This window comes from Tolypothrix sp. VBCCA 56010 (genome assembly GCF_050875635.1).
Classification (GTDB): Bacteria; Cyanobacteriota; Cyanobacteriia; order Cyanobacteriales; family Nostocaceae; genus Hassallia.
In genome coordinates this window covers 1-41,108 of record NZ_JBPAOH010000057.1, presented here as the reverse complement: position 1 = coordinate 41,108, position 41,108 = coordinate 1, and the positions used below count along the sequence as shown (strand labels likewise).

The window sequence follows — 41,108 nt, the reverse complement described above, 5'->3', positions numbered from 1 at the left end:
GAAAGGTCTGTGGGAAGCCCGTTCTTTAAACCAACAACACTGTACTGCTTCTTGCCTGTGGGTTTTGGTGAAAATTGGCGATCTGCGCTTCGCAGCAGCGCTTCGCTATCGCGTAGGGTGTTCCTTGGACAAGGTACTGATTGGGAACGAGATATCTCTTTTGAATGAGTGACTTCTAACTTCAGACTTGTTATTTCAACCACCAGCCACAGCGGGAACGATACTTACTTCATCCCCATCTTTGAGGGGTGTATCTGTCCCTTCTAAAAAGCGGATGTCTTCGCTATTAACATATAAATTCAAAAAGCGCCGTGGTTGTCCAGCTTCATCGCACAACCGCGACTTGATACCAGGACAGCTTTGCTCTAATGAGTCGAACAGTTGAGCAATGTTGCTGCCGCTACATTCTAGAGTAGCTTGGTTGTTGGTGAATTTCTGAAGAGGAGTAGGAACTAAAACTGTTACTGCCATAGGAATAGAAAGTTAGGAATGATGAGTTAGGAGTGATGAGTTAGGAGTGATGAGTTAGGAGTGATAAGTTAAAGTTAGAAATCAAACTCATAACTTCTAACTCCTAACTATTAACTAAACGAGGACTTGTTGCCATTCTAGGCGGTCGAGTGTACGCGATCGCTCTAGTGCGCGTTCAAAACTATCGAGTTTGGCGTCAATTGTCAAGGGTTCGCCTACGTAGCCTTGAACTGCTTCTTGGGTTTTCAAACCATTGCCGGTAATGTATACCACGGTAGTTTCATCTGGATCTATCTTGCCAGCTTCTACCAATTTTTTCAGTACGGCAACGGTTGTACCTCCAGCGGTTTCGGTGAAGATGCCTTCGGTTTCCGCCAAGAGCTTCATGCCTTCAATGATTTCTGCATCATTGACTGACTCAATGTTACCATTTGTTTTCTTCGCTATCTCCACAGCGTAAATGCCATCTGCTGGGTTGCCGATCGCTATCGATTTCGCTATTGTATTCGGTTTCACTGGCTTGATAAAGTCGCGTCCTTCACGAAATGCTTCCGCAATTGGCGAACAACCTTCGGCTTGTGCCCCACTAAAACGCACGTTTTTACCTTCGACTAAACCGACTTCAACAAATTCGTTAAAACCTTTGTAAATTTTTGTGAACAACGAACCAGAAGCGAGGGGAGCAACGATATGGTCGGGTAATTCCCATCCGAGTTGTTCGGCAACTTCAAAGGCTAAAGTTTTGGAACCTTCTGAGTAATAGGGACGCAAATTAATATTGACAAAACCCCAGCCTTGTGTATTGGCTACTTCACAACAAAGGCGATTAACTTGATCGTAATTGCCTTTCACAGCCATGAGGGTAGGACTGTAAATCAAGCTACCGAGGATTTTACCAGCTTCTAAATCGGCGGGGATGAATACGCAACAATCTAAACCGGCGTGAGCGGCGATCGCTGCGGTAGAATTTGCTAAGTTGCCGGTGCTAGCACAAGAAACTGTTGTGAAACCCAATTCACGCGCACGAGAAAGAGCAACTGACACCACCCGATCTTTGAAGCTGAGGGTGGGCATGTTGACGGCATCATTCTTTATATATAGTTTATTTAAACCCAAGCGACGCGCCAAGCGGTGGGAACGCACCAAGGGAGTCATACCAGTTCCCACATCTATAACATTATCTGTAGCGACGGGTAGAAACTGACGGTAGCGCCAAATCGAATTTGGTCCTGCTTGAATTTTTTCACGGCTGACCGAAAGACGCAGGTTGCTGTAATTATATTTGACTTCTAATGGACCAAAGCACAACTCACAAACATGGCTGGCTTTAAGTTCATATTCTGCACCACATTCCTTACACTTGAGGGCTTCTAAGATGGGTGTGGTCGTTTGGTTTGAGTGTGCGATCGCTTGAGTCATAAAACAACTTCCCTGTGTCTGGGTCAACTTTGGTTGATGCTACCACGAGCCAAAATACGAGTCAAACATACCCGACAAATTTTGTCGGGATTGATTTGCCGATAAAAGTGGGGGTTCAGTACTTGAAGTGATAATACTCAGGCGATCGCTTCCGAAAATAAAGTAATGAAATAGTTACATTGAAATCCGTAAGTGAGGAGAGTGAAAATTTCTCTTTTTCTCTCTTGATTTACTTTGAAATCAGGTGATAGAGAGTCATCTAACTTTAGACTTCACGGAAAATACGGTATTTTTATATACTTATTAATTTTTTGAATATAAATATATTTCCTTATTTACACAGTAGATTTTGCCTGATGTAAAAAGTTAGAGTTTTTTTGTCAATTCATCCTGAGGAGGATAAATTGAAGAGAAAATATTTGTTTTAAATTTTTCAGACCAATACTTTAACGGGTTGAATCGTCAATCTGAATGCCCAAAACTTGAAGTTTTGGGCTAATTTAACTTAGCAATTATTGGATAAATTGTTTAGTTAAATTATGCTTGAAAAAACATTATTAATTGATGCCATAAATTAACAGGTTCTATGAAATGTTCCAGCCAATTGAATAATAAAAAATCAAAAATATATCGTTATTTAGGAATAACGTTATTATTAGTCAACGGAATTTTTCAATTAGTCGCACCTGCATTAGCTGAAGGTACAGCGGCTGGTCAAGAAATTAGCAACACCGCGACAGCAACTTACGAAGATGATAGCGGGACAAAAATAAACGCTACTTCTAATACAGTTACTGTCAAAATTGCAGAAGTTGCTGGTATTACCATTACAAAGCAGAATTATGAAGATGATAACGGCAATGCAGTAGAACCGGGTGATAAACTTAAATTCAAATTTGAGATAAAAAACGTTGGTAACGATCCTACTAAGTTCCACATTCCCGATCCAAGCAACGTGGGTATCACTAACGGTACTGTTGATTCACTTGAATACAGTTTAAATGGTACTAATTGGACACCAATTAACAACTTAGATACACCTTCAGTTGATGCTGGGAAATCTATTTTTGTCCGCGTTAATGTGACCGTCAATAATGATGCTCAAGCTGATGATAAAGTTACCGTTACTCTTGGTAACACGGCTGTTGACCCTAATAATGCTGAACTGCTATTACAGAACCAACAACGGTATACAGTAGAAGCTGGTGACGTTTACACTTCAGATAATACAACCACACTTCCGCCGGGTGAAATTGCTGGCGAACCGGCGAATGGTGTCCGTGAAGCTGGTGCTTTCCAAACTGCAACGGTAAAGGCAAAAAAATATGCTTTAGCGACGATTTTTAAGACGAAAACTGGCTATGAGAATGCTGGTACAGCCAAAATTAATGATGATTCTTTTACTTATGACCTGACTTTGAAAGTAGAGGGAACAGACCCCACAAAAAATAATATTATTCCGGGGACATTAGTAGGTACAAAAATTAATTTAAATGGAACTCCCGATACCATTCGCATCTTAGTTTCTGATGCTATTCCTAAAGACACAGAACTTGCATCTGTACCCACACCACCAACTGGTTGGATAGCAGTTTATACAGAAGATGCGGTGACAACTAACGCTAATCTTGCACAATGGAAAACATTCACAGGAGCGACTGATTTAAGTAAAGTCAAAAGGATTGGTTTCGTCAACGATCCAGCGGTGTTAACTTTTATTGAACCGAACGCACCGGAAATCAAATTTCCGATCAAGATAAAAGTTAAATCTGATGTCAGCAAAGCATCAGTGACAGTAGAGAACATTGCTCAAATATTTGGTCAAACCAAAGATGGCACTACCTTAGTTTACGATGAATCTGGTGATGACAGACCCAGCAACTACGGCGATGATGGCAGTTTACCGCCCGGTGCAACAGATACCAATAACGATAAGATTCCTGATAACAATCCTACTGTAGACAGCGGTTATATTGACAATCCTGGAAGCTTACCCGAAAGTGACACTGATAAAGGTAATAACAACAGCGGTAAAGGTCCAGGTGGTGAACCGAATCGGTTCGTAACTTCTAATGAGGCAACAGTAAAGAATGGACCCAAAGATGCCCCAGAAGCCGTTGGTCCTAATGACGATAACGATGACTTTACCAACAAGTCTACGAAAGTACCAGCAGATAAGTCTGCACCCGGAAGTAAATTTGACCCGGATTTTGTCACTTTCGAGAACACGGTAAAGAATACCAGTACTCTCACAAACGACATCTCGCTGCTTCCTACCTTATCCGCAGGTTTGCCCAAAGATACAATAGTTACTATTTCTTATGGTAACGTTGATAAGGTTTATACCTGGGATGGCAATAATTTTACGATAGGTGGTAAGGTTATTACTTCCAAATCTGATTACATCACTATTCCTGATGTGGCAGCGGGTGCAAGTGTTACCTACTCGGTGAAAGTTGATTTACCACAGGATACTGCGTTATCCACAGATACAGGCACAGGTTTCCCAGTTGCGATCGCTGCTTTTGTTGATGATGCAACTCCTGGTTTAGGCACCACAGAACCAAGAAATATCACTATTGACCGAGTTTACACGGGTTTCTTGAAAATGGTGAAACTGTCGCGAGTCTTACAAGCAGATGGTCCACCTGTTGGTGCAAATCAGGGTGACTTTGAGTCAACACCAGCTGTCAATAATATAGATCCGAATCCTAGCGTTGGTGATGTCGTCAGAACACCGGCTCCAGGAAACATTATCGAGTACCAGATTAGGTACAAAAATATTTCTCAAAATCAAGGTGAGGGAGATGGCAATGTTCTTTTAAATGCCAAAAATGTGGAAATTACTGAAGACGGTATAGCGGGTACGAATAACTGGGCAAAGGATAACGATGGCGACAAAAATCTAGACACCACTCACGTTTCCGGTCAAGCTATCGATACTAAAGGCAGTATTGAATATTATACAGCACCTTCAACAACCGCAGGTTTAGAAACTGAAGGTGTTACTAAGTATGTAGACAAGGTAACAGACCAAGTTAAACCGGGTGCTGAAGGAACGTTTACCTTCCAACGCAAGGTGTACAAACCAAAAGAGGCAAATTCTTCGTCTGAGACATAAGTCCCGATTACTCTCGTTTACTCTCGTTCCCAGTCTCAGACTGGGAACGAGAGTAAACCACAAAATGAAGAGGTTAATAAAATGAAGCGTGTTTCTATTGCAAGTATCAGCGCGATCGCTCTTTTAACAATACCATTAATCGGTGCAATTCCAGGTATCCCAAGTATGTGGGATATGGGCGAAGCCATCGCTCAAAATACCAAAAATCAAGGGCAATTACAATTGCGTCTGGAAGCAGAAAAGAAAATTCTCAAGGGGCAAAAAGTAACTTGGCAAGCATTGCAAGGGCAAGCTGTAGTGCAACCAGGAGATGTGCTGCGTTATACCGTAGCTGGAGAAAATAAAAGCGATCGCCCAGTTAAAAATCTCACTCTCAATCAGCCGATTCCCAAAGGAATGCAGTATGTGCTGAAATCTGCTACCGCTAGCAGTAACGCCAAAATTACCTACAGCATTGATTCTGCACGCACCTTTGTGGAAAATCCCACCATACAAGTCAAACTTCCCAACGGCAAAGTAGAAACAAAAGAAGCACCAGCAACAGCTTACACCCATATTCGGATGAATTTTAACTCTTCTGTGCCTGCCAGAGCGATCGTTAAGGGGACTTATGAAGTGCAGGTGCGATAGGGGAAGGGGGAGAGGGGGACAGGGGGACAGGGGGGGACAAGGGGACAAGGGGGACAAGGGGGAAATTTCTATATCTCCCTCATCTCCCTCATCTCCCTCATCTCCCTTATCTCCCTCCCCCCCTCTCCCCATCCCCCACTATTAATTTTCAGGGTATCTGATAGGAGAAAGATTAAGTGATTCGTTTGCGAAAAAAACGGCAGACGGCATCTAGTAATAATTGGTTGCGAAGGTTAACAGCAACCATTTTGCTGGGAAGCGTCTTACAAAGTTCTCTACCAACAAAAGCGCAACAAGTTAATAACCAAGCTGCGCTTATACCTCTTACAAATCAAGCTACATATACTTATACAGATTCAGATAATAATACATTTCAAGGAACTACTAGTCAGTTGAGTGCTAGTTCGAGATTAATTGACCCTTTAGGCAGAATTTTAGGTTGTGGTGGACAGATTCTCCCGGATTATACAGGTTTTTCTGTTGGTTTGTATGAGCCTAATTCTAACGATCCAACGCAAATAGAATTAGGAAGACTGCTTTCACTGACAACAACAGAGTTACCTGAAATTCCTAAGAATAATATTCCTGGCGGATTAAAACCAAATATTAATAATAAAAATCCTTACGTTTTAGATAATCAGGAACCGCGAGGTACTTATAACTTTTTATTAGATTCAAATAAAGGTCAAGCTTTGCCTGGAAGAACCTACATTTTAGTAGTTAATCCGCCGGCGAATTCTATTTATAGTCAGCGGCGAATTAAAATTAAAATTCTTGATAACTCCAATGATATTATCCGATATTCTGCTACTTCTTTGGATGGTCAGCCAATTAGCACTATAGGGGATACTAGCTTTACAGATACGGTTGCTTTCATCCCTAATGCAGAAACAGTAGGACTGAATTTATTTGCCTTTCAATTCCAAACTGGTTTGTGTCAACCAAATCAGGTGCAGATTATTAAAACAGGCGATCGCGCTACTGCTGAACCTGGAGATACAGTAATTTATCGGCTTTCGGTAAAAAATGTATCTGATATTAATTTGAAAAATACGATAGTTACTGACAACTTACCTTTAGGATTCAACTTCCTAGATAAATCTGTGCGCGGAGAACTTGACGGGCAAGCAGTAGCCATTACTACCTCACGTAATGGCTCAACGGTGACATTACGCACAGACACAGTTATCCCAACAGGAAAAGTGCTGAATATTGCTTATGCTGTCCAACTTACCACAGATGCGGTGCGGGGTTCAGGAAAAAATAGTGCGATCGCCAATATGCAACGCGCTGACAACAATTTTGCTGTTAAAGATGGTCCGGCAACTCATCAGTTGAAAATTCGACCGGGAATTGTCTCGGATTGCGGTACTATCATCGGTCGCGTTTTTGTCGATAAGAACTTTGACGGCGAACAGCAACCTGGTGAACCGGGAATTCCCAACGCAGTGATTTTTATGGAAGATGGCAACCGTATAACTACTGACCCTAACGGTCTGTTCTCCGTCGCCAACGTGTTACCGGGAAACCATACAGGTGTATTGGATCTTAGCAGCCTTCCCGGTTACAGCTTGGCTCCTAACTTAAAATTCCGCGAACGTAATAGCCAATCTCGCTTAGTGCGATTAGAACCAGGTGGTTTGGTACGTCTAAACTTCGCAGTCACCCCATCCTTTCGGGAGGAAGCTAAAAAATGAAACGCAGACTGCAACATATTGGATATGAAAAGCTCACGCAGAGGAGCCACTGCGTTGCGGGGGTTCCCCCCGTTGTAGCAAGTGGCGTCCGCAGAGACGCAAAGGGAGAAAGAGCATTTTATATGTCTATTCCGCAATGCGATTATTTCCATTTCCTCATCGGCGCTACAGTAGCCGTCGTCAGCACAGTTTTACATCCAACCATCGCAACAGCACAAACCGAAACTCTCCCTATCTCTCCCTCCATCTCCCCTTCTCCCACTCCCCCTATCTCCCCTTCTCCCACTCCCCCTATCTCCCCTTCTCCCCCTCCTCCCTCTGCGGTTCAAATCCTCTCCCCTACCCCTGACACCATAGCCGACGATCCCGCAACTACAGTAATTTTACAATTTCCTGCTCTTAGCCAGGTAGAACTACAAGTAAACGGACAACTTGTAGACAAATCCTTAATTGGACGCACAGAAACCGATTCTAAAACCAACTTAACAACGCAGATATGGTACGGTGTTTCTTTAAAAGAAGGCGAAAATACTATATCTGCACAAATAGCCGGAAGTACACCAGTAATAACGCGGGTGGTAGTCCGGGGAGCGCCCAAGCGGTTGACTGTAGAAACTGTGGAAGCGCGTATCCCCGCTGATGCACGTTCCATAACGAAAGTCAAGGGGCAATTAGTTGATGAAAATGGCAATCGCTCGAACCGTGATGCTGTTATCACTTTGATACCTTCTGCTGGGGAGTTTGTCGGTGCAGATTTGAAACCTGACCAACCCGGATTTCAGGTACAAGCGAAAAAAGGAGAATTCACTGCGAATCTGCGTTCTGATTTGAAGGCGCAAACTGTGCGAATTCGAGCCACGGCGAATGATTTGGAAGCTTTTACCCAAGTGCAATTTCAAACAGCGCTGCGTCCCAGTCTTGTCAGCGGAGTGGTGGATGTGCGTTTAGGTGCAAGAGGTACAGATTATTACGGTAAATTGCGTGATTTCCTTCCCCCGGACAACGATAAAAGAACGCAATTAGATTTTCACTCAGCGGTATTTGCTACAGGTGCGGTTGGAGATTGGTTGTTTACAGGTGCTTTCAATAGCGATCGCCCTCTGAACGAAGACTGCAATTGTGATAATCGTCTGTTTAGAACTTACCAATTCAGCGAGCAAAATTATCCGGTTTACGGTGATAGTTCTACAGTTGATGCGATCGCTCCTTCGATTGATAGCTTATATTTGCGCTTTGAGCGCTCTACTGGCAAGGCTAGCCCTGATTATGCCATGTGGGGTGACTACAACACCGAGGAGTTTGCACAGCGATCGCAGCAATTTACAGCGATTACTCGTCAACTCCACGGCTTTAAGGCAAACTACAATTTAGGAAACCTGCAATTTACGGGTTTCTACGGAAATAACTTAGAAGGTTTTCAACGAGATACCATTCCTCCTGATGGTACAAGCGGTTATTACTTCCTTTCTCGTCGCATCCTCATCCCTGGTAGCGAAAATGTCTTTATCGAGTTAGAAGAATTAAATCGTCCCGGTACTGTACTTCAACGCAAACAACTGAATCGGGGACCAGACTACGAAATTGACTACGATCGCGGTACTTTATTATTTCGTCAACCTGTCCTGCGGACTGATGTTGATGACCAAGGACAAGTGTTGGTAAGACGAATTGTTGCTACTTACCAATACGACAGCAAAGACTCAAACAGCAATATTTATGCAGGTCGTCTGCAATATAATTTTTCTCGCACCCTCAATTCTGAAAGTTGGTTAGCAGCAACTTACTTACAAGAAAATCACGGATTGCGTGATTTTCAACTTTATGGTGCGGATGCGATGATTTCTTTGGGTTCTCAAGCTAAGTTCATCGCTGAATATGCTCATTCTCAAAATGAGTCAGATGTGATGGGAATGGTTAGCGGTGACGCTTACCGTTTAGAAGCTGAAGCAAACATTACTAACGCTTTGCAAGGTCGTGCTTATTATCGCTTTGCCGATGCTGGTTTTGCGAATAACGCTACCATCAGCTTTGTACCCGGTCAAACTCGCTATGGAGCGCAGCTTACAAGTAAACTTACTTCTACTACAAATTTGCGGGTGCAATATGACCACGAAGACAACTTCGGAATTGCACCTCAACCGCTAAATACCTTTGAGGAATTGTTTACACCCCGTTCTCAAGCGATTCCTGGTAGTAAAGTTGATAATTCTCTCTCGACGATTTCTGCCGGAATTCAACAACGCTTGGGTAAAGCGACTTTAGGTGTAGATTGGATTCATCGTGATAGACAAGACCGCATTAGTGGAAGTGGATTGGATAGTAATTCTGACCAGTTGCGTTCGCGTCTTTCATATCCTCTTGCGAAAAATCTCACCTTGCAGGCACAAAATGAACTGACGCTGAGTTCTGATACCGATAGCGTTTATCCAGATCGTACCATCTTAGGGATAAATTGGGCAGCAATTCCCGGTATTAATATCAGTTTAGCGCAACAGTTTTACACACGCGGTCAATTTGATGGTAACTCGATTACCAGCTTGAGTATTAATGGCGAACACAAACTTGGTAGAGATACGACAATTACCGGTCGATATTCAATTTTAGGTGGTGCGAATGAACTGACAACTCAAGGAGCGATCGGACTAAATAACCGTTGGACTATTGCTTCTGGATTGCATCTAAATCTAGCTTACGAACATGTATTTGGCAGCTTTTTTGGACGAACTGGGGCAGGTTTGCAATTTGCTCAACCTTTCACCGCAGGTCAATCAGCTTCTTCGATTGGCTTTAACGGAGGTGATAGTTACAGCGTCGGTTTGGAATATACTGATAATCCGCAGTTTCAGGCAAGCGCTCGTTACGAACATCGTACATCCTCAAGTGGTTCCAATACCGTAATTTCCGCAGGTGCTGCGGGTAAAATTTCCCCCGCGCTCACAGCTTTGCTACGCTATCAACAAGCGAATTCTTCTAATCAAAAACTGACAGGATTGGGAGATACAGTGAATCTGCGGATGGGTTTAGCTTACCGCGACCCGAACAACGATAAATTTAACGCCTTATTGCGTTATGAATATCGCGAAAATCCGGCGGTAATTCCTGACACCATCCTTTTGGGTAGCGGTACGGCTTCGCAAGACCATACCTTTGCTATGGAAGGTATCTACGCACCGAATTGGCAATGGGAATTTTATGGTAAATATGCGTTGCGTAATAGTACTTCTTATTTAGCTAACGATTTGGTAGGAACTAGCACAGTAAATCTAGCACAGTTACGGGCTACCTATCGTTTGGGATACAGCATGGATTTGGTGGGTGAAGCTCGCTGGATTGGTCAATCTAGCTACACAGAAACAGGTTTTCTTTTAGAAACAGGTTATTATCTCACACCTAATTTGCGGCTTTCTGCGGGATACGTTTTTGGTAATATCGATGACCGAGATTTTTCCGGGACGCGATCTGCCGGGGGACCTTATTTAGGTTTGACGCTGAAGCTGAACGAATTATTTGACGGTTTTGGGTTGCAAAAAGTGGTGCCACCTCAGCAACAGGAGTCGGTGGTGAAACAACTGCGTAATTCAAAGTTAAAGAATAAAACAGAGAATTAATCGCTTTAGAAGAAAGATTTTCTTTGATTTCGGGAAACCTAAACAAAGTATGGGGAACTTAAAAGCGATCGCCTTTTTATTATGTTGTAACTAATAAAACAAAGATGAATAAACCTGCTAAATTAAATATCCTAGGACTTACGCAAAATACCTCTCAAACTCTTATTCCTTCGTGTCCTTCTCCTGTCGGAGACGCTGCGCGAACGTATCTTCGTGGTTCGTTATTCCGTGAAGGAGTGCGTAAGTCCTATATCCGTAAAAATGTGCCCTGGCAACTGATAGCAACATCCGCGATCGCGATGTCTCTATTGCAAGCATTACTGACAACTCCTGCAAAAGCGCAAACTGTTTCTATTAGTAAAAATGCTAACGTCAACACTGTACCGTCTGGGCAAACTTTCGATTACTCACTCAAATACAGTTGTATCAGCGCTGGTCCTAGTTGCCAAAACGCTGTAATTACCGACGTGCTGCCATCAGAAGTGCAGTATGTAAGTACTATATTAGGTATAAACCCGGCAACAGTTACTTACAATTCAAAGACTCGTAAACTTACCATCACCTTTACACAGCCAATTGCAGCAGGTGATACGAGTGAAATCACTGTGAAAGTGAAATTCCCCGCTGGTACTACTCCTAACGATACCATTGCTAAAAATAACGCCAACATCAGTATTAGCAATGGCTCATCAGCAACAAGTAGCACCGTATCTGTGATTGCAACCGCAGAAAACAAGTTTACCGTAGAAAAACCCCCACTTAGTTACACGCCAGCGGTGAATCAAAATGTAACTTACACGGTAAGATTTAAAAATCCTGCTGGCAGTGACATTGGCGGACTTAACCTCAACAATGCCCAATTGGTAGACAAGCTACCAGCTGGGGCGGTATTCGTTTCTGCTAGCGATAATGGTGTGTACGATGCTGCAAGCAATACTGTTACTTGGGCAATGGGCGATTTAAAAGTAGAAAATGGCAACAAAGAATATAATCGCACCGTAACCGTTAGATATCCCTCCTCTAACTTTACCACTGCTAGCACTATAAAGAATATTGTTGAAGGTTACGGTCAGTCGGTGGGGGAAAACTCATCTAAGTTTATAGACACGGATAATATTAGTCATGGCTTTACAAATGCCTCACCCAATAGCAGTATAGATAAGGGGAAGAGTGGTAGTGGTAGTAATTATGCGATCGGACAAACTGTAAATTATACTTTGTCGGCGAAAAACACAGGCAACGTTCCCTTAGATAACTTCGTTATTACAGACAACATTCCATCACAAGTCACAGTATCAAGTATCACTACAGGAATTTATAACAATCCGCCTTCTAATCTAATTATTCGTTATAAAACTAATCTCAAGAGTAACTTTACTAATTGGTCTGAAAGTCCCTTTAATCCTACTATCAACCAAACCTTAAATGTAAGTGATTTGGGGTTGGCAGCAAATGAATATATTACGGTAATTCAGTATGATTACGGTAGCGTTGCCGTCGGTTTTAGCCCCTCAACCACGCCCAAAATTAACGCAACCATTATCAGCCCAGACCACGACGGGAAAGATGTTACTATCAGTCAAAGCTTCAAAAACTGTGCAGACCTGAGCCGAACTTATGCTAATACAACCACATCAAAATCTTCTTGTACAACAGTAACAATTATTGACCCCCGCGCCATCATTGACCCAGGAAAAAGCATTGATGCCAGTGCCAAAACAGGCACACCAGCACCTTATCTACCTAATGGCAATGTCCGTTTTAGCCTAGAGGTACGCAATACTTCTAGCAGCGGTGGTGCATTAACTGACCCAATTATTGCTGATTTGCTACCACCTGAGTTTGATTATGTTCCTGGAAGTTGGTCATTTGATAAGAAGGAAAATGCTAACGCTCCGACACCAGAATTTGAAGAAATCCCCAACTACAAAAATACTGGTCGTACTTTGTTGCGTTGGAAATTTACTGGAGCTTCTTCTTTCAGCTTTCCTGGCGATGGTAATAAATTATCATCATACATCTACTTCAAAGCGAAAGTCAAACCAGGCACAGCGCCTACGAACTATACCAACACGGTAGCGATAACATCCAACAGTTCATCGTTTGTATGTTCTGATAACAAAAGTCCTGGTACAAGCTTAGATACACTGGATTTAGATAACGATGGTAGCACCAACGATAGTTTGTGTACAGCTAATACTTCGGTAACTGTCAGTTCCCAAGCGGCTTTGACTTCACAAAAATTAGTTAGGGGTGAGTTAGATAATGATTATGTGGGGTATCCAACTAGAGGAAACTCTGTAGCAGGGGGACGAACTGATTACAAACTGACCATCACAAATCCTGGAAATGTGCCAATCAAAAATATCACCGTTGTGGATATTTTACCTTTCATCGGTGATACTCAAGTCGCTAATCCCTCAATTTATCGTAATTCCGAATGGCGTCCGAATCTCGTCAATGCAGTTACAGTCAGCGATTCTCGCATTAAAGTATATTATAGTACTGCAACTAATCCCTGCCGTCCGGAAGTGGTGTCTTCTGGTCCTGCGGGTTGTGTTGATGACTGGTCACTGACTCCCCCCGGTGACATCACAAAAGTGCAAGCGCTAAAGTTTGATTTGGGTACCATCATCCTCAAACCACAGGAAAGTTTATCCCTCACCTGGCTGATGCGAGTTCCAACCGATGCCAAAATAAATACGGATGCTTGGAACTCTTTCGCTTATGTGGGAACCCGTACCGATAACGATCAACCCCTCGTACCTGCGGAACCGGGTGCAGTGGGTGTTGACATAAAACCAGCAAAAGCAAAGTTATTACTGGTGAAACGCATTACCCGCATCAACAACCAAGACGTAACTGATGTTATGGATGGTCGCAGCGACGTTTCTATTAACGATCCGAATTATGTACCAGAACCCTATGCAACTGATGATAACGATCCAAAATGGACTGCTGGCTACTTGCGCGGATTGATTAATGCCAGCACTGTTAAACCAGGGGATGAGTTAGAATATACGATCTATTTTCTTTCTAGTGGCAATGTTCCCATCAAAAACGTTAGTATTTGTGACTTGATACCAGCTAATAGCACTTTTGTTGAGAATGCCTTCGCAGCAGGTTCTGGTATTGCTTTAGAGATTAACTCCACGACAACTAATTTAACAAATATCAACGATAGCGATCGCGCTGAATACATCCCACCTAATACAATCGCTCCAGGTGCTTGTAACAAAGCTGACATTGCCAACAACGTCACTCCCCCAACACAACTTCAACCCACTGCTAATAAAACAGGAGTAGTACTAGTTAATGTTGTAACTGGTTCAACAACCTTGCCTGAACCGAATCAGCCTGCATACGGTTTTATTCGCTTCCGCGTCAAGGTAAAGTAATCAAGAGTGAGGAGCGAAGAGTTAAGAGTTAAAAATTCAAAACTCCTAACTCCTAACTCATAACTTCTAACTTCTAACTCCTAACTTTTTGCTATCCACCGCTAACTGGGGGAATTAACACGACTTCATCACCATCTTGCAAGATGGTATCTGGTTCGACGAATTGCAGATTCACCCCAAAGCGGGTGATTTCTCTGAATTGAGCAAGTTCGGGGTGTTCGGCAATTAGGCGATCGCATACCCCAGCTACTGTTGTACCATCAGGTAATTCCAGCATCAGTTCTGGAACTTTATAAGCTTCTTGATAAACAGCGAATAACTTGACGGTGACGGTGTTTGCATTGGACATAGAATAATAAGAAAAAAATTAACGCTGCTGTTGTGACTTGCAGCACTGATAGTCTATTTTAATACTAATAGGGATTGGTTGAAGGAGGCGATCGCGTTGCTCCCAATTCTCTGTATCGATTTTTGCAACAAATCTATTTATTACCAAATTACGGCACAACCGTAAATTTCACAGTATAGCTATAGTTACCAGCTCGCAGAGAACGACCTCTATCTATAGCAAAATCAATCGTTAAAGGAGTGGTTCCCGCAGGTAAAGCTAAGGGAGCATCACCATTTTTAGTAGAGTTACCAGAAGGGATTGTTACAGTTGCAACAGCAGATACCGGGGTGAATTCCGGTCCTGCAACTTGAATTGGTGCAGATACACTTATATTTGCCGATTGGCTACAAGTCGCATCAATTTTAGTCGGAGAACCACCAGCAGAAGCCAAGGTGGTTAATTTCTTTGGTAGAGTACCACCATCAGTTACTAACTGACCGGGAGCAGCTTGAGAAAAAGTGCATAAAGGTTCGGAAGCTGCACTTTTAAATAGAGTTAAATTAGCAGTGATAATTATAAGCGAGATAAATAGCGATCGGCGAATCATTTTGCTTTTACTTTCCTCTGGAAATATCTATTTATCAAAATTTGTTTAGTCTTTTACTACTAAGGAGACGCGGTGAGAGTTACTGTAAAGCTATATTTTCCAGCGGAAATTTTATTACTTCCGTTATCTGCTTTCATATTCACTATAATTTTCCCCTCCTGAGTATCTGCTGGTATATCACCATTCCCAGAACCGTTAGAACTAACGTTTATATTAGGCAGGTTGGTACTAGTTGCTGTTGCTGTTAGCTGTTGTGGATCTATTGTTGTACCATCTGTTTGTTTAGGCGTAGAAATAGTAAGAGTAGCAGCATTATTGCAATCTATTAACACACTTGCAGGTGTTCCACCATTTTCGCTCTGGAGAATAGTACCGCTAGAATTAAGAATCAACTCTCCTGGCACAGCGTTATAAAAAGTACAGTTACCTGTAACTGTACCACTAGCACCAGCATCTTCAGCATAAGCTTTAGTGGCGAAGGTAACAGTACTTGCAAGTATCAAAGCTGAACTCATTAGCAAGTGACGAATCATGCTTGAATATCCATGTATATTCGGATAAAATATCGACCGTTATAGGTTAACTTCAATTCACAAGCTTTGTGTTGAGTGAAATAACGGATTTTTATTAACAGGCTATCTACGTGAATCATCTATAATACGATGCCCAGAAACCCGACTTCTTTAATAAGTCGGGTTTCTAAATTTCACGCTCTTGTTTAGAACTTACGCAATTGATACATCCTAAACTTTCGTAGTAAGCGTTTCAACGCTTTTTCGGGCATTAAAGTGCCCACTACAAGCCTCAAATTTTTCTTTTAATATCGAAAATTTAAGTACAAATACGTAAGAAAATATAATTTGTAATTTTGCAATTCACAATACAGGTTAGATTATTTTTAAGTTATTAAATAAAAAGCTACTTAAATTCATCAACTAATTCAAAATCGCTCCACAAACTCTTCAGAACAAACATAGTGTAACTACTGAGGCACTGATTTATCTCTCACGTTGATAATTATTAGCTAATGGCTATTAATTTTATTTTGATTGATTTTGAATAAATTAAACTTTTATTTTTCAAAGTTTGATTATAGCCCTTATTTGGAAATATCAACAATAGACCTATTGCAAAAATCGCTAAACGCCCTCAGGCTGGAAGCCGCTGGCTCTACAAGCAAAGCAGGCACACGCAGGCTTCAGATTCAAAAAAATACTTTTGCAAAAAGTTTAATGTTAGATAGAAAATTTACGAACTAAATCAATTTAAACAATTATGACACTGCAATCAAACAACTCTTTAGTAAAATCTGTCGCCCAAGAAAAAAGAGAAATTATCTTTATTGATCCGACTGTAGAAGATTACCAAAGCTTGATAGCTGGTATCAACCCACAAACAAAAATCGTGATACTAGACCGGATGAAAGACGGGGTTTCACAAATTACTGAGAATTTGCAAGGTGGTAAATACAAGGCTGTTCATATAGTTTCCCACGGCAGCGAGGGAAGTTTGCAGTTGGGGTCAAAGCAGCTAAATTTGGGTAATTTGGATATTTATAAAAGTCAGTTGCAACAATGGGCAAATTTCCTCACAGAAGATGCTGATATCTTGCTTTATGGTTGCGATGTGGCAGCCGGAAAGACGGGTGTAGGTTTTGTGCAGCAGTTGAGTCAGCTAACGGGTGCGGATGTAGCGGCATCGGATGATTTGACGGGGAATGCTGCGCTTGGTGGTGATTGGGATTTGGAGGTGAATACGGGGAAGATTGAAGCTCCCTTGGCGTTTAAGGTGGGGGCAATGGAGGCTTATAACGGTGTTTTAGCTAGTGCTGGGGATGTCATCATCAACGAATTTTCCCAAGGTAGTAGCGGTGGTAGTGGCGCGAAAGAATGGGTTGAACTTCTAGTTGTTAAAGACAATCTAGATTTACGAAATCACAGATTAGTTGACGGGAATAACTCACTGGACATCACTTTGTCTGGTTCCGGCTTTAGTAATTTGAAAGCTGGAACTTTAATAGTGTTGTATAACGGCTTTGATAAGGATGGCACTATTACTCCAGACTTAACTTACGACCCCGCATCTGGAGACTTTGTATTACAAATATCATCGGATAATAGCGGAACATTTGCAGTTACTCGCAATAACGCTGGCTGGAGTAACGCATCTGGCGCTTTTGCCAATAACAATAATATAGATGTACCGCAGTTACGAGATGCCAGCGATAATCCAATACATACCTTTGCTCGAACTACAACTCCAAACGCAGGGAAATTTAGTGCGTATACTGGTAACTCGGCAGCAGGTGCTACAACTGCTAGTAACTGGTCAGCTGATGCTGCATCTACGAGTGCTACTCCTGGTCTAGCTAATAATGGAAACAACACGACTTGGATTAACAGCTTGCGGGGTAATAATGCCCCTGTGCTAAATACTGCTGAGAATCCTACGCTGCCGAGCATTAATGAAGATATCCCAAGCGCCAGTAACACTGGAATTTTGCTTGCCGATCTAATTAAAAATTTAATCACTGATACTAACAATAACGCCCAAGGGATTGCAGTGACTGGGCTTACTGGCAATGGTAGTTGGCAATACTCCTTTGATGGGGGTATCAATTGGACAAATTTCGGTGCTGTATCAGACACTTCGGCGACAGTGCTGGCTGGCTTGACACCAATTTATAAAGGCTCTTTGAATAGTACGCCTAATACTCAGGGTTGGTTACAGTTTGCAGCTTCACCAGCTGTTGGCGCTGTACCTATTGGTGGCACTCAGAGTGCTAGTGGTGGTGTGACTAACCTTAAAAGTAACGAGTCTGGATCGGCTGGTTACAGTAATTACAATGCTGGTCTAGCAATTCCGCTTAACCCCGCGTTTCCCACACTTGATGCAAGCAAAGGCTTTACCCTCAGTTTCGACCTCCAAGTTAACAGCGAGAGTCACTCTAGTGATGATAACAACGATGGTTTTCAAGACCGCGCTGGTTTTAGTGTCATTGTTGTTACCAGCGATAATAAGAAGGCGATTGAACTTGGTTTTTGGAATAATGAAATTTGGGCACAGACTGCTAACCCCCTTTTCACTCACAGTACTACGGAACGGGCATCTGGGTTAACAACAACCGCAATGACCCGTTACGATTTGGCAATTAAAGACAATACGTATCAGCTATTCGCTGCGGGTGGAACAACGCCGATTTTAACAGGTTCACTACGCGATTACAGGGCATTTAACCATACTGGTGCTGGTTTGCCTTATGACCCCTACGAACAAACCAACTTTGTATTTTTAGGTGATAATACCAGTTCTGCACAAGCTGACGTTAATTTGGCACGAGTGGAACTCCAAGCAAATAACAAAGTTCGCTTTGTACCCAATACAGATTATAACGGCACGGCTGATATCAAATTCCGCGCTTGGGATGGGACAGATGGGAAAGAAAATGGTACTACTGGAGTAAATGTGGATGTTAATGGAGGTACTACAGCATACAGCAGTGGTAACAAAGCAGCTACATTAACTATTAACTCTGTTAATGATGCCCCCACCTTCACCAAAGGTTACAACCAAAGCGTCAAAACAGGTACGACACAAACGATCGCCGGTTGGGCAAGCGGCTTTTCTTCTGGTGCTGCCAATGAAACACAAAGTGTCGCGGGGTACATAGTTAAGGTTGTCAACAACGCTGACATCTTTGAAGCTACACCAACAATTAACAAGGCAGGTGACTTAATTTACACAGCAAAAAGTGGAATTACTGCTAGCAAAACAGCGACAATTGAAGTCCAAGTTCAGGATACTGGGGACACTTTAAATGGTGGTGTCAATACTTCAGACGCGCAAACTTTCACAATTACTGTCAATCCCACAGCTACTAACTCAATGAATGGTACGCCAAATGCTGATACTAATTTAATGGGAACGGATCAAAGCGATCGCATCTCAGGTTTAGATAATGACGACACCATTTATGGTGGATTGGGTAGCGATCGCATTTTTGGCAATAATGGTAATGATACCCTCTACGGCGATTTAGAAACTATACCCACTTATGGCGTTAATTTTACGATGGATGACACAATTGCTGGCGGTTTAGGTAGCGATAAAATTTACGGCAATCGTGGCAATGACAAGCTTTATGGTGATGAGGAAAATGACTTTATCTGGGGTGGAGATGGCAATGATGAAATCTGGGGCGGTTATGGCAATGATACGCTCTATGGAGACGCTGGTAAAGATGCTTTTGTCTTAGTTAGAGGTCAGGGTGCAGATATTATCGAGGATTTTACAAGTGAAGATGTGCTTGGTTGTGCTGGTGCTTTGAAATATAGTTCGTTGATATTTACTAAGCAAAACGGCGATACTTTAATTACTGATATAACCACAAGCGAACTATTGGCAACCCTCAAAAACTTTACCGGAACTCCTAATAATGGAGGTCAGTTTTAAAACAGTGTTTGGCGTTTCTAGGTTTCTCTTGGGAACGCCTAATTTAGCAAAAAATGAATTATAGTTTGGTTATTGGAGTGTTTGAGAGATATTGCGGTTTATGCTGCTTAATTAAATAAAAAAGTTAAAATCTTAATTGTGTCCGCCAAAGATGCTTTTCATTATGTTGTCAAAACAGCCCTTCAGAAGGATGGCTGGCTAATTACTCATGACCCATATCCCCTGCAAGCTGGTACATTTGACCTTGCTATTGACCTCGGTGCCCAAAAAGTGATTGCTGCTCAAAAGCAAGGGTTAGAAATTGCTGTAGAAATCAAAAGTTTTCTGGGTCCTTCCAAGATTTCCGAATTTTACGGAGCATTGGGACAATTTATTACATATCGGGCTGCTTTACGCAATCAAGAGCCAGAGCGTATATTGTATCTGGCAGTCTCCAGCGATATTTACGATCGCCTTTTTGCAACTGTGTTTATTCACGAACTTGTTGAGCAAAATCAAGTTTACCTGGTGATATACAATATTGATCGGGAGGTGATTGAACGATGGCTACCGTCGATGAGTACCGACGACATATCCAACACCTATTAACTGAACAGGCAAAGTTAGTTTGGGATGAACGCATCCAGGCTGAAACTATTTTCGATATCGAACGCGATCGCTATCAACTAGTCTACGTTGGCTGGCGTGAGTCTAAGCGATTGTATGGTACTGTTCTGCATCTGGACATCATTGATGGCAAAATTTGGATTCAGCAGGATGGTACTGAAGTTGGTATTGCGAACCAATTGGTCGAACTCGGTGTCCCCAAGCAAGACATTGTTTTGGGGTTTGACCCTCCAAAGATGCGTCATTACACTGAATTTGCTGTGGGATAATGTCGCTTTTTTCTTGTTACCAAGCTTTGCCTTGTTTCATTGTAGCAGGCGGAGCCTACCGGGAGGCATTCCCATGCTCTGCATGGGAACGAGGAACAGCCAGAGCGTATTCAGCTAGGCAAAGTAGGCTTTACTAGAAGGCTTTTGGTAGTCCCGCTTGTTTCAAAACTGCGTTGGCTGTATGACGCGACTTTATAGAACTATCTACCACAAACCGATGATTTGTGATTGGACTGTACCAGATTTCATGGTCTCCTTTGCCTTGCCGTTCAAAATAGCAACCTGCTTCTAAGAGAATCTTTTTCAATTCAGGAGTAAAGGATGAACTCATTTATGAAATCACCTCAATTAACTCCTGTCGATGGCTAGTTAACTCGAAGGTGATAGAACCTACATAGTCAGAAGGGACAATTCTATTAAGAACGACGAGTTCCGGAATGATTACTCGCAACTTCTGTGTTAAAGCCTCTATAGTCTCAGCTTCTGTTACTAACCCTGGTACGTTCTCACTGGTTGCAACCCAGACTAGAGCTTCTGAATCCCAAAATGCCTCTACCTTGCAGATAAATTGTGTCATTGTCAAGCGTTCTGTGAAATTTATTTATCTTTCTCTTTATTTGGTAAGGCACTTTGATTTTCACTGGGAATTACAGCGCGAAATTCTTGATTTTCTAACTGCTGGACATTGAGTTCTTGAAAACCTTGGGAAGATGCATCTAATTTCAATATCATACCACCCACAGGTTTATCGTTAATCAATAAATCGTAAGTGCCTTGTTGCAGTCTTTCTAAATAATAAACTCCGGCGGTGTTGGTGACAGAAAATAACCGCACTTTTGAATCTTTAGAAACTGCTTCTACCCTCGCACCATTAATTGGTTTACCTTGAGCATCGGTAATCACTCCCGAAAAGGCGTAAGCACGAGTTAATGGTAACATTACTGGTGTGTAAGAACCTGCGATAACATCGACTGCATAAGCGTCAGTTGTAGCTTGCCAATCTTCCGGGAAACCTGCGGGATCTAAATCTAAACGATAAGTTCCTGGATTTAAGCGTACCAGAATGCGATCGCTTTGAATATCCGGTTGCAATGATTTGATAACTCGATTGTTCACAAGTAGCAGCGTATCCGGATTTTCTGTATATAATTTCTCACCCGCATCGCGTTTGCCGTTATTATTATTATCAAAGAACGGCTGAATCAATAAACCGCCTTGGGTACGGAAATAATCAGAACGTCTATCCCCTGGTGTAATTCCGCTTTGCAAACCGGCGCTAGAAACTAAGTCTATATTAAAGCTGGCTTGGTCGGAAGTCACAGATACGCCTTGATAACGCGCCCGCAACAAAATACCTGGTAAAATTGTAGTTGATAACGAAGCAACAGGTCCGCTACCCTGAGAACCAATCCCATAGCCTAACTGCGCTTCCCAACGATAATTACCATCGCTAGCGCGTTGTGTAGAACGATATCGCCAACCTAAAGTAAGTAAGTTATTACTCAAATTTTGACTGCGGGTTTCATAACTTACTACCAGCGAGTTTCCTAAATTCAAAAAGCTGCTGTTTCGAGAAAAATTATAGGTGAATTCGGATAAAGTGCCGATTTCGTTACCGCGTTGATTTAATTCTAATCTGCCCAGACGTTGCAGCCAAGTCCAACGCAAGCGATTTTCGGTATCTAAGCTAATACGGGCGAAGGTAAAAGCGTTTTTACCGCTAAAGTTTAATTGTACACCACCGCCTGTGGCGTCGCGGCTATCGGTAGTCGCAAATAAACTTAAGCCAGGAAACACGCGCCAATCTATGTTAAAACGATTAGAAAAGCGATCGCTTGTAAATGATGCACTCAAACTCCGAGCAGGATTAAACCGGATATCTGCGTTGATATCCCATTTACTACCGCTGAGTGCAGAAACTGCAACTTCTAAAGGCAAATTTGCCGGACGATAAAATATTTCTGCCAAACCTCTGGCGGAATCGTCGTATACTCCACCTACACCGACTGTGAGATTTTCTGATAAACCCCATCTTTGAGCGATTCCACCGCGAAAATCTGAGAAGTTGCCCAATAGACTATTATTTAATTCTCGTCGCAAACCACCAGAAAAAACTAAGGCAGAAGAACCTGCAGGTAACTGTCCTGGTACAATAGAGTAGGTAGCTTCGCGAATTTCTGGTTGAGCGGTGAGTCGTCCTTCTGGGTAAAGCAAGACGCGGTAACTACTGCCATAGTATTGATTTTCGCTTCTGACGTTTTCAAAACGGTAAATTCCGGAAGAATCAACTAAGACTTCGCCAATTACGCGATCGCCAAATGCTTCTGCTAACCTAACTAAAGTACCCGGTTGAGCCGTACCTGTAATTGTCCTGCCAATTTGCGAAGCTTGCAACCGCAAACGCGGATCGACAAAACCACCACCAAACAGTTGCGGTGGAGTAAATCCTTGTCGTTGAATATATGTAAAGCCCCAATAATCGCTTGCACCCTGACTGCGCCAAAAAGTCGGTTGGGAACCTAATATATAGTCAGCTTGATTATTTGGTCGATAAAATTGTGCTTCTGCAAGTCTCCAACTTGATGCGTCTTGGAAATTTGGCTGATCTGTACGCACAAACCAACTACCACCAAACAAACTACCAACCGCGAGAAAATCTCCTCTGTAACTCGCTGATGTGCCTTCGGAACCGCTGGCGTTAACTTTTTGTTCAATTGCGCCAAAACTGAAATTACCAGGGGCAATTCGTGGTATACCTTCTAATATAATCGGGGATTCTGCTTGCCCAATTCTCGAACTCGATTGATTTAGCCAAGGTACATCTAGCTCAATTGCGTAATCGTTGATGTTGAATTGTGCTTTAATGCCAAAGAGAGTATTTAAGTCTTGAATCGAAAATACTAAGCCTAACTCTGGATCGTTGCGAAGCTTTTTTGGATCGATGCGAGTGACAAGACCAGGCGATCGCACTTCTAATTGACCATCTGGTAAATTTTTTAAGTCTAATTTCAACGCTTGAATCACATCATCAAACGGTAACAGCCAATTTTCAAAGTTAATTGCTTGCGTTCCGTCTTCTTGTCCCCGGATAATCACGCTGGGGTTGACATTGCGTTTGCCCACACTCAATCCAACCGGAAATGTACTGAATTCCTTTGTCTTTTTTTCTAATTCAGATTTAACTTCCGGCGTCGGTGTAGACGGCTTTGGCTGCGTCTTTTCTCCTAAATCAGCAGCAACGTTATCTTTAGACAGCGTAGGCTTTAGCCGTTGATGCCAATTTGAATCCTGACTTTTCACCTCATCGGGAAGACCTAACCCCCCAACACCTGAACCTATGAGGGAAGGGGGAGAATCTAAGCCTCTCTCCTTGTAGGAGAGAGGTTTGGAGAGAGGTATTCCAGATTTAACCGCTTCCCGATATTCAATCAGCCTCTCCCGCAGATCCGCACGACTAGCTTCACTAATCGGCAAACTTTTTAACCTTTCCTCCAAAGAGAGTGAATCGTGGTTCGTCTGATCTGAAGTTGCATTTGTAGGTATCACCTCACCCCCTCGTTCGCTTGCGTCAACACTCCCCTCTCTTTTATGAGGAGAGGAGTTAGGGGGTGAGGTATTATCTATATTTTCGCCTGTAACAGTTTCTTCTGAGAAGTTCGGGGTAGGGTTCTTAGCCTTAGCTGGAGTAGCGCAAAAAACGCAAACCGCAACCGCAGAAAGGTAAAACAGGGGATTTTTCACGCTGACTTTTACCTTCTATTTCTGGTTGGCGATGTAGTAGAATTTCCTCCAGGAACAGTTAAATCCAGCTTGAATGGTAGTTTACTTTTGTCGTTATCTTCACCCCACAGCAACTCACCACTTAGTTGATATGTTCCAGGAGAAAGAGCTAATTCATCTTTTTTAGATTGATTTAAAATTAAATTGCGATCGCCATCAGGCACAATACCCGAAGCTGGTGATTCTCCAGATTTAACAATTGTTCCACCTTGCTTGAGAGTCCACTTAATAGATGTGTAAGCAGATGCTTTACCACTGTTGCGGACTAATAGTTGTATCTTCTTTGCTTCTGCATTCCATCTAGCGCTATCCACCGTCAAATTAGGACGCACATCACCTTTACGGACAAAAAACGCGCTACCAACACGAGTGATAATGTTCGTTGTAATTCCATTTCCATTCTTGACAGTATTCGGCTTTAAAGGTTCAGTGAAAATCATTGTCCGATATTCACCAGCCGGCAAACTCGGAGCCAAACGAGCATTCAAGCGTACTCTTCTAGTTGTTCCCGGTGGGACAACAAGTTCACGCGGCGAAAATTGCAAATATGGTCTTAAATCAGAAGGGCTAGATGGTAAACTTTCAAAACCCTTATCTCGATTGTATGTAAAAGATTCTGCGTAGACGCGAGCGCGAAAGGTTTCGTTACTAGTATTTGTGATATTAATAACGCCTTGAGCTTGACCGCGATTAGTTTTAACTTCAATTTTTAATGGTGATAGACTCACCTGTGCTTGACTTGCTCCTGCCCAAAGTAAAGCCGCAGATAATGCCCAGGAACTTAAATGCCAAGCAGTACGAACAGGTGCGGAAATAACTCCCGCATTTAAAGTTGAAAAGAACATTTTAATTTAATTCTCCAAAAACTTTTTAGTTCAGATACCCGACTTCTCTAAGAAGTCGGGTATCTTGTTTTTCAGGTTTTGTTTGTGTATTTGCGATTTTAATCGTCCGTTGCAAGATATTAGTATCAGTAGATTACCTCTGAAAAATTGGCAATTAATAATGGAATAGTGATGAATTCAGAGTTAGGAATATTAACTCTTAATTTATAACTTCTCAATTACTAATTACTCGTTAACAGTGATTCTGTTTTAGCAGTCTTTTTAGCCAGTGATAACCGTAGAATCTACAGTATTTATCTGAGTTGATATTAAGCCTAGTTAAATACTCGCTATTTTCACCGAACCCCACCCCGCGTTTAACTTATTGGCTAAATTACCCGCAATATAAACACCTCACCTCTAACCCCTCTCCTTACGCTCGTAGAGGGGAAATAAAGGGGTGAGGTGGGGTGAGGTTTTATAGTTATAATCGTTAATTTACTCGACATGATATGATTCTTGCGGGGTGCATTTTGCGCTTTAAAAATGAAAAGGACGGGTGAAACACCCATCCTACAAAAATATAAATTTCATCCAGCAAATATACAATATTTATGAAAAATTCCCCTCCTCGCAAGCGGGAAGGGGTACTTTCACACTATTTATTAGGTTGGGTTGAGGTAATGAAACTAAACAAAATCTTTAAATTTGTTGGGTTGAACACAGTGAAACCCAACCTACAATCTGCTTACGGAGTTACGGTGACAGTGGTAGTAAAAGTGTAGCTCCCTGGAGCTAAAGCAGCATTAGTATCTGTTGCTACCAGGTCTACTTTTGCGGCTCCAGAGACTACAGCAATTGCTGGTGCACCAGAATCAACGGATGTATTGTCAAACAAAGTTAGTTTAGCTGTTTTAGTTTCAATATCAGCATTAGTAGTAGTACCAGTAGTACCAGCAGTTTTTGTAGGGGCTGTGAGACTTACAGTTCCAGTAGTGCAGTTGATTTTGAGTGTAGCAGCTGCACCACCACTGAGAGTGCTGCTCAAAGTTTTGTTATCGCCACTGGAAACCAGAGTTCCTGCTACTACATCAGTCAGAGTGCAGGCAGTAGGTACTATTCCGGTTAAGTTGACAGGTTCAGACACTGCCTTAGCACTAGAAGCGAAACCAACAACACTAGCCAACATCAAAGCAGAAACGAATAAAGAACGACGCAACATAGTAAAGTCCTCACTTATGTAAATTACTTTTGAAAAGCGCACAATCACAGAAACAACTTAGATTGCGATCGCGATATTCAACTTGAGAGCAAAATTGAAAATTGCTGTGCAAAATGCCACAGCAGATTCTACGCGCAACCTAAGATAATCAAGTGGTAATGACATTGCCCTAATTACTTTTGAAGTTGGTTAAATCCAAAGTTGAAAAAACCAACCTTTGCTGCGCTACTTGGATGATTTGAATAAGCAAATATCAAGCTAGTCAGCTTTGCATGAAATTTCTCTGAACCTGGTACTAAGATAACTAGCAAAAGATACAAAGCAAACAGTGTTAACACGCAAAATCAACGCAGTCAATTAAACTGCGTCAAAATACCGTTTTTCAGTGTATTTATGTAAAGTTATCTTCAAATCAGCTTGAAGCGCTGGAAATTACGTTTTCATTTCCATCACTCAATTATATTAATATACAGATAAATCATCCTCCCTAGGACAGATTTTATAGTTACACACTTTCAACCCGCTGGTGGAATTAACACCACATGAAAACTAATGCACAGGTCTTGGCATTAGATTAGCGCAATAAAGATGACTTCTCAAAAAAATAGCGATCGCCAACAGTCGAATATTCATTTAGTGAAAGTTGAGCAAAATAGCAACACCGGGCAGGTTGAATTTCTACCTTTGGGTAGTGGTGAAGAATCTCATCGAGAATAAGTGAGGCTTTAGGCACCCAAGAAGTAACTTTTTTGCGTATGACCGCATGATTTTTATACCCTTTTTATGTGATGTGTGCTAGGTTGAGAACTTGTAAAGATTTGTATCATTGAACGCTCTGTGTTAAATCATTTGGAGTTCTAACAGATGAGCCGCTCAAAATTTACTAGTACACTGGAAAGGTGCAAAAAGTTTTTTAGCAGTAAACAAAATTCGTTTACAGGAAAGTATCACCTCTACACAGGCGAAAAACGGAATTGGTTTCAAGTAACTTTACTACTTGAAATGTCAGTTGTTCCAGTCATTCTTCCCTGGGTACTGTTGTGTGGTGTATATGGTTTTTTAGTATCAATACTGGACAATTGGGGGTTTCCCGTAGCATTCCCAGAGAAAAGTGCTGTCCTTACCAATGCCGTCTTGAGTTTCAATATTGGCTTTACTTTATTGTTGGTTTTCCGGACGAATACAGCCCATGAACGATTTTGGGAAGGACGTAAACTATGGGGATCTTTAGTCAATACGGTTCGTAACTTGGCTCAGGGAATTTACGTAGTAGTTAAAGAGCAGTCACCGCAGGATAGAGTAGAAAAAGAGGCAACACTTCGGCTATTAGTTGCTTTTGCGGTGGCGATGAAGTTACATCTAAGGGCAGAACCTGTAGATGAGCAGTTAGCGTCATTGATGTCCGAAATCCAGTATTTCAAGCTCAAAGATACTCAACATCCCTCACTACAAATTGCCTTCTGGATTAGGAATTATTTGCAGCATCAGCAAGACCGTAATTGTGTAAATATCTATCAACTAACTGCCTTATATAATTTGGTGGATGATTTGGTAGATATTTTGGGTGGCTGCGAACGCATTTTGAAAACGCCACTGCCCTTGATATATACTATTAAGCTCAGACAATTGTTGTTAATTTTTTGTCTGATATTGCCTCTGGAAATAGTTAATAATTTAACTTGGTGGACTGGTATAATAATGGCTTTTGTCAGTTTCACCTTATTGAGCATTGAAGAAATTGGCTCGGAAATCGAAGAGCCTTTTGGGCACGATCCAAATGACCTACCCTTGAATGCGATTTGCAACACAATGCTACGTAATGTTGAAGAGTTAATTACGCTTGCTCCTAGCACAGAATATGACTGGCGACTTTGACGCTGGCTGTCTTGACGAAGGGATTCTTAAGAGCTAAACAAGTCTAACTCGTAACCAGCCCCTAAATTTATTTTGGTAGTTATTATTTTTTGAATGAGTGAATGAGTGAATGAGTGAATTCCCCGAACGCGAGTGCGTCTCAATCATGAGAAGGGGTTGACTTATATCAAAAAATCTGATCTAACTTTTGGAAGTCGCGCTGCACCTCTTGGGAAAGAGACTTGTTATTGGGGTCAGTCTTTTATGCGTTCCTGTACATCTAGAGGTAATTTTATAAATTGTTTTCTTGCACCCTTTGAAAACTCTACAGTGTAAGTCACGCAACATCCTTTTTTATTTCCTAAATTGTATTTGTGCCCACGGCACAGTACCGTTAATACGTATATCTTCTCTAGCTTCTTTAATATCTTTTAAATCTTCTTCATCTTCTTCATCATCAATTTTTTTCAATAAAGCATAAATTTCATCTAAAGTACTGTCATAAGCTTGGTTTAACAGTACGTTGATAGCTTTAATTATTTCTTCTCTTTCGTGTTCGCTTTTCATTTTTATACTTCTTCCAAAGTTTCCAACAGTTTACTTATTTATTTATTTAGTAATGGTAGCAACAATATAGTTATAAATTTTCCCGCCTACCTACTTAAAATTATCTGTGACAAGACATGCCCTTTTCTATAAAGCGGTGAACTAAGACTTGATTAATATAAGTAAAAAGCGATTGTAGAACATGATTTTAAAAGCCTACGTAGGTAGGCTTTGTTTGTTTAGCCGAGCCACTGCGTTGGGGAGGCAGTGCGTTGGACGGGTTTCCCGGCTTGAAGCATCTGCCGTCGGCTCTGCCGACTTGAAGCATGTGGCGTGCGACATTTAGTTGTCCAGTATCTTTGTAATACATTGAAGTTGTGATTTGTCAAGAGACATTTATGATTAATTCAAGCTATTGACAAATGACGACCACAAAAAAATACACCTTAATTAAGCATTTTTATCAAAAAACCTGCTCTAACTTTTGGAAGTCGCGCTGTACCTCTTGGGAAAGAGACTTATTATTAGGGTCAGTCTTTAAGGCTTTTTTAAGATATATTCTCGCTTTGAGTAGTTGTTTTTCAGCAATTAGCGCCCGTCCCCAAATTTGATAGGCGATCGCTTGCCATTGTCGCACTTCGGCATCTTCGGGTAAACGTTCAGCCAAAGCTTCCGCCAGGGCGATCGCTTGCGGAAACCTTCTTTCTTTTAAAAACCGCTGCAACTGCTCATAAGTCTTCCACTTCAGCCGCTGTTCTATTTCCACCAAATTAGGCGGCTTTGGTGTCGGCTTTGGTGGCGGTTTTGGTGTCGTCTCCTGTGTCACCGTGACTACAGGTTCTGGACACGTTGTCTTTGTTGACTGAGGCGCCTTTTCTTGCGACTGAGTTGACCGTTGAGCCATTTCCTCTGGCGGTACAACCGTCAAAAGCAACTTGTAAGCCTCTGTCAAAGCAATAAATTTGTCTTGAGCTTTTTTATCACCTGGATTGATATCGGGATGATATTGCTGCGCCAGCCGTCGGTAAGACGTTTTGATGTCAACAAACGAAGCTCCCGACCTTAAACCTAATACACGGTAGCAATCTCCAAGATCCATCTTCAGCCATCAGAAGCAAGAATATCAGCTATCAGCTATTAGCTTAAAGCCTGAAGTATAAATCATAAAGACTAAATTTTTAACTTAAAGTTCATACTTCACAATTTTTGGGGGAGTGGGGAGTGGGGAGTGGGGAGTGGGGAGTGGGGGAGTGGGAGAGTGGGGGAGTGGGGAGACAAGGAAGAGGGGGAGACAAGGGAGATAAAGAAAAATTGCCTCCAAGTCCAGTGCCAGTCGCCGAGGGCGTTCGTGACCTCCGCACGGAGAAAAGCTCCCCTTGTCCTCCTTGTCCTCCTTGTCTGCCTTGTCTCCTTTGTCTCCCCACTCCCCCACTCCCCTTGTCCCCCTCCTCTCCTACGGTCGGTCTTCAATCACACGGTCGATTAAACCGTACTCTTTCGCTTCAGCAGCAGACATGAAAAAGTCACGATCCATGTCTTTTTCAATCTTTGCTAAAGTCTGACCGGTGTTATCAGCGTAAATATTATTTAGCTGGTGACGAATCCGGAGAATCTCTCTTGCCTCAATTTCGATATCGGATGCTTGTCCGCGAGTACCACCAGAAGGTTGGTGAATCATGATTCGTGAGTGAGGCAATGCAAGCCGTTTACCTTTGGTGCCAGCCGCTAGCAGAAATGAACCCATCGAGGCTGCTAAACCGACACAAATCGTTACCACATCTGATTTGATGTGCTGCATTGTATCATAAATCGCCAAACCAGATGTCACCATTCCACCGGGGGAATTGATGTACAGTTGAATATCCTTACCTGGATCTTCCGAATCCAGATACAGCATCACGGCGATGATTTGGTTAGCAATTTCATCATCAATGTCTCGTCCCAGGAAAATAATCCGTTCCCGGTAAAGACGATTGTAAATATCAACCCACTGTGTATATTGTTCCCCTGGCATCCGGTAGGGAACTTTAGGAACGCCTATAGGCATAATTTTCTCCGTTATTAATTAGCTAAGGGTGTGGGAGATTTTGGATTTTGGATTTTGCGAAAAGTTTGAGCGTCGGCATCCGGCGATCAAAGTTTTTCAAGACGGATTTTGGATTGAAGAGATATTATTTCAATTCCAAAAGTCTTTCAGTCTAATTTAATTAAGCCCAATCTAAAATCTAAAATCTAAAATCCAAAATTAAAGGACACTGGCTGGTAATGGCGGATTGGCGAGTTCTTCTTTCTCAAAAACTCGGTCAATCAAACCGTATTCCTTGGCTTGGTAAGGTGTCATGTATAACAGCCGATCCATGTCCTTGGTAATTCTTTCTGGGGGCTGTCCGGTGGTTGTAGATAGAATATCAACCAGGGATGCTTTATTTGCCAGAACTTCTTTTGCCCGAATTTGAATATCGGTTGCTTGACCTTGAGCGTAACTCTTAGGCTGGTGTAGGATAATCGAAGCGTTGGGCAAGCTGGCGCGGCAACCTTTTGTTCCAGCACTGAGAAGCATCGCTGCCATACCCATCGCTGAACCGATGCAGATGGTGTGGATGGGAGGCTTGATATATCTCATTGTGTCATATATGGCGAAGGCTTCGGTTTCAAAGCCGACGGGATCGCCACTGTAACCGGAAGTGCCAGTAGAGTTTATGTAAATTTTAATTGGTTTCTCTGGATCGTCAGACTGTAAATACAGCAATTCAGCTACTATCAGTTCGGTGACAGCAGGCACTAGTGGCATCCCAAGATAGACAATTCGCTCTTTTAACAATAATGAAGGTAAATCTGGCGGCGGTGTCCGGTAGAAGTTATCGCCGCCGTATGGGGCTTGAACAGCCTTGATGGGGGAAATGTCCATAGCAACTGTTGCCTGAAATTATGCCGTTAACTGTAATACATACTAACGCGATGCTAGGTGCGTTAAAGGTGTGGATTTCTCGCTATATAAGGGGAGAGGGGGGGAGTGGGAGATGGGGGGATGGGGAGAGGGGGGGAGACAAGGAAGAGGGAGGAGACAAGGGAGAAAGAATTGTCTCCCCCTTGTCCCTACTCCCCCAGTCTTCAAAAAAATGTGAATATTGTTAACGTATGCTTGGGGGATAATTTTTCCGTAGCGCTGTTGTTGGAATTTGAAGTTATTTATGAATATGTATATCTGGATAGGAAACCTGGGTTATGAAAGTTAGCTTGCAGCCGACTCTGAATGATAATAGTTTGGACGCGAATCAACAAAACAGTCAACGTCAGTTGTCAATTTCGATTTCGGCGATCGCGTCCAATCTAGATCGCAATGTCCCTCTAAATTTATGTCTAATTTTAGACCATAGTGGCTCGATGAATGGACGACCGCTAGAAACTGTGAAAAAAGCGGCGATTGGTTTGGTTGACAAACTCAAAAAAGGCGATCGCCTGAGTGTTGTAGTTTTCGATCATCGTGCTAAGGTCTTAGTCCCCAATCAATTTATCGAAAATCCCGAACAAATCAAAAGGGAAATTAACCGACTTTCGGCAGATGGAGGAACGGCAATTGATGAAGGTTTGCGTTTAGGGATTGAAGAATTAGCGAAGGGAAAAAAAGAAACTATTTCTCAAGCTTTTCTGTTAACTGATGGTGAAAACGAACACGGTGATAACAATCGCTGTTTGAAATTTGCTCAATTGTCTGCTAGCTACAATTTGACTTTGAATACTTTGGGATTTGGCGACAATTGGAATCAGGATGTTTTAGAAAAAATTGCTGATGCTGGTTTGGGTACTTTATCTTACATTCAACAACCAGATCGGGCAGTAGAAGAATTTAGTCGCCTTTTTACCCGGATGCAAACGGTAGGATTGACGAATGCTTATTTACTATTTTCTTTAATGCCGAAAGTGCGGTTGGCAGAACTCAAACCGATCGCTCAAGTTGCCCCAGACACAATTGAGTTACCTGTACAATACGAAACTGATGGACGGTTGGCGGTGCGTTTGGGTGATTTAATGAAAGATGTGGAACGAGTGATTTTAGCGAATATTTATCTGGGACAATTGCCCGAAGGTAAACAAGCGATCGCTAATTTACAAGTCCGCTACGACGATCCCACCGACAACCAAACTGGATTATTTTCACCAAATATCCCAATTTATGCTAATGTAGTTCGGAATTACCAATCTGTGAACGATCCGCAAGTGCAGCAACATGTTCTCGCGTTAGCCAAGTATCGACAAACTCAACTAGCAGAAGCGAAATTACAACAAGGCGATCGCGCTGGTGCAGCAACAATGCTGCAAACTGCGGCAAAAACCGCTTTGCAAATGGGAGATAAAAGTGCCGCGACAGTATTGCAAACTTCCGCCACAAGGTTGCAAGCTGGGCAAGAATTATCGGAAAGCGATCGTAAGAAAACCAGAATTGTGTCTAAAACAGTTTTGCAAGATCCTTAGTATTAAGTGTTGGTTGCTGGTGGATAGTTGGAGCGTTGTTGGTTGTTGGTTGTTAGTTGCTACTATCCACTATCCGCTCCCCACTAACCACTATCTACTAACCACTAACTCCTATGAAAACTACCGGTATTCATCATATAGCGATTATTTGTTCTAATTATGAACGCTCGAAAAGGTTTTATGTAGAAGTATTAGGTTTTTCGATTATTCAAGAGACTTTTCGCGCTCAGAGAAATTCTTATAAATTAGATTTACGTGTGGGAGAAAAGCAGCAAATTGAGTTATTTTCTTTTCCCGAACCTCCGCAAAGGATTAATAATCCTGAAGCTTGCGGATTAAGACATCTGGCTTTTGAAGTCGATGATATAGAACAAACTGTTATTTATTTAAAATCAAAAGGCGTAGAAGTAGAGAATATCAGGATTGATGAAATTACAAACAAGCGATTTACTTTTTTTAAAGACCCAGATAATTTGCCTTTAGAGATTTATGAGCGTTAGAATGTCCTTAATAAGCAACAGCTTTGCCTGCGGATTTGCGACTATCATTAGCGCCATATAGCAGCTTAGTTTTCGGGTCTACCAAAATAGATTCAGCAGCACCCCAAGTTAAGAACGGAGCCACTCTGTAACCTCTTTCCCACAATTTTTGTACAGTACTAGACTTAAGGCTGTAAGGTTCTGTAAGTACTACATTGGGTAATCCCTGATAATGAATTCGAGGAGCGTTTATAGCTTCAGAAATATTCATGTCATAATCAATGACGTTAGTAATTACTTGGAGAACAGTTGTAGTAATTGTTGACCCTCCAGGGCTACCCGTGACGATGAAAACTTTACCATTTTTTGTCACGATAGTGGGTGACATAGAACTGAGGGGGCGTTTACCTGGTTCGATGATATTAGCATTTCCCTGCACTAAACCAAAGTTGTTTGCCACGCCAGGTTTAGATGTAAAGTCATCCATTTCGTTGTTGAGGAAAAAGCCAGTATTGCCAGCAATTACTTTTGCTCCAAAGTAAGAGTTAATAGTGTAAGTTACGGCTACGGCGTTACCATAACGGTCTACAATAGAGTAGTGGGTTGTGTTAGTTCCCTCATGGGATGTAATATCAGAGTAGAGAGGCTTTGGTGAAATAGCCTGTTGTTTGGGAATTTGGGAACGAATAGAGGCAGCATAATCTTTTGATAAAAGTCGCGCAACTGGATTTTTGACAAAATCTGGATCGCCTAAGTATTTGTTTCGGTCAGCATAAGCGTATAAGATGCTTGACAGCATGAAGTGAAGGCTATCTTGGGAGTGCCAGCCAAGTTGTTTGAGCTGATAACCTTCTAGAATATTGAGCATCTCACACAAGGTAGTACCGCCTCCTGGAGGTGGGGCAGAAATTACCTCATACCCCCGATAGTTGCATTGTACTGGCTGGGTTTGAGCGATCGCGTATTTGCTAAAATCATCAGCTGTGAAAATGCCACCATTTTCCCGGCTAGCTTTGACAATCTCTTGAGCGATCGCTTTCTTGTAAAAAGCATCTGTTCCTTGATTTGAAATTAACTTAAGAGTTTGAGCCAAGTTTTTCTGCACCAAGCGATCGCCAACTTGATAAGGATTCTTGCCGTTTTTCAAAAATATGCTTGCAACATTAAGTTGATTCTTAAACTGTGCAGTCCCAGCTTTTAATATTTTAATGTCTCCCTCCTGCAATACAAATCCTTCAGCAGCAAGCTTAATCGCTGGAGTCATCACCTGCTGACGAGTCATTGTTCCATATTGAGAAAGTGCTTGATCGAGTCCTTTAACGGTTCCAGGAACTCCAACCGCAAGATAGCCCTTACTACTCAACCCAGAGATTACCTTACCCTGTTTATCGAGATACATATTTTTAGTAGCTTTTAAAGCAGCTTTCTCGCGGAAGTTGATAAAAATATTTTTACCATTAGCCAGGTGGATGAGCATGAACCCACCCCCACCAATATTGCCACAACAGGGATCGGTAACAGCTAGGGCATATCCTACAGCTACAGCTGCATCAACTGCATTCCCTTTTTGTTTGAGAATTTGTAACCCGATTTCAGATGCGTTGTGTTGCGTGGTGACAACAATGCCATTTTTGCCTGATACAGGGGGAACAGAGGCTTGAAGCGTAGTTTTGTTGCAATTGGAACTTTTGCACCCTACCCAACTCAATATGCGATAAAGATAAGTTAAGGGATGGTAAACACTACCCGCTACAGCCATATCTAGACCTAACGCCAGACCAATAAATGCAAAGCTAAGGATTAAGATTGAGAGGCATTTTTTCAATCTTCTTCGTCTAATCATGGCAATGTTGACTTTAAGTAATCAAGCAAATTAGGGAATATGCTTATTTTATGATATTAAGGGACAAAACCTATGTTAATAAAGCGGGATGAAAATCCACTTTTAGCGCATTTGCTTTTTTAATATATAGAGAGGCTCAATCTTACATACATTTTGTCTTACTAAAATTAAAGATGATAATAAGAGAATACAGATTATCTGACACTCAAGCAATCATGAAACTGTTTTACGATACAGTTCATGAAATTAATATTCAAGATTATACTCAAGAACAAGTAAATGCTTGGGCACCGGAAAGTATGGATTATGAATTTTGGCACAAAAGGTTACAAACCAAGCTTCCCTATATTGCTGAAGATAATGGTGAGATAGTTGGATTTGGAGAATTAGAAGCGGATGGTCATATTGATTGTTTTTATTGTCATAGTAAATATCAAAAAAAGGGTATTGGTTCAGAACTATTAAGTCATATAGAAAATACGGCTAAATTACAAGGAATTAAACGGCTATATACAGAAGCGAGTATTACTGCAAAGTTATTTTTTCAAAGTAAGGGATTTAGCATAGTTAAGGAACAGCAAGTAGAACGACGGGGAGTTACGTTTAAAAACTATGTAATGGAAAAATATCTGTGATTTGATACAGATAAAATATCCAATTATTTTGATAGCGCCAGAAATTACGATGTAGAGACGTTCCACCGGAACGTCTCTACAATATGTGTCATTTGCTAGATATGAAATTTGTTTTAGACAATAATTTTACAATCCACAATCTTTCCTATCCTCCATAGTGACTACCAGTAACTTTTTCCACGGCGATTTTAGCTGGTTTAGTATTGAATCAAGAGGTCATAAAACGAGTTTTGAGGTCGGATATTATGCGCGAGTCAGTCATTTATCAAGAGATTTTAACTGAGGGTAGAACTGAAGGGAGAACCGAAGGTAGAACTGAAGCTTTACTTGAAGTGGCAAAAAATCTACTTAATAGTGGGATGCCATTAGAGGAAGTAGCAAGAATGACAAAGTTAACTGTTGAGCAGTTGGAACAATTACAAACGCAAGAAGAAAGTGACAAGCAGCAATAAATTTTTAGCTAAAAGTTTTTAATTTCATCAAAAAACGGTGCAGTCAATCTGCACCGTTTATCAAATTTGACTATTGATGAAACGCGCTATTTACTTTTTTCGAGCCATCCTCGTTCCCCCATAAACATAAAAGGGGTTATCTTGACTAACTTGATCCCAACATTGATGGCAAACAAAAACCCACTCGCCATCCTCTTCGTACTTGACTCGATATAAAACCGGTGCAGATTGACTGCACCGATCGCATAATAAGAGCGCGAATTTTTCGAGCCATTTACCTTACGCTAATGCAGAAGCTTGGGGTTTAGCAAAAATCATCCTTCCGGCTGAAGTTTGCAAAGCACTAGTGACTACTACCCGGATTTCACCACCGACATAACTACTGCCTTCTTCAACGACAACCATTGTACCGTCGTCGAGGTAGCCGATACCCTGACTGGGTTCTTTACCTTCTTTGAGAATTTTTAAGTCAATGTAGTCACCAGGTAAATACGAGGGACGAACAGCGTTAACTAAATCGTTAACATTCAAAACAGGCACTTTTTGAACAGTGGCTACTTTAGACAAGTTGTAGTCATTAGTTAGCAGTGTACCGTTAATTTCTTGAGCGAATCGCACTAATTTAGCATCTACGGTGGGAATATCTTCGTAATCTGCTGGGTTGATTAAAATGCGATCCGGGTAAGCTTCTTTAATTCGGTTGAGAATTTCGAGTCCTCGTCTTCCCCGCACCCGCTTTAAATCTTTGTTAGCATCAGCTACTTGTTGCAATTCTTGCAAGACAAATTGCGGTACGAGAATTTGCCCTTCCAGAAATCCTGTTTCTAACAGTGTTTCAATGCGACCATCGATAATGCAACTAGTGTCTAAAACTTTGGTACTGGCAGGTTTTAATGTTCCTTCAACTACCATTGTTTCCACAGTATTAGGATTAATCAGCCGCAATAAGCCACGTCCGTGAGTATCTGCCAGATTCATGCCTGTATAAGCCAGCACGATGCTGCCGACTACGGCGACTAGCGGCTTAATAAAGCCAAAATCTGCCGGAATTGGCAACAAGAACAAAGGTGCCAGCATTAAGTTTGCTATCAATAGCCCTATGACCAAGCCGATCGCACGAGTTAAGATAACTTCTAGAGGCAAGTCCCGGACTTGTGCTTCTAGACGGCGATATCCGGTCTGAAATCGCAATCCGACTGCACCACCAATAATTGCCGCAAAAACTGCAACAATAAAGCGTAAAGCTTCAAGATTCGTAACGCGGTCTAGGGTTACATTGGGTATGAGATCGGTGCTGTAGAATCCTATACCCGCCGCTAAAAGGATGAATGAGAAAATGATAATTGCATCAAGCATAAGCTGTGTGGTTTTCCTGCAAGTGTGTTAACCGCAACGCAGTATTTTTTATTTCATCGGTAGGACAAAATCTGAAATATTGACTTACTAAGCGGGATTTAAGCAGGGAATATCTGCAATTATTATAACCAAAGAGCTTTATATTCATATTTTTGATCGTTTTGTTGCAATAAATATAAAAAGTTGTAAAAAGTCTATTAATTTTCATAGTTTGTAATTATAGGAATAATAATTTAATTGTCTCTAAAAATGGCTGAAAAAGTTATCGTTTTTGGGATGCCGAGTTCTGCTTACGTACATATTCCCTTTTGCAGACGACGGTGTTTTTATTGTGATTTTCCGGTGTCTGTGGTAGGCGATCGCTTGCGGGGTGAAACATCTGTCGGTATATCCCACTACGTTGATGTATTAATTCAAGAAATTGCTGCTACAGCGACTTTTGGTCTACCTTTGAAGACAATTTTCTTTGGTGGGGGGACTCCTTCGCTTCTATCTACAGATCAGTTACGGCGTATCCTGGGTGTGATAGAAGAGCGTTTTGGTATTTCTCCGGGGGCGGAAATTTCTATGGAAATGGACCCAGGAACGTTTGATTTAGAACATCTTCAAGGCTATCGTCGCTTGGGAGTCAATCGGGTAAGTTTGGGTGTGCAAGCATTTGAGTCAGAATTATTGCAAGTTGCAGGGCGATCGCACACTATTACTGATATCTTCACAGCTGTGGATTTAATTCGCCAGGTGGGGGTTCCCGAATTCAGCATAGACTTAATTTCTGGTTTGCCGCATCAAACTTTAGATAGGTGGCAATATTCTTTAGAAAAAGCGGTGGCTACAGCACCAACGCACATATCTATATATGACCTTACTATTGAGCCTGGTACGGCTTTCGGTCGTTTCTACAAACCTGGGGATCAACCTTTACCGACAGATGAAACCACAGTTGAGATGTATAGGTTGGCACAGCAAATTTTAACGAGCGCGGGTTACGAACATTATGAAATTTCTAATTATGCCCAGCCGGGACATCAATGCCGGCATAATCGAGTTTATTGGGAAAACCGCCCTTATTATGGCTTTGGGATGGGCGCGGCAAGTTATCTTCAGGGGAAACGCTTTACTCGTCCGCGTAAAACCAAGGAGTATTATTCTTGGGTGGAAACTGGGGGTTTAATTGATTGTGATGTAACTCCCTCAGAAGAAATATTGTTAGATACTTTAATGCTGGGGTTGCGTTTGGCTGAGGGTGTGGATTTAGATGCGTTGACTTTTCAGTTTGGGGAAGAGAAGGTAAAGGAGATTTATAAGTGTTTGCAACCCTACTTTGAGAAACATTGGGTGGAAGTTGTGGGGGGAAGGTTAAAGTTAAGCGATCCCGATGGGTTTTTGTTTTCTAATGTGGTTTTGGCGAAGTTGTTTGAGAAGCTGGGGGAATAAACCGCACAAAAATAAAAGTGTAACTTAGATACATACGGATGTCAGGTAAATAAACATGAGAATTTCAGTAGAAGAAATCGAGCAAGTTTTTCACCGTCTAATTGAAAGGATAAAACAAGATAAAATTGAATTTTTAGATATTGAAACTGACTACTATTGGATTATCACAAGTGCCGAGTGGGATAATTTTGCTTCTGAGCCTACTATAGTAGTGGGTTCGCTTATAGATGATTGGGACTCGCTACAAAAAGTTTTAAGAGATGAATGTATCACTACTTATTTAGACTACGAGCGATTCGCCAGCATTCTTCGAGCAATATCGGAAACAATTACTCGATGAAAATAGTAATTAATAGGAAAAAGTATTTCTTATGAAACTTAAAGAGTTAGAAGCACAATTATTAGCATTAAACCTGACTGAGAAGGCAGAGGCAATACAAATATTAACTAAAAGTTTAAGCAACGGTTCGCAAGGAATTACCAAAACTCCAGGTGTGTGTGGTGGTGATGCTTGTGTTGCTAACACTCGCATTCCAGTTTGGTCATTGGTAAGCGATCGCCGTTTGGGGATGAGTGATGCTCGTATTTTAGAAGCATTTCCCCATCTTACCGCTGCTGACTTAGTAAACGTATGGGCTTATGCAGATGCAAACTCAAAAGAAATTGAACAAGCAATCAGAGAAAATGAGGAAGCAATGCTAGAAAATCTGGAATATTGAAAATTGGCACGTCTTTATACAGATGAAAACTTCCCATTAGCAGTAGTGGAATTATTACGCGCTTTTGGTCACGATATTTTCCGAGCAAAGATTGATAATATTAAATCAAGTAAACGCAACCAAAATATAGAAAATGTCTCAAGAATTACGGGAATTAATGAAGCAAGCAGACGCACTCACACCGGATGAACAATTGCGTCTTATCGCCTATCTAACACAAAGGCTACAACGCTGCGAAATCAAGCGCAAACCAAGCCGCAATATTATGGAGTTTATCGGCATAGCGCCTAATATGTTAGGAGGTATGGATGCTCAGGAATATGTTACTCGAATGCGACGGGGCGAGTTTCCCGATTTAGAAATTGCAGAAAAGCAAATAAGGAAAGAGGAGTGAGCATTACAGATAGTTTACAGGGTGTGACGCGCTTGTTTCTGGACAGTGCGCCAGTAATATATGCTGTTGAGCGAAACCCACAGTATTTACCACTTGTCAGAGTAGTTTTTGAGCGCATATTCAGTGGTTTGCCGATGGGTGTTGTTTCACCTATTACTTTAGCGGAATGTTTGGTTCAGCCCTATCGTTTGGGACAAAATGAGTTACAGCAAGATTTTATTGAGTTGATGACTGATAATCAAAACATTGAGTTTGTCCCAATTGATGACGAAACACTAGCAATCAATGCTGCTGAAATCAGAGCTAGATATAATCTACAACTACCTGATGCTTTTCAAATTACTGTCGCTTTAGCAGCAGGCTGTGAAGCTTTTTTAACGAATGATGTCAACAAGAAGGGTGTGGGGTTGCATGGTTAGGGTGTAAGGGAGAAGACGGCGCACTTCGGGGCGTATGATTAAGAGACCAACGCAATCGTCTTAAAAGAC

At 41.8% G+C, this 41,108-nt stretch carries 39 protein-coding genes; 21 read left to right on the top strand and 18 right to left on the bottom strand.

The features are described from left to right. Positions 1–195: 195 nt before the first annotated feature. Both AABK37_RS19875 and thrC read right to left on the bottom strand, forming a co-directional pair. Complete coding sequence (locus AABK37_RS19875; protein ID WP_432553267.1) at positions 196–471, bottom strand: MoaD/ThiS family protein; 276 nt, start codon at positions 469–471, stop codon at positions 196–198. 114 nt (positions 472–585) lie between these two features. Then, positions 586–1,890, bottom strand: coding sequence for a threonine synthase (gene thrC / locus AABK37_RS19870; protein ID WP_432553266.1), 1,305 nt, complete (start codon positions 1,888–1,890; stop codon positions 586–588). A gap of 586 nt (positions 1,891–2,476) precedes the next feature. Here thrC and AABK37_RS19865 point away from each other — a divergent pair. From AABK37_RS19865 to AABK37_RS19840, 6 genes are all read left to right on the top strand, one after another. Then, complete coding sequence (locus AABK37_RS19865) at positions 2,477–5,011, top strand: hypothetical protein (RefSeq protein WP_432553265.1); 2,535 nt, start codon at positions 2,477–2,479, stop codon at positions 5,009–5,011. A gap of 81 nt (positions 5,012–5,092) precedes the next feature. Next, positions 5,093–5,641 carry a hypothetical protein gene (locus AABK37_RS19860; RefSeq protein WP_432553264.1) on the top strand — a complete coding sequence of 183 codons (549 nt, stop codon included), beginning with the start codon at positions 5,093–5,095 and terminating at the stop codon, positions 5,639–5,641. After that, a complete protein-coding gene (locus tag AABK37_RS19855) occupies positions 5,622–5,786 on the top strand; it encodes a hypothetical protein (RefSeq protein ID WP_432553263.1) in 165 nt (54 codons plus the stop codon). Before AABK37_RS19860 ends, AABK37_RS19855 begins: the two co-directional genes overlap by 20 nt. A gap of 31 nt (positions 5,787–5,817) precedes the next feature. Next, complete coding sequence (locus AABK37_RS19850; protein WP_432553262.1) at positions 5,818–7,338, top strand: hypothetical protein; 1,521 nt, start codon at positions 5,818–5,820, stop codon at positions 7,336–7,338. Between the two features lie 122 nt (positions 7,339–7,460). After that, positions 7,461–10,946, top strand: a complete 3,486-nt coding sequence (locus tag AABK37_RS19845; RefSeq protein ID WP_432553261.1) for a TonB-dependent receptor — start codon at positions 7,461–7,463, stop codon at positions 10,944–10,946. 104 nt (positions 10,947–11,050) lie between these two features. Further along, positions 11,051–14,344, top strand: coding sequence for a DUF7507 domain-containing protein (locus tag AABK37_RS19840; RefSeq protein ID WP_432553260.1), 3,294 nt, complete (start codon positions 11,051–11,053; stop codon positions 14,342–14,344). A 91-nt stretch (positions 14,345–14,435) separates the two neighbouring features. On the opposite strand, the gene moaD is transcribed toward AABK37_RS19840, so the two are convergent. From moaD to AABK37_RS19825, 3 genes are all read right to left on the bottom strand, one after another. Then, complete coding sequence (moaD, locus tag AABK37_RS19835) at positions 14,436–14,693, bottom strand: molybdopterin converting factor subunit 1 (protein WP_039739590.1); 258 nt, start codon at positions 14,691–14,693, stop codon at positions 14,436–14,438. Positions 14,694–14,841: 148 nt separating this feature from the next. Continuing rightward, positions 14,842–15,282, bottom strand: a complete 441-nt coding sequence (locus tag AABK37_RS19830) for a hypothetical protein (RefSeq protein ID WP_432553259.1) — start codon at positions 15,280–15,282, stop codon at positions 14,842–14,844. Positions 15,283–15,341: 59 nt separating this feature from the next. Next, entirely contained in the window at positions 15,342–15,815 is a 474-nt protein-coding gene (locus tag AABK37_RS19825; RefSeq protein ID WP_432553258.1) for a hypothetical protein, read from the bottom strand. Between the two features lie 742 nt (positions 15,816–16,557). Here AABK37_RS19825 and AABK37_RS19820 point away from each other — a divergent pair. From AABK37_RS19820 to AABK37_RS19810, 3 genes are all read left to right on the top strand, one after another. After that, the gene (locus AABK37_RS19820) at positions 16,558–19,734 is read left to right on the top strand and encodes a DUF4347 domain-containing protein (protein WP_432553257.1); all 3,177 of its coding nucleotides are present in this window, start codon (positions 16,558–16,560) and stop codon (positions 19,732–19,734) included. Between the two features lie 138 nt (positions 19,735–19,872). Further along, entirely contained in the window at positions 19,873–20,322 is a 450-nt protein-coding gene (locus tag AABK37_RS19815; RefSeq protein WP_432553256.1) for an element excision factor XisH family protein, read from the top strand. Next, positions 20,277–20,609, top strand: a complete 333-nt coding sequence (locus AABK37_RS19810) for a XisI protein (RefSeq protein WP_432553255.1) — start codon at positions 20,277–20,279, stop codon at positions 20,607–20,609. The genes AABK37_RS19815 and AABK37_RS19810 overlap by 46 nt, the downstream gene beginning before the upstream one ends. Positions 20,610–20,742: 133 nt before the next feature. Here the strand turns inward: AABK37_RS19810 and AABK37_RS19805 are convergent, their stop codons facing one another. The 5 genes from AABK37_RS19805 to AABK37_RS19785 form a co-directional block, all read right to left on the bottom strand. Beyond that, positions 20,743–20,940: a type II toxin-antitoxin system HicA family toxin gene (locus tag AABK37_RS19805; RefSeq protein WP_432553254.1), complete on the bottom strand. Its 198-nt coding sequence runs from the start codon at positions 20,938–20,940 to the stop codon at positions 20,743–20,745. Then, the gene (locus AABK37_RS19800) at positions 20,941–21,186 is read right to left on the bottom strand and encodes a DUF1902 domain-containing protein (RefSeq protein ID WP_432553253.1); all 246 of its coding nucleotides are present in this window, start codon (positions 21,184–21,186) and stop codon (positions 20,941–20,943) included. 20 nt (positions 21,187–21,206) lie between these two features. After that, positions 21,207–24,350 (bottom strand): carboxypeptidase-like regulatory domain-containing protein, encoded by a 3,144-nt coding sequence (locus tag AABK37_RS19795; RefSeq protein WP_432553252.1) that lies wholly within the window; start codon positions 24,348–24,350, stop codon positions 21,207–21,209. Positions 24,351–24,358: 8 nt separating this feature from the next. After that, on the bottom strand, positions 24,359–25,234 hold the full coding sequence (locus tag AABK37_RS19790) for a P pilus assembly protein, chaperone PapD (RefSeq protein WP_432553251.1): 876 nt from the start codon (positions 25,232–25,234) through the stop codon (positions 24,359–24,361). A gap of 727 nt (positions 25,235–25,961) precedes the next feature. Then, positions 25,962–26,435: a hypothetical protein gene (locus AABK37_RS19785; protein WP_432553250.1), complete on the bottom strand. Its 474-nt coding sequence runs from the start codon at positions 26,433–26,435 to the stop codon at positions 25,962–25,964. 588 nt (positions 26,436–27,023) lie between these two features. Between AABK37_RS19785 and AABK37_RS19780 the strand changes: the two genes are divergently transcribed. After that, positions 27,024–27,152: a hypothetical protein gene (locus AABK37_RS19780; protein ID WP_432553249.1), complete on the top strand. Its 129-nt coding sequence runs from the start codon at positions 27,024–27,026 to the stop codon at positions 27,150–27,152. A 147-nt stretch (positions 27,153–27,299) separates the two neighbouring features. Continuing rightward, positions 27,300–28,310, top strand: a complete 1,011-nt coding sequence (locus tag AABK37_RS19775; RefSeq protein WP_432553248.1) for a bestrophin family protein — start codon at positions 27,300–27,302, stop codon at positions 28,308–28,310. A 333-nt stretch (positions 28,311–28,643) separates the two neighbouring features. Here AABK37_RS19775 and AABK37_RS19770 read toward each other — a convergent pair whose 3' ends face one another. The 6 genes from AABK37_RS19770 to AABK37_RS19745 all read right to left on the bottom strand — a co-directional run bounded on the left by AABK37_RS19770 (position 28,644) and on the right by AABK37_RS19745 (position 31,743). Beyond that, positions 28,644–28,856, bottom strand: coding sequence for a hypothetical protein (locus tag AABK37_RS19770; RefSeq protein WP_432553247.1), 213 nt, complete (start codon positions 28,854–28,856; stop codon positions 28,644–28,646). A 187-nt stretch (positions 28,857–29,043) separates the two neighbouring features. Next, positions 29,044–29,205 (bottom strand): hypothetical protein, encoded by a 162-nt coding sequence (locus tag AABK37_RS19765; RefSeq protein ID WP_432553246.1) that lies wholly within the window; start codon positions 29,203–29,205, stop codon positions 29,044–29,046. Between the two features lie 93 nt (positions 29,206–29,298). Next, a complete protein-coding gene (locus AABK37_RS19760; RefSeq protein ID WP_432553245.1) occupies positions 29,299–29,934 on the bottom strand; it encodes a J domain-containing protein in 636 nt (211 codons plus the stop codon). An 84-nt stretch (positions 29,935–30,018) separates the two neighbouring features. Then, positions 30,019–30,267, bottom strand: coding sequence for a hypothetical protein (locus AABK37_RS19755; RefSeq protein ID WP_432553244.1), 249 nt, complete (start codon positions 30,265–30,267; stop codon positions 30,019–30,021). Positions 30,268–30,288: 21 nt separating this feature from the next. After that, a complete protein-coding gene (locus AABK37_RS19750; protein WP_039739567.1) occupies positions 30,289–30,882 on the bottom strand; it encodes an ATP-dependent Clp protease proteolytic subunit in 594 nt (197 codons plus the stop codon). A 198-nt stretch (positions 30,883–31,080) separates the two neighbouring features. Next, positions 31,081–31,743: an ATP-dependent Clp protease proteolytic subunit gene (locus tag AABK37_RS19745; protein WP_432553243.1), complete on the bottom strand. Its 663-nt coding sequence runs from the start codon at positions 31,741–31,743 to the stop codon at positions 31,081–31,083. A 105-nt stretch (positions 31,744–31,848) separates the two neighbouring features. On the opposite strand from AABK37_RS19745, the gene AABK37_RS19740 reads away from it, so the two are divergent. The 3 genes from AABK37_RS19740 to gloA2 all read left to right on the top strand — a co-directional run bounded on the left by AABK37_RS19740 (position 31,849) and on the right by gloA2 (position 33,808). Further along, on the top strand, positions 31,849–32,064 hold the full coding sequence (locus tag AABK37_RS19740; protein ID WP_432553242.1) for a hypothetical protein: 216 nt from the start codon (positions 31,849–31,851) through the stop codon (positions 32,062–32,064). After that, entirely contained in the window at positions 32,061–33,308 is a 1,248-nt protein-coding gene (locus tag AABK37_RS19735) for a vWA domain-containing protein (protein ID WP_432553241.1), read from the top strand. The genes AABK37_RS19740 and AABK37_RS19735 overlap by 4 nt, the downstream gene beginning before the upstream one ends. A 113-nt stretch (positions 33,309–33,421) precedes the next feature. Further along, the gene (gloA2, locus tag AABK37_RS19730) at positions 33,422–33,808 is read left to right on the top strand and encodes an SMU1112c/YaeR family gloxylase I-like metalloprotein (RefSeq protein ID WP_432553240.1); all 387 of its coding nucleotides are present in this window, start codon (positions 33,422–33,424) and stop codon (positions 33,806–33,808) included. Positions 33,809–33,815: 7 nt separating this feature from the next. Here the strand turns inward: gloA2 and ggt are convergent, their stop codons facing one another. After that, a complete protein-coding gene (ggt, locus tag AABK37_RS19725) occupies positions 33,816–35,546 on the bottom strand; it encodes a gamma-glutamyltransferase (protein WP_432553239.1) in 1,731 nt (576 codons plus the stop codon). 257 nt (positions 35,547–35,803) lie between these two features. On the opposite strand from ggt, the gene AABK37_RS19720 reads away from it, so the two are divergent. Together AABK37_RS19720 and AABK37_RS19715 are read left to right on the top strand one after the other, a co-directional pair. Further along, complete coding sequence (locus AABK37_RS19720) at positions 35,804–36,265, top strand: GNAT family N-acetyltransferase (protein ID WP_432553238.1); 462 nt, start codon at positions 35,804–35,806, stop codon at positions 36,263–36,265. A gap of 245 nt (positions 36,266–36,510) precedes the next feature. Further along, entirely contained in the window at positions 36,511–36,717 is a 207-nt protein-coding gene (locus AABK37_RS19715; RefSeq protein ID WP_432553237.1) for a hypothetical protein, read from the top strand. 279 nt (positions 36,718–36,996) lie between these two features. Here AABK37_RS19715 and AABK37_RS19710 read toward each other — a convergent pair whose 3' ends face one another. Further along, on the bottom strand, positions 36,997–38,073 hold the full coding sequence (locus AABK37_RS19710) for a PIN/TRAM domain-containing protein (RefSeq protein WP_432553236.1): 1,077 nt from the start codon (positions 38,071–38,073) through the stop codon (positions 36,997–36,999). Between the two features lie 249 nt (positions 38,074–38,322). On the opposite strand from AABK37_RS19710, the gene hemW reads away from it, so the two are divergent. From hemW to AABK37_RS19685, 5 genes are all read left to right on the top strand, one after another. Continuing rightward, positions 38,323–39,507: a radical SAM family heme chaperone HemW gene (hemW, locus tag AABK37_RS19705; protein WP_432553235.1), complete on the top strand. Its 1,185-nt coding sequence runs from the start codon at positions 38,323–38,325 to the stop codon at positions 39,505–39,507. Between the two features lie 55 nt (positions 39,508–39,562). Next, entirely contained in the window at positions 39,563–39,847 is a 285-nt protein-coding gene (locus tag AABK37_RS19700; RefSeq protein WP_432553234.1) for a hypothetical protein, read from the top strand. Between the two features lie 31 nt (positions 39,848–39,878). After that, positions 39,879–40,226, top strand: a complete 348-nt coding sequence (locus AABK37_RS19695; RefSeq protein ID WP_432553233.1) for a DUF433 domain-containing protein — start codon at positions 39,879–39,881, stop codon at positions 40,224–40,226. A 133-nt stretch (positions 40,227–40,359) separates the two neighbouring features. Continuing rightward, positions 40,360–40,620, top strand: coding sequence for a hypothetical protein (locus tag AABK37_RS19690; RefSeq protein ID WP_039739538.1), 261 nt, complete (start codon positions 40,360–40,362; stop codon positions 40,618–40,620). Then, entirely contained in the window at positions 40,617–41,039 is a 423-nt protein-coding gene (locus AABK37_RS19685; RefSeq protein ID WP_432553232.1) for a type II toxin-antitoxin system VapC family toxin, read from the top strand. Before AABK37_RS19690 ends, AABK37_RS19685 begins: the two co-directional genes overlap by 4 nt. Positions 41,040–41,108 lie beyond the last annotated feature (69 nt).

What these genes read in the sequence shown, in the direction of transcription:
- AABK37_RS19855 (WP_432553263.1), top strand. Translation starts at nt 5,622, where the DNA reads ATGAAGTGCAGGTGCGATAGGGGAAGGGGGAGAGGGGGACAGGGGGAC.
- AABK37_RS19750 (WP_039739567.1), bottom strand. Translation starts at nt 30,882, where the DNA reads ATGCCTATAGGCGTTCCTAAAGTTCCCTACCGGATGCCAGGGGAACAA.
- thrC (WP_432553266.1), bottom strand. Translation starts at nt 1,890, where the DNA reads ATGACTCAAGCGATCGCACACTCAAACCAAACGACCACACCCATCTTA.
- AABK37_RS19775 (WP_432553248.1), top strand. Translation starts at nt 27,300, where the DNA reads ATGAGCCGCTCAAAATTTACTAGTACACTGGAAAGGTGCAAAAAGTTT.
- AABK37_RS19780 (WP_432553249.1), top strand. Translation starts at nt 27,024, where the DNA reads ATGACTTCTCAAAAAAATAGCGATCGCCAACAGTCGAATATTCATTTA.
- AABK37_RS19700 (WP_432553234.1), top strand. Translation starts at nt 39,563, where the DNA reads ATGAGAATTTCAGTAGAAGAAATCGAGCAAGTTTTTCACCGTCTAATT.
- AABK37_RS19830 (WP_432553259.1), bottom strand. Translation starts at nt 15,282, where the DNA reads ATGATTCGCCGATCGCTATTTATCTCGCTTATAATTATCACTGCTAAT.
- ggt (WP_432553239.1), bottom strand. Translation starts at nt 35,546, where the DNA reads ATGGCTGTAGCGGGTAGTGTTTACCATCCCTTAACTTATCTTTATCGC.
- AABK37_RS19765 (WP_432553246.1), bottom strand. Translation starts at nt 29,205, where the DNA reads ATGTATTACAAAGATACTGGACAACTAAATGTCGCACGCCACATGCTT.
- moaD (WP_039739590.1), bottom strand. Translation starts at nt 14,693, where the DNA reads ATGTCCAATGCAAACACCGTCACCGTCAAGTTATTCGCTGTTTATCAA.
- AABK37_RS19820 (WP_432553257.1), top strand. Translation starts at nt 16,558, where the DNA reads ATGACACTGCAATCAAACAACTCTTTAGTAAAATCTGTCGCCCAAGAA.
- AABK37_RS19810 (WP_432553255.1), top strand. Translation starts at nt 20,277, where the DNA reads ATGGCTACCGTCGATGAGTACCGACGACATATCCAACACCTATTAACT.
- AABK37_RS19695 (WP_432553233.1), top strand. Translation starts at nt 39,879, where the DNA reads ATGAAACTTAAAGAGTTAGAAGCACAATTATTAGCATTAAACCTGACT.
- hemW (WP_432553235.1), top strand. Translation starts at nt 38,323, where the DNA reads ATGGCTGAAAAAGTTATCGTTTTTGGGATGCCGAGTTCTGCTTACGTA.
- AABK37_RS19690 (WP_039739538.1), top strand. Translation starts at nt 40,360, where the DNA reads ATGTCTCAAGAATTACGGGAATTAATGAAGCAAGCAGACGCACTCACA.
- AABK37_RS19770 (WP_432553247.1), bottom strand. Translation starts at nt 28,856, where the DNA reads ATGAAAAGCGAACACGAAAGAGAAGAAATAATTAAAGCTATCAACGTA.
- AABK37_RS19760 (WP_432553245.1), bottom strand. Translation starts at nt 29,934, where the DNA reads ATGGATCTTGGAGATTGCTACCGTGTATTAGGTTTAAGGTCGGGAGCT.
- AABK37_RS19800 (WP_432553253.1), bottom strand. Translation starts at nt 21,186, where the DNA reads ATGACACAATTTATCTGCAAGGTAGAGGCATTTTGGGATTCAGAAGCT.
- AABK37_RS19790 (WP_432553251.1), bottom strand. Translation starts at nt 25,234, where the DNA reads ATGTTCTTTTCAACTTTAAATGCGGGAGTTATTTCCGCACCTGTTCGT.
- gloA2 (WP_432553240.1), top strand. Translation starts at nt 33,422, where the DNA reads ATGAAAACTACCGGTATTCATCATATAGCGATTATTTGTTCTAATTAT.
- AABK37_RS19875 (WP_432553267.1), bottom strand. Translation starts at nt 471, where the DNA reads ATGGCAGTAACAGTTTTAGTTCCTACTCCTCTTCAGAAATTCACCAAC.
- AABK37_RS19745 (WP_432553243.1), bottom strand. Translation starts at nt 31,743, where the DNA reads ATGGACATTTCCCCCATCAAGGCTGTTCAAGCCCCATACGGCGGCGAT.
- AABK37_RS19710 (WP_432553236.1), bottom strand. Translation starts at nt 38,073, where the DNA reads ATGCTTGATGCAATTATCATTTTCTCATTCATCCTTTTAGCGGCGGGT.
- AABK37_RS19825 (WP_432553258.1), bottom strand. Translation starts at nt 15,815, where the DNA reads ATGATTCGTCACTTGCTAATGAGTTCAGCTTTGATACTTGCAAGTACT.
- AABK37_RS19840 (WP_432553260.1), top strand. Translation starts at nt 11,051, where the DNA reads ATGAATAAACCTGCTAAATTAAATATCCTAGGACTTACGCAAAATACC.
- AABK37_RS19860 (WP_432553264.1), top strand. Translation starts at nt 5,093, where the DNA reads ATGAAGCGTGTTTCTATTGCAAGTATCAGCGCGATCGCTCTTTTAACA.
- AABK37_RS19715 (WP_432553237.1), top strand. Translation starts at nt 36,511, where the DNA reads ATGCGCGAGTCAGTCATTTATCAAGAGATTTTAACTGAGGGTAGAACT.
- AABK37_RS19785 (WP_432553250.1), bottom strand. Translation starts at nt 26,435, where the DNA reads ATGTTGCGTCGTTCTTTATTCGTTTCTGCTTTGATGTTGGCTAGTGTT.
- AABK37_RS19735 (WP_432553241.1), top strand. Translation starts at nt 32,061, where the DNA reads ATGAAAGTTAGCTTGCAGCCGACTCTGAATGATAATAGTTTGGACGCG.
- AABK37_RS19845 (WP_432553261.1), top strand. Translation starts at nt 7,461, where the DNA reads ATGTCTATTCCGCAATGCGATTATTTCCATTTCCTCATCGGCGCTACA.
- AABK37_RS19720 (WP_432553238.1), top strand. Translation starts at nt 35,804, where the DNA reads ATGATAATAAGAGAATACAGATTATCTGACACTCAAGCAATCATGAAA.
- AABK37_RS19805 (WP_432553254.1), bottom strand. Translation starts at nt 20,940, where the DNA reads ATGAGTTCATCCTTTACTCCTGAATTGAAAAAGATTCTCTTAGAAGCA.
- AABK37_RS19865 (WP_432553265.1), top strand. Translation starts at nt 2,477, where the DNA reads ATGAAATGTTCCAGCCAATTGAATAATAAAAAATCAAAAATATATCGT.